The sequence below is a fragment of the Dyella sp. SYSU CM1112 genome, from assembly GCF_058216415.1.
Window position 1 is genome coordinate 173,015 of sequence record NZ_JBZEGI010000007.1, and the last position, 57,671, is coordinate 230,685.

Genomic DNA, 57,671 nt, shown 5'->3' on the forward strand with positions numbered 1-57,671 from the left:
ATCTTGCCGCCTGAAATCATGAAGTGCCGGATGAATATCATCCGTATAAGTTAATGATTTATAAGTAAATTAAAAAAAGCAAGCCGATAACTCATGTTATCGGCTTATTTATTAGATCGCATTTTTTTGCGCAAACAGTGATGACTGTTTAACGCATCGACACGCTGATGGCTGGCATCGCCAGCAAGCTGGCGATGCCACGTGCCGCCTCTCGCCCGTCGTAAACCGCTCGCACAACCAAGTCGGCACCGCGCACATTGTCGCCACCGGCAAAGATACGAGGATGGCTTGTTTGATGCGGCAATCTACCCAAGGCCCCGGTGATCACCTTTCCCGAGGTTCCCAGCTCTACGCCATGCGTTGCCAACCAACCGGGCGGGCTGGGCAAGAAACCGAAAGATTGAATGACAACGTCCGCCGCCAGTTCCGATTCAGAGCCAGGTATGTTCTGCGGCCTGGGGCGACCATCGCCAGAGTCGACGAGCCGCGTCTCGACCACACGTACAGCGCGCACTTGCCCGTGCCCGTTGTCGAGGATGGCCACCGGCTGCCGCTGGAACAGGAACGTAACGCCCTCTTCACGGCTGTAGCCCACTTCACGCGCGGAGCCAGGCATGCTTGCCTCATCACGGCGATACACACACGTTACCGATGCAGCACCCAGACGGATCGCCGTGCGATTGCAGTCCATGCCTGTATCGCCGCCACCGAGCACCACGACGTGTTTGTCGCGGAAATCGAACAAAGAAGCCGGTTCATCGCGCAACAATCGTTCGGTATTGGCAATCAGAAACGGCAATGCATCGTGCACGCCCTGCAGCTCACGCCCGGGCAAGTTGCCATCGACAAATGTGTATGCCCCTGTACCAATGAAAACGGCATCGTAGTCATCCAGCAGCGCACCGAATTCCACATCGCGGCCGACCTCCTGTCCCAGCAGAAAGCGCACGCCCATGCCCTCAAGCACATCGCGCCGAATGCGCACGATGCCTTTGTCCAGTTTGAAAGGGGGGATGCCAAAGGTAAGAAGACCACCGATCTCCTGTTGACGATCATAGACATCCACCGCAATGCCTTCACGGCGCAGTCGATCCGCACAGGCAAGCCCCGCAGGACCGGCCCCAATCACGGCTACGCGATGACCGGTCTCACGCACATGGGAAAGATCCGGGCGCCAGCCTTGACGCAGTGCCTCATCAGTCACCCAGCGCTCGATACTACCGATGGTGACGGAGCCAAACGCCGTCTGTTCCAACGTGCATGACCCTTCGCACAGGCGGTCCTGCGGACATACGCGCCCGCAAATTTCGGGAAGCGGATTGGTTTCGTGCATCAGGGTGGCCGCTTCCAGGATGCGGCCCTGCTGCACGAGCTTCAGCCAATTGGGAATGTAATTGTGGACCGGGCAAGCATGTTCGCAATAAGGATTGCCGCAATCGATGCAACGCTCCGCCTGCGTCGCCGCCTGAGGGGCGGCGAAATCGCCGCCGATTTCGCCGTAACCGAGCACGCGCACCGCCACCGGAACGGTGCGCGGCGGCTGTCGGGGCACATCGAGAAATTGAAACAGCTTTGCGCTCATGCCGCCCTCCGCAGTTCTTCGGCCAACACGGCAAGGCTCGCGGCTTTCGGTTTTACCAGCCAGAATTTGTATTGCAGACCGCGGAAATCACGCAGGATCTGGCGACCCCATTCGCTGCCGGTCAATTCAACGTGGCGGTTTACCAGGCGCCGCAGATGTTGCATGTAGTTTTCCATCCCCTCGGGTGAAATACGCAAGATGTCGACCAGCTCATGGTTGTAGCAGTCAACGAAATCGCGCTCGAGATCGAGCACATAAGCAAAGCCACCGGTCATGCCTGCGCCGAAATTGAGGCCGACTTTGCCCAACACGGCGACAACACCGCCGGTCATGTATTCACAGCAGTGATCGCCGGCACCCTCGACGACGGCTAGTGCTCCGGAATTGCGCACAGCAAAACGTTCGCCCGCACGCCCGGCCGCATAAAGTTCGCCATCCGTCGCACCATACAAGCACGTGTTTCCAATGATCGCTGCATCCTGGCTGGCATACGGCGCATCCGCCGGCGGACGCACGACGATACGGCCGCCCGCCATGCCCTTGCCAACGCCGTCGTTCGCTTCGCCGATCAACTCGATGTGGATGCCGCCGGCATTCCACGCACCAAGGCTCTGGCCCGCCGCACCTTCCAGCTTCAGCTCGATCGGGTGCGCGTCCATGCCATGATCGCCATGACGTCGCGCGACCTCGCCAGACAAGCGTGCACCGATAGCGCGATCGGTATTGGCAATGCGATAGGCGAACACGCCGCCGGTCCTGTTCGTCACGGCCTCGGCCGTGTCCGCTGCAATACGCGAAGCCAGTTCGGCTTCGTCACGCATCGGATTACGTGCGAGGGTACAGGCGAAATCGCTGCTCACACTCATACCGGCACCATCGATCAGCGGTGTCAGGTCAAGCTTATGCTGTACGGGAGTGTGACCTTCCACCTGCTCCAGCAGATCGGTACGGCCTACGATCTCGCCCAGCGTACGCATCCCTAGCTGCGCCAGGTGCGCCCGCACGTCCTGCGCGACGAAAGTGAAATAGTTCATCACCATCTCAGGCAGGCCGATGAAGTGATCTTTACGCAGGATCGGGTGCTGCGTGGCGACGCCGGTGGCGCAATTATTCAAATGGCAGATGCGCAGATATTTACATCCCAAGGCCACCATCGGTCCGGTGCCGAAACCGAAACTCTCCGCACCAAGCAAGGCTGCCTTCACCACATCCAGCCCTGTTTTCAGACCGCCATCGGTCTGCAGTCGCACGCGACCGCGCAGATCATTGCGACGCAAGGTCTGCTGAGTCTCCGCCAAGCCCAGCTCCCATGGCGTGCCGGCATATTTGATAGAGGTAAGCGGACTAGCACCGGTGCCGCCATCGTGACCGCTGACGGTGATCAAATCCGCCCCGGCTTTCACCACCCCGGCCGCCACCGTACCGACGCCAGCATGTGAGACCAGTTTCACCGAGACGAGGGCATTGGGATTCACTTCCTTCAAGTCATGAATCAGTTCGGCCAGATCTTCGATAGAGTAAATGTCGTGATGAGGCGGTGGTGAAATCAAGCCGATGCCCGGCTTCGCGTAACGCAGGCGCGCAATCGTCGCATCCACTTTGTGGCCGGGTAGCTGGCCACCTTCGCCGGGCTTCGCGCCCTGCGCGATTTTGATCTGCAACACTTCGGCGTTGACCAAATACGCTGGCGTGACACCGAAACGTCCGGAGGCGACCTGCTTGATCTTCGACGCACGCTCCGTGCCGTAGCGCGCCGGATCTTCGCCGCCTTCGCCGGAATTGCTGCGTGCGCCAAGCCGGTTCATCGCAATCGCCAGTGCCTCATGCGCCTCCGGCGACAGGGCTCCCAACGACATGCCCGCGGAATCGAAACGCTTCAGGATGGCTTCGACAGGTTCCACTTCTTCCAAAGGGATCGGTGCACCGAGAGGCTTGAGGCCAAGCAAGTCGCGCAAGGCGGACGGTGGGCGGCGATCGACAAAATCGGCGTACGCCCGATAGTCGCCAGTGCGGCCGGTACGCACGGCCTTCTGCAAGCTGGCGATCACGTCCGGGTTGTACATGTGGTACTCACCGCCGTGTACATACTTATAAAGGCCGCCGGCGCGCAGTGCCAACGCCTCATTCCATGCTTCCGCCGCGAGCAGGCGCTGCTCATGTTCCAGCTCGGCAAATCCGGCACCGCCGATGCGCGATGGCGTACCTGGGAAGCACAGCTCCACCACTTCCGGAGCTAGTCCCACGATCTCGAACAGCTGCGCACCGCGGTAGCCAGCAACGGTAGAAATGCCCATCTTCGACAGGATCTTGAGCAGCCCCTTGCGAATACCACGCCGGTAGCTGCGTCCGATTTCCTGCCGGTCTCCCTCGATATGACCTTCGCGTCCAAGCTCGAACAAGCTCTGGTAAGCCAGCCAGGGATAGATCGCGGTAGCGCCAAACCCAATCAGGCAGGCGAACTGATGCGGATCGCGCGGCGTAGCCGTCTCCACAATAATGTTGCACTGGCAACGCAGACCTTCATCGATGAGGTAAGCATGTACCGCACCGGTTGCCAGCAGCGAATGGATTGGCAGCAAATCGCGCTGCGGATAGCGATCGCTCAGGAAGACCAGCGCACAGCCATCCTGCACGGCTTGAGCCACGTCGCGGCACAAACGACGTAACGCCGCCTCCAATCCTTCTTCCGGCGCATACATCAAATCGAAGCGCGGCGCACCTGCGTATTGAGGCATGGCCAGCAATTGGCGCAATTTGCGCTGCGACAGAATCGGCGAATTGATCAGGATCTGCTTGGCGTTTTCGGGCTTGAGTTCGAACACGTTGCCTTCGGGTCCGATCTGCGTCACCAGCGACATCACCAGCTTTTCCCGCAGTGGATCGATAGGCGGGTTGGTCACCTGCGCGAAGGCTTGGCGGAAGCGATCATACAACGGGCGCACTTGGCGCGACATCGCGGCGATCGGCGTATCGTCGCCCATGGAACCGGTGGCTTCGGCTTCCAGCTCGGCAATCACTTTCAGGACAGTTTCACGCTCTTCGCGCGAAAGACCATATAGCTTTTGGTAGCAGCGTAATTCATCCGCCGGCAGTGGTTCAGCCGCCAGCGACGGATCGATCAGATCCGACTCCAGATAACTCACGCCTGCACGTAGCCAGTCACGATAGGGTGCGCGCTGGCGGTTGATCTCGTCGATATCGGCATCGCGCAGCAATCGATGCGCCTGGAAATCCACCGCGATCATTTCACCCGGGGCGAGACGCCCTTTGGCGATCACATGTGCACTCGGTACATCCCACAGGCCAGCCTCGGAGGCGACGATCAAATGATTGTCGTCGGACAAAGCCCAGCGCGCGGGGCGCAAGCCGTTGCGGTCAAGCGTGCACGCGGCATAGCGGCCATCGCACATCACCAATCCGGCAGGACCATCCCAGGGCTCGCTGTGCAATGCGTAATATTCGTAAAAGGCGGCCAAGTCCTCATCGATACCTTCGCGTGCCGCAAAAGCCGGCGGCACCAACACACGCATCGCGGCAAGCAGGTCCAGGCCGCCGGCCAGCAGCAGCTCCAGCGCATTGTCGAGACTCTCTGAATCAGAACCCGTCTGGCGTACCAGCGGCCCGATATCGCCCAGCTCAACCAGAGGCGAACGCCAGATTTCCGCGCGTGTCTGCATCCAGCGGCGATTCGCGCGGATGGTATTGATCTCACCGTTGTGCGCCAGCAAACGGAACGGTTGTGCGAGCCGCCATTGAGGCGTGGTGTTGGTCGAAAAACGCTGATGGAACACCACCGCATCTGCGACCAGGGCAGGATGCCGCAGATCGTCGAAGACGTCACGCAGGCGCCCCGGCGCCGCCATGGCCTTGTAGCCAATGACCTGTGCGGACAGCGAGACCACATAGAACTGCGGATGGTCGGACAGCGCACTCTCAGCCCGGCGACGCGCACGAAACAGGGCACGCTCGAAACCCGCGTCATCCATATCGTCTGCCGCATTCACAAAAACCTGCCGCACCACGGGGCGAGAAGCCGCCGCAAGCGGTCCGCAAGCCTCTGCATTCACGGCCACGTCGCGCCATCCCGCGACCTGTAGGCGCTCCCCACCAATGTAGCGCTCCAGCACACCGGCGGCTTCATCATGGGCATCATCCAGAAACACCAGGCCTGCGGCGAAACGCTCGCCCAGAGGAATGCCGGCCTGCACCGCCAACGCACGCAACCATGCCTGCGGGTGATGGATCAGCACGCCGCAGCCGTCGCCGCTGATGCCGTCGGCATTGACGCCACCACGATGAGAAAGTTTGGCCAATGCCGCGAACGCCGTATCGACAATCCATTTACTGGCGCGGCCATCGATCTGGGCTACCAGACCGAAGCCACAACTATCGTGTTCGAAGCTGGCGTCGTACAAACGCGGTACCACCGGCATAGCATGAATTCCTCTGTGCTTTACTCCGACTCGCTAGGGCGCAAACAGCCTGCCGTCGCGGGGACGGCAAGCTCATGCGATAAAGCGTACGGGCCGACTTTACGCACAACTTGTGCGTCGCGTCAAAGCCGCCTAGACGTCCAAATGAAAAATCGCTGTTACGCGTAACAGCCCGCGCTAACAGACCACTCCCATGCACTGCCCCGCAAAGGCGCACAGCCGCGCCGTTTGGGCGCTCTCGCCCGAATAGTCCAGCTCGGTGATAATCCTTCACATGCCGACACCATCCAGCGCTTTCCGCCCCACCATCCTAGCTGTCATCGCCTGCGCGACAGCCCTTTCCCTCCCAGCCTCCTTTCCCGCCCATGCCGCCCAGCATGTGAAGGCTGAGGCTCAGCAAGCCCAGGCCAAGGAGCAGCTCGCCGATTTGCGCGCGAAGATGCAAGCCCTTGCCAAGGAACAGGCCGACACTGCCGCTCGCCGCGACAGCGCCAATGCCGCGCTGGCAAAGCAGTCCGATGCGCTGGCGGCCGCCGCGCGGGCCGTGCGCGATACCGACGCGCAGATCGCTGCCAAACAACAGCAGCTGGATCAGTTGCAAACGCAACGAACTGCGCTCAGTCAAAAGCTGGATGACCAGCGTGCTGCCATCGCCGACTTGCTACGCGCCACTTATGCGCTGGGCCACGGCTCGGATCTGCGGTTGCTGCTGGGCGACGAGGACATCGCCCGGATTGCGCGTTCGCTCGCCTACTCCAAGTACTTCCAGCAGGACCGCTTGCAAAAGGTCCAACAGCTGATGGCCGAGCTGAGCACCTTGCAAGACTTGGAAAACCAGATTACCGCCGAGCAGCAGGCCTTGCAGGCCACACGCACCCAGCGTCAGCAGCAGACCGTGGCGCTGGAACAGCAACGCAAGGCCCAGCAGCAACTGGCAAGCAAGATCGACGCGCAATACAAAAGTCAGGCACAGAAGCTGACGGCCATGAAACAGAACGAGCGATCGCTGGATGAGTTGCTGGCGACATTGCAACGGGCGATCGACGAGGCCGCTCGCGAAGCCGCTCGCAAGGCACGGGCGAATCCCACCGTCCCCGCTTTCGAACCCGGCAAGGCGCCGGTCAACATCCGCGGAAACTTGCCGTGGCCCGCAGCAGGTCCGGTGCATAGCTTTGGCAACGGCGTCCTGATCGCTGCCCCGCGCGGCAGCGATGTTCGTGCGGTCGCCCGCGGACGGGTGGTGTATGCACACTTCCTGCGTGGGTATGGCCAACTGATCATTCTCAGCCACGGGGATGGCTGGCTGAGCATGTACGGTAATAACGAAACCCTGCTGCATGGCGTGGGCGATGATGTCGCCGCTGGTGAAGCCGTGGGTACTGCCACGCTGAGCACCAGCGACAGCACGGGCGTCTACTTCGAGCTGCGCCACAATGGCAAACCGGTGGACCCCCGCACCTGGCTGAGCGGGAGGCGCTAACGCTCAAAAGAGCGGGATTTGAGGAGTGTCAACACTCCTGCAACCGGGTTCGGCGTATGCTGTGATTTCGGAATTTCGACGTCCCCGGGCGGTCTAGACCAAGCCGTCACATCGTTTCCTGTGGAGTTTGCCCCATGCGTTTTCCCCGTCCTTGCCTGCTCGCCTTGATGTTGGCGGCGCCGCTGCTGCATGCGCAGGGCGTCCCCGATACGACGGCGACTAACGACAAGACCGCGCCTGCGAGCGCCGCCAGCAGTGCTGCACCAACGGACCAGCTCGACCTGAACGATGTGCGCAATTTCGCCCATGTGTATCAGATCATCCGCCAGGCGTATGTCGAAAAAGTCGACAGCAAGACCCTGATGAACGACGCCATCAAAGGCATGCTCGCCGGTCTCGATCCGCATAGTGCCTACCTCGACAAGGAAGGCCTGCAGGAGCTCAACGAAGACACCACCGGCCAATATGGCGGCCTGGGGATCGAAGTGATGGAGGACAATGGCATCCTGCGCATCGTCTCCCCGATCGACGATACCCCAGCGTCGCGCGCCGGCATCAAGCCGGGGGACATCATCACCTCGATCAACAGCAAGACGGTGACTCCGGACAATATCGATTCGATGTTCGACGCTCTTCGCGGCAATCCAGGTACCAAAATTACGCTGGGCATCCTTCATGAAAAGGCAGACCAGCCAGTCACCATGACCCTGACCCGCGAGCGGATCTCGATGTCCAGCGTGAAGGTACGTGAGCTGGAACCCGGCTATGTCTATATCCGCATCAGCCAGTTCCAGGACGACACTGCCAGTGACCTGGAGAAAAAGCTCGGTGCGCTGCTGCAGAAGGATGGATCGCAAAAAGGCGCGGTGCTCGATCTGCGTTCCAATCCCGGCGGCCTGCTGACCGCCGCCGTATCGGTCAGCGACGATTTTCTCAACGCTGGCACCATCGTCACCACGCGCGGTCGCCTGCCCGATTCCAACCTCACCTTCTCAGCACATCCCGGCGATTTGCTCAATGGAGCGCCGATGGTGGTACTGACCGACAACGGCACGGCTTCCGCTGCCGAGATCGTGTCGGGAGCGCTCAAGGACAATCACCGCGCGCTTATCGTCGGCCGCCGCACCTTTGGCAAAGGTGTCGTGCAAACCGTGCTGCCGCTCGATGCGGATCATGCCGTGAAGCTGACCACGGCCCGTTACTACACGCCGAATGGCACCTCGATCCAGGCCGAAGGTATCAAGCCGGACATTGCGTTGGCGGACCTGACCGTGGCGAAAGTGGACGACTCCCAGAATCCGATCAGCTCGGAAGCCGATCTGCCGCATCATCTGGCGAACGAGTCCGCGTCAGCCAGCAGCAACATCAATAACGATGGCAGTGCGGAAGACGCCAAGCTGGCAACCAGTGACTATGCGCTCTCGCAGGCACTGAACATTTTGAAGGGCCTGGCCCTGCGTCAGGACGCGGGCCACCTCACCTCTTCCGCGCAGTAACGAATAACACCCAGCAAATGATGCGTAGTTTTCACGCACAAACCCTCTTACTGCCTGCGCAGTAAGAGGGTTTGCATAAAGATCCGAGCAGGATCAGAAATCTTTTTCCAGCGTCAGATACAAGCCGCGACGGGGACCGAACTGCGGAGCACCGACACCGATGCCCGTGCCACTGCGCAGCTCATATGTGCGGTCCAGTGCGTTGATCAGCGCAAGCTGCGTATGCAACTTACCGATGCTGTCGAAGTTGAAGTCGTGCGACACGTTGACATTGAGCTGGAAGTAATACGGCAAGGAGAGGCCGTTCGGGGTCAAGCCATCTTCACGCAGGCCACTGCCGAACAGATAGTCAGCACCCACCTTGGTCGCGTCGGTGAAGGCGTAGGTGATACCGCCCGATGACGTGAGCTTCTGGTCGTGGTCGAGGTGAATCCAATTGTCGGCGATGTAAGCCAGGTCGTCCGGGCTGAAGTTGTACTGGCTGGTGATGACGTCTTTGCCCATGGCACGGTTGTAGGCGCCATTGAAATAAGCCGACCACGGACCATGGTTATAGGTTGCGCTGAATTCCGTGCCGCGCACGCGACCGTATTTGTAGTTGAAGGTGGTGTACACCAGTGCGGCGCCAAACTGCCCTTCGTCTTGCAGACGGTTCACCTTGCGATAGTAGGCATCCAGTCCCAGCTTCCAATCCGAGCCGACGTTTTGAGAAACGCCCACATCGAAATAATTCGAACGCTCCGTCAGCGGCGTATTGTTACCGTAGTTCTTTACCGCATTGGTGGTGCCAGCGAACGCCTCGATGTTTTCGGAAGAAATCAGTTCCGTCTGCGGTGGCGTGAAGTAGCGTGAATAACCCGCATGCACAGTCGTGCTGTTAGTCGCCTGCCATACGACACCAATGCGCGGGCTGAGCTGGCTTTCCTCACGGAAGGCCGTATAGCGATCGCCGCGCAGACCGTAATTAAGGGTCCAGCTGTCGCTGATGTCCCACTCATCCTGCAGATAAAGCGCTTCTGTTTTTGCGAGGATGCGATCGCCGGTATAAATGTTGAACGGTACGGTGCTGGCCTGGCTGCCATCCGGATTCGCCGGGAATACCAATGAATTGGTATTGGTGGAAGCGCGATCGAATTCGTAGTACGCGCCATAGCGCAGCGTGTGCGAACCGCCCCATGGCGTCGCAAAATCCGCCTGCAAGGTCGAGGCGCGATCCACCTGATTGATCTGGGCGGCCACACCGTTGAACATCAGATCGCCGATGTCATCCGGGTAATACCAAAGTCCGCTGTAACGCTGTCCCGCCGAGACCTGATAGCTCGTGTCGCCGAGTTTCCCTTGCAGCGTCAGTATGCCGAAACGGGTCTGCTCGTTCTGCTGTTCGTTCAAGTTGGCCGAATTGAAATCGGTCTGGTTGAGATAGCCGTATTGCGGCGTCTGGTTCGGGTTGTCCGGAATCTGGAAGCGGTTGTTAGTCACCCCGAACATGAAACTCAGGCGTGTGTCGTTATTAATGAGGTAGGAAATATTGCCGAAGCCCTTCACCTGGTTCGTGTGATCGTGCACCGGATCGCGACTGGATGTCGGGTTTTCGATACCGACATTGTTCTCCATGTAGTTGCCGGTGAAGAAATAGCTCCAGTTGCCACTATGTCCCCAGTACGATGCATACGGATTGACGGTGCCGAACGATCCGCCGGTAATGCCGACAGCGCCGCCATTGCCAAGTTCTGCGCCGCTCTTGGTTGTGATATCGATCACCGCAGCGGTTCGATCACCGTATTGCGCAGGCAATGCACCATCGAGCAGCTTCACGCTTTGAATCATGCGTGCATCCAACGTCTGGCCGAAGCCGGAAATCGACTCAGGCAAGATAATGCCGTTGATACGGTATTGCAGGTTGGCGTGATCGCCGCGGACGTGAAGCTGACCGTAGGAATCCTGCACCACGCCGGGCGCCTGCAAGATGACCTGATTGAGAGGCGTGGAAGCGCCAAGCGGCAAAGCCTGGATGTTCTGTGCCGTGATGACGTACTGGCTGCTGCCTGTGTCAGGCGAAAGGCTGTTACGAGCAGCATCCAGCGCCGCAGAAACCGTCACCGCCCCCAGCTGCTTGACCTTGCCTCGGCGGCGATTGACCGCCGCTCCAGCGGATGCTGCGTCGCCCGTATCGTCTGCAGCAGGCGGCTGATTTACCGCCGCAGCCGGTGAGACTGACGCGTCGTCGCTTGCGGCGGTTGTCGTGGAGGTCGCGTAACCGGCGGCAGCGTACAAGGCGAGGCTGAGGCCAAGAGCGAGCGGGGACAATTTCATTCAGAGAAGTCCGGGCGGTGGTTGATCGGAGAGACAAGGTCGATATGTTATAACATTCTCAACCAACTAACCGTCCCAGAAGTCATGTTCGGCATACGCCGCGCACATCAATTCATGCCGCCCTCATCAGTTCCCGGGCGCGCGGGACTATGATCCGGAACCTGCTTACGTGGAGCGTGGCATGGCCGATCCCGACGAAATGCAACCGCGCGCGAATCTCCCTGCTGTCATCAATCAAGATGAAGCAAGCAACCGCGTAACGCGCGCCATCCTGGATTTCGTCAGTCAAATCCCGGCGAGCAAGGTACACAGCCAGAGCGATCCGGAAGTCGAGGCCCGCCGGCTGACCCATCGTGCGGCACAACGCGCCGCGCTCACGGCAGGCACACTTGCCTTGCCGCCGGGTCCGCTGGGCTGGCTCACCGTCCTGCCTGAGCTGATCTCGATCTGGAAGATCCAGGCCCAATTGGTCAGCGATATCGCCGCAGCTTATGGGCGGCACGCGGAATTAGGGCGTGAACAGATGCTTTGGTGCCTGTTTCGCCATACCTCCGCACAGGCCTTTCGAGACTTGGTCGTGCGCTTGGGCGATCGGCTTATCTTTCGGCGCGTGTCTTATGGCGTCATCGAACGCATTGCCAAGCAAATCGGCGTGAAAGTTACACAACGCGCACTCGGCGAGGGACTTTCGCGCTGGATGCCCGTGATCGGCGCCATCGGTGTCGGCGGGTATGCCTACTACGACACCCGCCAAGTCGCCGCTACCACCATCGCCATGCTGAAGAGCGAAATCGGTACGGCCGACGACGACACAGCAGCCACCATTTCCGCCACGCAGGAAGTCCAGGCCACTCGCCTACACTAGGGCCTGTTTACTTACGCGCGTGGCAGCGCGCGTTACCGATGTGGATGTCACGCTCTTGATTTCGGCTTTCGCCGGAATGGCTATCGTGCAAGATCAAGATATTGCCGCATACGCTGCCGGCAAAATGGTGTTCAAAAAATGCAGGAGTCACCGCATGGATCCATCCAAGCATCCCGTCGCACTGATCACCGGTGGCGCCAAACGGGTGGGCGCCGTGATCGCACGCACGCTGCATGCGGCCGGCTATGACCTTGCGCTGCACTATCGCCATTCAACCGCAGAAGCGGAGGCGCTTGCCACGGAACTGTCAGCGCAACGTCCCGCCAGCGTCGCCGTGTTACAGGCCGATCTTGCCGATTTACAGGCGTTATCGGGATTGGTTCATGCAACGCTATCACGGTTCGGCCGCCTTGACGCCTTGATCAACAACGCGTCAGCGTTCTATCCCACGCCGCTGGAAACGGCCACCATCACGCAATGGAATGAGTTGTTTGCGTCCAATGCACAAGCGCCTTTCTTTCTCGCACAGGCGGCGCTGCCTGCATTGCGCGCCGCCCACGGTGCCATCGTGAACCTGGTCGACATCTATGCGGAACGCGCTCTGGCGAATCACCCGATCTATGTGATGGCAAAAGCGGCCTTGGTCGCCATGACGCGCTCGTTGGCGCTGGATCTTGGCCCAGAGGTGCGCGTCAACGGCGTAGCACCCGGCGCAGTCATGTGGCCGAGCGATGGCAAACCCTATGGCGATCAGCAAAGCATGCTGGCGCGTACGCCGCTGCAACGTGCCGGCAAACCCGAAGATGTCGCCAATGCCGTGATGTGGTTGCTGCGGGACGCACCCTTTGTGACCGGCCAGATCATTCGGGTAGATGGCGGCCGCAGCGTTACGATCTAGCGCGCACCACTACAAGGGCTCCAGTACCAGTGGCTCATCCCCTACAGGGAACGCCGCCCACCATTCGGCCATGGTACGTCCGTCGATGGGATGCCGCACACCGGGAGCGATATCAACGATCGGCTTCAACACGAAAGCGTGTTTCAGCTCCTTGCGCGGGATATCGAGGTGACCTTCGCCCTGCGTGACCAAGTCGTCGTAAAGAACGATATCCACATCGAGCGTGCGATCGGCATAGCGCGGCAGGTCGCGCCGCCGGCCATGGTGGTCTTCCAGCGCGTGCAGCCACTCGTTGAGCGCTGTCGGCGACAGCTCCGTATCAAGGCCTACCGCCAGATTGATGAAATCCGGACCCTCAAAGCCCACGGCGGCGCTGCGATAGGCCGGCGACACATCGATATCCCCGAAACGCACTCGCAACGCGTCCAGCGCGGCACGCAAATAACGATGCGGCTCCTGATTGGAGCCCAGGCTCAAGTAAACACGTGCCATGTCAGGGACGCTGCCCGCGTTCAATGCAAACCCCCACGGCTTTCGCGCCACGCACCGCTCCAGGCTTGGACAATTTCAACCTTAGCCACACCACGCCAAATTCCTCACGAATGATCGCCGCGCAACGTTCGGCCAGGGTCTCGACGAGACCAAAGCTCGACTCCTCCACATACGCCGTCAGGCGCTTGGATACATCCTTGTAATTGAGCGTATCGGCAATATCGTCGCTCGCCGCCGGCACCGTGTTGTCGAAAGCCATTTCGATATCGAACGACAAGGTCTGGCGCACTCGCCGCTCCCAATCGTAAATACCGATGACGGTATCAATGCGCAGGTCTTCGATGAAAACAATATCCATGGAGAGCGACAGGCGAGAATTGGAAAAGCTAATGATGACGGATCGAGACCGGCTTTGGGACTCACCCTGCTGCGGGCCGCCTCGTCACGCTTATCACGCCGCAGGCGGGAGCGTCTGCAAATCCCAGCGTGGATAGACCTGCACCGATTCATCCTGATGCTGCCCATGGGCGAGCCGAATGGCTCCGGCCAGTGCAATCATCGCGCCGTTGTCGGTGCAGAACTGCAGGCGCGGAAAGTAAGTCCTAAATCCGTCCTTGGCACCGGCCGCGGCCAGTTCTTCACGCAAGCGCCGATTGGCGCCCACTCCGCCCGCAATGACCAGGCGCTTGGCACCGACAGCCTCAAGCGCGCGACGACACTTGATCAGCAGCGTATCGACGATGGCCTCTTCGAACGCCCGAGCAACATCGGCCCGGGTTTGCTCGCTGTGATCAGATTGCTGCCAAGCCAACAGTACCTGAGTCTTCAATCCGGAAAAGCTGAAATCGAGCCCCGGGCGATCAGTCATCGGCCGCGAAAAGCGAAACGCACCGGGTCTTCCTTGAGACGCCAACGCTGCCAGCGCCGGACCGCCTGGATACGGCAAGCCCATCAGCTTGGCGGTTTTATCGAAGGCTTCACCCGCCGCATCATCCAGTGTGTCGCCAAGGAGACGATAGCGCCCGATACCTTGCACCTCGATCAACATCGAGTGACCGCCCGAAACCAGCAAGGCCACAAATGGCGGCTCGGGGGCTTCCTCTTCCAGCAACGGTGCCAGCAGGTGCCCTTCCATGTGGTGTACGCCAATGGCCGGCACACCCAAGGCCCAGGCCATCGCCCTGCCGGTAGCAGCGCCCACCAGCAAGGCACCGACCAAGCCCGGACCGGCAGTGTAGGCAACGCCACCCAGGTCGGAAGGCGCCAAACCGGCCTGCGCCATGGCTTCCCGCACCAAGGGAAGCAATTTGCGCACATGGTCGCGACTGGCCAGTTCAGGCACCACGCCACCGTAGTTCGCATGCAGTTTGATCTGGGTATACAGAGCATGCGCCAACAAACCATGCGCCGGTGCTTGCGGTTCCCAGCGCAGCAGTGCCACGCCGGTCTCATCACAAGAAGTCTCGATGCCCAGGACAGGGCGGGAAGCCACGGATGCAGAAAGGTTTGACATGCGGACGGATGACCTGGAAGAAGCCTCAAGGCCCCAAAGCCTTAGGAGATTCAAAATGGTATCGGTAAACTGCTTTATCCACAGCCCAAGCAATACCCTCGCCGCTCCGACGCGCTTTCCAACACGCGCACTTTGAATTCTTCACCACGGTGAGGCTATACTTTGCGGCTCGCCCGGTTTTGCGGGCGCATTCACTATCCGGAGTTTCCATGCCCAGCGTAAAAGTCCGCGAGAACGAACCGTTCGAACTCGCCCTGCGTCGCTTCAAGCGCACCTGCGAAAAGGCCGGCGTGCTCGCCGAAACCCGCAAGCGCGAGTTCTATGAGAAGCCGACCCAGGAACGCAAGCGCAAGCGCGCCGCTGCCGTGAAGCGTCACCTGCGCCGCCTGTCGCGCGACGTTTCTCGCAAGACTCGCCTGTACTGAGCACTGGCCGCTTCTGCGGTCATTGGGTCGGGCGCGCCGCGCCAATCCGGACACCAGCGCTCGCAGCCGGCGCGTTCATTCGCAGCCGCTGCCGCCGAGGCACTTGCACTGGCCGACGTTGCTCCGCGACGTCGGCTTTGTGCTTTCCGGAAGACGTCCAGCTCGCCGTCTAGCCATGGTCGTCCGGCGACGCAAAGGACGGGTTGTTCACTCACCTTCAGACCGGATCGGAGCATTTCGCCATGTCGCTGAAACAACAACTTACCGATGACATGAAGACCGCCATGCGTAGCGGCGACAAGCATCGCCTCGGCGTGATTCGCCTGATCCTCGCCGCCATCAAGCAGCGCGAAGTGGACGAGCGGATCGAGATGGACGACGTCCAGACCATTGCCGTCCTGGAAAAGATGCTCAAGCAGCGCAAGGATTCGGTCAGCCAATACGGTGCCGCCGGCCGTGAAGACCTGGCCGATGTGGAGCGAGCCGAAATGGTAGTTATCGAAGGCTACTTGCCCGCCAAGCTGAGCGATGCCGAGATCGAAACACTGATCGAGGCCGCCATCGCCGAGACAGGAGCAAGCAGCCCCCGCGACATGGGCAAGGTGGTTGCCCTTGTCAAAGCCAGAACCACCGGCCGGGCCGACATGGCCCAGGTCTCAGGACGCATCAAGGCTCGCCTCGGCGGTTGATGGCCGGCAACAGCCCCGAGTTCGTGAAACTCCTGCGCCAGCCTCGCGTCGTACCAAGAGAAAGACATGCCAGGGACAGGCGTGCCTTGCTGACCGTGACAAGCCTTTGTCGCCTTATTGCGCCGCCTTCACGCCCACCACGCTTAGATGCCTTCAACGCAACGCGGACGAAGGAGCAAGACGCATGCTCAAATGGGCCATCATCTTCGCCATCATCTCCCTGGTTGCCGGCTGGCTGGGCTTCGGCACGCTCTCGGGCATAGCCGCGACGATTGCCAGAGTCCTGTTCGCCATTTTCGTGATCATCTTCCTGATCGCTCTGCTCGCAGTGATCGGCGTGATCCATAGCGTTTAGGAGCGAGAGATATCTCGCATAGTCCGGCTAGACTAGCCGGACTATGCGCGGCCGCATCCCCGACAGCTTCATTGACGAACTGCTTGCCCGCGTCGACATCGTCGACGTGATCGAGCGGCGCGTGCCCTTGAAGAAAGCCGGACGCGAATGGACCGCCTGCTGCCCCTTTCACAACGAGCGCACACCCTCGTTCTATGTCAGCCCCGCCAAACAGTTCTTTCACTGCTTTGGTTGCGGCGCGCACGGGAGCGCCATCAAATTTCTGATGGATTATGAGCGGCTGGAATTTCCGGACGCCGTCGAGGAACTGGCGCAGGCAGTCGGCCTGAAAGTCCCTTACGAAGGTGCTCGCGACAATGCACCACGCGAAGATAAGACCGATCTTTATGCAGTACTCGACGCCGCGGCGCACTGGTACGAAGGTGAGCTGAAGAAGAGTGACGAAGGCAAGGCTTATTGCACACGCCGTGGCCTGGATGCCGACACCATCGCGCGCTTCCGCATCGGCTGGGCACCGGCCGGTTTCGATGGGGTAATCCGCAACCTCGGTACGAGCGAACGACGCATGCAGCTTTTGACAGAAGCGGGCATGGTCGCGAGCAGCGAACGCGGCAGCAAATATGATCGCTTTCGCGAGCGGCTGATGTTTCCGATTCTTGACCGGCGCGGGCGCGTTATCGCCTTCGGCGGCCGGGTATTGAAATCGGAACAAGGTCCCAAATACCTCAACTCGCCGGAAACCCCGCTCTTCCACAAAGGCCGCGAATTGTTTGCGCTTTGGCAGGTAAAACAGGCCAATAGCAATCTCGCACGCATCGTGGTCGTAGAAGGCTACATGGACGTGATCGCGCTGCATCAGGCCGGCTTGCCAATCGCCGTCGCAACACTGGGCACGGCCACTACGCCCGAACATACCGAAATCCTGTTCCGTGCCGCTCCGGACGTAGTGTTCTGTTTCGACGGAGACCGCGCGGGCCGTTCCGCAGCGTGGAAAGCACTGGAATCGGCTTTGCCGCGCCTACGCGACGGACGCCAGGCGTACTTCCTGTTTCTGCCTGAGGGCGAGGACCCGGATACGCTGGTACGCAAGGAAGGCAAGGACGGCTTCGAAAAGCGACTGCGTGAAGCCACGCCGTTGTCGGAATATTTCTTCAGTGAACTCTCGCACGATGTCGACACGAGCAATCTTGACGGTCGCGCGCGATTGGCCGAGCGTGCAAGACCACTGATTACTCGTCTTCCCGATGGTGCGTTCCGCGACCTCATGGCGCAGGAATTGGAAAAGCGCACTGGCGCGCGCACCTTGCTGGAGGCCGAGCCAAGCGCGCGGCGCGCGCTGCAGCGCCCCGTCGCCGTGCAACGCTCATTGGTACGTAGCGCGATCGCACTCTTGCTAGCTCAGCCTGGCATCGCCGATGAAGTACCCAAGCCCTACGCATTCCTGCGCCTGGACAAGCCCGGTATCGAGTTGCTGGCCGAATTGCTGGATACCGCTCGCGCTCGTCCCGGCATCAATGCCGCAATGCTGGTCGAGCACTTTACCGGACGCCCCGAATACGCGGCATTGCAGAAACTGATGGCCGCCACCGTGGTGGGTGAGCCAGAAAACCAACGGATCGAATTCTTCGACGCACTTTCGCGCATGGCGCAGCAAGCAATCGACCAGCGACGCGATGCGCTCGTCGCCAAAAATCGCGAAGGTACCCTGGATAGCGCTGAAAAGGCGGAGCTGCGCGAACTCCTGGCTGCACGCGCGCCGATACCTACGGCCACACCATGATTTATCCGATAGGCATCCCGCGCCGGCCCACGCACCATGACGTCTTTGACGACGACCAGGACTGTCGATGGATCTGCTCGAACGCCTGATCACTTTCTTCGCCGAAAACGGCTATATCGCCGTTTTCATGGCCTTGCTGCTGTGTGGCGCCGGCCTGCCACTGCCGGAAGACATCACTTTGGTAGCGGGCGGCGTGATGGCAGGCCTGGGTTACGCCAACGTACACATCATGGTGGGTGTCACCCTGATCGGTGTGCTGGCTGGTGACGCCGGCATGTTTCTGCTCGGCCACCATTTCGGCGTACATATGCTGCAATGGCGCCCCATCGCCTTGCTGATGCCACCGCGCCGATACGCAAAGATGCAGGACAAATTTGCGCGCTATGGCAATCGCCTGATGTTCTTCGCGCGTTTCCTGCCTGGCATGCGCACCGCGGTCTACATCACGGCAGGTGCTTCGCATCGCGTCAGTTTTTGGCGATTCCTGTTGTTGGACGGGCTCGCGGCATTGATCAGCGTGCCGTTCTGGGTTTACCTCGGCTACCTGGGAGCAGACCGCCACGAATGGTTGATAATGTGGGTTCATCGCGGACAAGGCAGCCTTTGGATCATCGGCTGCGTGATCGCAGCGGTAACGCTTGCGCTGTGGTGGCGACGCCGGCAAAGACGCTTTTCTGATTGATGACTGCCCGGCTTTCCGACCATCGCTACTACCGTGAAGCGGCGGATGTAAGAGCCACGTCTTGCCGATGCCACCAGCCACCACCCAATGCCTGGAACAAGGCCACCGTGTCCGCATAACGTGCCGCGCGTGCCTGGATAAAACCGATTTCGGCCTGCCGATACGTTACCTGCGCATTGAGCAACGCGATCATGCTGATATCGCCCGACGCATACTGATGCTGCGCAATGGTAAAGCTGCGGGCAGCCGCTTGCTCAGCACGTGCAGACGCCACCATCGCCTCGGCGTCGGATTGCAAGGCATGCAAGGTGTCCGCCACATTCTGCAGCGCGGACAACACGACGCTGCGGTATTGCTCGGCTGCCTGCCGATAAGCCGCTTCGGCTGCGCGCTGTCGATGCTTGAGCGTACCGCCATCAAACAAAGGAACAGCTAGGTCCGCTCCGATATTCCAGAATCCGGTACCCGTCCCAAACAGGCTGTGCATCTGGTCGGTAGCGCTGCCCCAACTGGCAGTGATGTCGATATTTGGCAGGCGTGCAGCAAACGCAACGCCGACTTGCGCGCAGGCAGCATGCAACTGTGCATCGGCCATGCGTACATCCGGACGCTGCTCCACCAATCTGGCAGGCAAGGTCAAGGGAAGCTGGTGCGGCAGCTGCAAACTTTCCAGCGTGAAGCTGGCAGGCACATGCTGGTCGGGCCTGCGCCCGCTCAGGGCAGCCAGCAAGTCGCGCTGTTGCGCGAGCTGCTTTTGCAACGCCGGTAGCAGGGCTCGCGTTTGCTCAAGCGTAGCCTCCTGCGCGGCGACGTCGCTTTCTGATGCATCGCCTAGCTCAACTTGCTTCGTGCTGGCCTGCAGGATTTTCGACTCGCTATCGACCATGTCCCGGGTCGAGTCAATCTGTGCACGTAACGAGGCTTCCTGTACGGCAGCATTCACCAGATTGGACGTCAGCGTCAGATAGGTTGCTTCCAGCTGAAAACGCTGCACCTCCGCCTGAGCTACCAGTGACTCGACCTGCCGACGGTTAGCGCCCCAGATGTCGAGCGAATACGAGACGCTGACCTGGGCCGTGGTCAGGTCGTAAAACGCGGCATTCGATGATAAAGGGCTAGCCAGCGTACCAGCGTTCTTTTGCCGCGTCGGGTTGACGCTCACACCTACCGAAGGCCAGTAAACACCGCGCTGCGCATAGACGTTTTCCCAGGCTGCTTTCAGTGCAGCCTGCGCCGCTGCCGCGTCAGGATTGTTCTTCAGGGCGGCATCGATCAATCCATTCAACGGCTGGGAATGGAATAGCGTCCACCATTCACCAGGGATATCCATGTCCGACACGAAATGTTGTGCCGGGTCATTTGTGCCTGGCGAAGACACCGTTGTCGACGGCATCGTCGTCGTCATGTATCCCTGCGTGGAAGGTGCAGCTGGCCGATGATAATCCGGCCCTACCGCACAAGCAGCGAGCATAAGACCCATGCACAGGCCAAGCCCATACCGGCATAGCTCCGGCAGTGAAAATACATAGCTCTTCATACTTAGATCTCCACCTCGGATGGCGGATGTCCCCAGCGCTTATGGATGAAATTTTCCATCCCGTAATAAAGGCTGGGCAGGATATAGAGCGTCAGCATGGTGGCAATCGGCAAGCCGCCCACCACCACCGTAGCAAGGCCACGTTGCACATCCGTGCCAATGCCGGTTGCCAGTGCCGCCGGCAACATGCCGATGCTGGCGACCGTGGCGGTCATCAATACCGGGCGGAATCGCTCCGTCGCGCCAACCAATACGGCCTCGAACAGCGACAACCCGTCCCGGCGCACACGATTGATGTTCGACACCATGATGATGCCGTTTTGTACCGCCACCCCGAACAAGGCGATGAAGCCTACGGCGGTAGCAATGTTCAAGGTCTCACCGCGCAAGTGCAAAGCGATCAGGCCACCCACGGCCGCCAGCGGCACAACCGCCAGCACTAGCACCGCCTGATGGAACTTACCGAATTCGCCGAACAACAGCACCGCCATGATGGCGAGCACCATGCCCATCACCACGGTCAGCCGCGCCTGGGCACGCTGCTCGTTCTGGAAATTACCGGCCCATTCGAGATGGTATTTATCCGGGTCGAAGTGCACCTTTGCCGCTATCTGAGCCTGCGCATCCGCCAGGTAATCGGAAAGCGCCCGATTGCGGTTGTCAATGCGAAGGGTAAGTTCGCGATGTCCATTTTCGTGCGCAATGGTGCTCTCGCCCATCGTCAGCCTGATGTCTGCCACCTGTTTAAGCGGAATTTGCGCACCGCTGGCAGACGTCAACGGTAATTCCCCTATCGCCTGCAAATTGTTGGCGACATCATTGGAAACACGTGCCGTCACGTTATAGATGCGATCGGCGACATACACCTGGGTAATCGGCGCGCCACCGATCGCCGTCTGAATAAGGTTGGTGATGTCACTGACGTTGATACCGTAACGCGCTGCGGCATCGCGATTCGCCTTGATCACTAATTGAGGAATCGGCGGCTCCTGGAAAATCGAGGCATCCTCCGTGCCGCGCACATTCTTCAACACCTTCACAATCTGACTGCCTATGCGGCGCATCTGATGCAAGTCATCGCCATAGATGCGCAACACCAACGGACTATGCGCGCCGCCGATCATGTCATTCTCGCCATCGATGATCGGTTGGCTGACACCAATCGTCATACCCGGCAGTTGCGCCATGCGTGCATTGAACTTGCGCAAAAACTGCGCCTTGGTCTCGCCATGTGCCCAAGTGCTGTACGGCTTCAGGCCCACCGCCGCTTCGACGTGCGAAGGCGTCCATGGATCCGTGCCACTGTCATTGCGGCCGAGCTGCGTGACGATATAAGAAACCTCAGGAAATTCACGTACTGCTTTTCGCAACTGGGCCGTCATCGCGCTGGCTTTATCCAGCGAGAGCCCCGTTGGCATCTGCACCTGCAGCCACAAGGCACCTTCATCCAAGTCGGGCAGGAATTCGCGACCGATCGTGGCGCCAAGCATCAACACTCCGCAAAACGCCACGCCGGCGATCGAATAAGCCATCGGCAGCCGGTGCAACAGCCTGCCGAGGCTATGCGTAAAACTCGCTTGCAACCATTCCAGCGGCTTGTTGTGAAACAGCTTGCGTGGCTTGCGCAGGGCAAGATAGGCCAGCGCCGGCGTGAGTGTCACCGTACACAACAGCGCCGCCAGCAAGGCGTAGCCCACCGTGAATGCCATCGGTCGGAACAGCTTGCCTTCCGCATGTTCGAACGCAAACAGCGGTGCATAGGCGGTGATGATGATCAGCGTCGCGAAAAAAATCGAACGCCCAACGTGTCCCGTCACCGTCATCACATCTTCTTCGGTGAGCACTTCCGTGGGCTTTTGCTCGCGTTTGCGCAGAATCGCTTCGGTAATCACGATGGCGCCGTCCACGATCACGCCAAAGTCGATCGCGCCCAACGAAAACAGGTTCGCCGACATGTGCGTGAACTGCATCAGGATAAACACCGTGACCAGCGACATCGGAATGGCCACCGCAGCAACCATCGCCGAGCGTGGACTGCCCAGAAACAGGATCAACACGATGCAGACCAGGCCAATGCCCTCCATAACCGTGTGGAAGACCTTTTCCTTGGTGGCATTTACCAAATCATCGCGATCGATGTACGGCACGATGCGCACATCCTGAGCAGCAAGCTGTTTGTTGAGCTCGGCCACCTTGGCATGAACGCCATCAAGCACACGCGAAGGGTTGTCGTACTTGAGCAGGTCGACGATGCCTTCGATGGTATCCGGATTGTTGTCCTTGCCGAGAATGCCCTCGCGCACTTGATGGCCGTAGCGCAACTTGCCCAGTTGCCGCACCAGCACCGGTACGCCGTTGTTCTGGGTAACAACGATGTCACCCAGATCCTTCAACGAATGCACCATGCCGATGCCACGCACGATGTACGACTGTTCACCGCGCGTAATGCGCCCGCCACCAGCATTGGATGTGTTGGCCGCAATCGCGGCTGTCAGCTGATTGACGCTGACGCCGTAGTGGAGCAATTGTCTCGGATCAAGTTCGAGCTGAAACTCTTTGGTAAAACCACCGAAGTTATCGACATTGATCACGCCCGGGACTTGCTGCAAGGCCGGGATCACAGTCCAGCGCTGGATCTCGGACAACTGCATCAGATTTTTGGTGTCGGACTCGAGCGTATAGCGATAGATCTCACCAGCAGGACCACTGACCGGATCAAGACCGGGCGTAACGCCAGGCGGCAACGTGACCTGGCTGATGCGTTCCATCACACGTTGACGCACCCAGTAATCGTCAGCATCACCCTTGAAAACCAGAGTAATTAGCGAGAGCCCGAAGGTGCTGCTGGAACGCATGCTTGCCAAATCCTGCGTGGTTGCCAGCGCGCGTTCCAGCGGAATGGTGATCTGCTGTTCGATTTCCTCGGCGGCGAGGCCTGGCACTTGCGTTGTCACCTGTGCAGTAACGTCACTCAGCTCCGGATAGGCCTCAATCGTCAGTTGCGTCCATGAGTAGTAGCCGAAGCAGATGACTAAGATGGTCACCACCATGAACAGCATTCGCCGCTCGAAGCAGCGGCGGAAAAGCGCGTTAATCATTCAGCAGCACTCCGCCCTTCACGATCACGCGATCGCCTGCCTTCAGCCCCTTCAATACACGTGTGCCATCGGTTTCGTCATAGCTCAGGTCCACGGTGCGACGTTCGAATGTCCACGGTGCCACCTCGACGAACACGCTGGTGTTGTCGTTGTTCATCAGCAACGCCGATTCGGGCACGAAGACTTCTACAGGCTGTGGAACTTCGATCCTGGCATTGGCGTACATGTTGGGCTTGAGCTTGCCGTCGGGATTGGCAAACACAGCGCGCACCAGGTCGCGGCGCGTATCCGGCTGTAGCACCGGACTGACGAAACTCACTGCGCCGTGAAACACCTCGTCTGGATAAGCTGGTAACGCTGCATCGACCTGCTGGCCCTTGGCGATCTGGCCAATGTCACTCTCCGGTACGTTAGCGGTGATCCACACCGCGTCGAGATTCGAAATAGTCATCATCGCTGCGGTCGGATCGTTGACGTACGTGCCTGGTGAGACCGACAACGCCGTGATGTATCCACTGGTGGGGGCCGTGATGCGCAGCGAGCGCACCGCACCCGATCCACCTACGGCCGAGAGACGCGACTGCGCACGCTGGTACTCTGCCAGCGCCTGGTGGTAGCCGCTCTGTGCAGCCTCCAGATCTTTGATGGCATTGCCGCCGGCTGCGTTGACAGCGCGAACACGATGCAATGTTTTCTTCGCAAGATTCAGCGCATCATGCGCCTTGACGACATCGGCGTAGGCCTGCGCAAAATCACCCGAGTCAATCACTGCCAATAATTGACCACGCATCACGTGATCGCCCAGCCCCACCTTGAGTTCGACCACCTTGCCGGTAAGTGGCGGCAACAGGTTGGCAGTGTGCGCGGGATCGGCTTCGACATTTGCAGGGAACACCATGGTGTGTGGTGCTTGATGCATTTCGACCGGCTGCACCACCAGTTCTTTGCGAAGAGGGGAATCCGCTGGAACTTTTATCAGGCCGTGATCAACGCTGAACGCGGGCGCAGGCTCGACCGCATTGGCGCCGTGCGAACAGGCCGCCACGCAGACCGAGATGGCAACGGTGATCGAGAGTTGCCACGCACGTTTTTTATGCAGGTGATGCATGGGGTTTCCCCTTCTATTCGGCGCAAATACGCTTTCCGTGACGACGTGGTCACAGAACTGTTGCAATACGGCGAAGGGGTGAGACAGTCATGGGCAGACTGCCGGTTGTTTTCCCCGGACCGTGGCTTGCCCACCTGATAAGCCGCCCAAAATCTGCTGCACTAGTTATGCCGTTCTATTGCAGCTTTTAGACAACTACCGGGACTGCCGCCTCCGGGTTATGCGAAGGCGACCGTCAGCAAGGTGGGTGGATAATGATGGATTCCGCTTGCGTGTGACTGTCCAAGTTCAGGCTTTTCCTTCTGCAAGGGTTGTGTGAGGTTGAATCAATCTGGCCTGCAACAGGCCGGCACGTTCTAGCGGCAAATAGGCCAGTGCCGCGAGATGCGAATGAATGCGCCGCAAGTCACGCAGAATACGCAGGTAAACGTCGCCGCCACCGCCATCGCGCTGCTGACGCAAGTCGCGAATGTGCCGGTCGGATGCATCGTTCTCCAACCGCCACAGCCATTCCTTGCGCTCCATGAGTTGCTGGGCTGCACGTAAATCACCACGCATAAACACCGCAATGCCCAGGCGCAGGCTTTCCATGACTTGCGCATGCATGGCCGCAAGATCCTGGATGTCATCCGCCGAAAAATCCTGCCCTCGCTCGGCTTTTTTCGTGGCGAACTCCATCAGGTTGTTGGCGGTGATGTCGCCGATGTGCTCGATGTTGATCACGAACGCATGGATTTCCTGGCTGCGTTCACCATCTTCTTCATTCAAGGCTTCGCTACCCAGATCGGCCAAATACTGGCGAATGGCAACACCCAGGCGATCGAGATAGGAATCCATCTTGCCGATTGCTGCTGCACGCGCGATGTCGTCTTTGCCGAATATTTCCACCAGGCCTTTGAGCATGCCCTCGACCATGTCGGCCATGCGCATCGATTCGCGCGTTGCATTGACCAGCGCCACACCTGCACTCTCCAATGCTGATTCATCCAGATAGAGGGGCATGCCCGGATCAGCCGGGCGTGACGGTTCCGGCAACCATCGCACTAACAGTTGCGCCAGTCGCTCTATCGGCAAAATGAATAGCAACGCCAGGGCAAGGTTGAAGGCAGTGTGGAAGTTGACGGCGATGCGTGCCGGCGATTCGCCCAACAGCGCAAGCCAATGCGACAGCGGATGCAATAGAGGCAGGCAAACCAGACAGCCAAAGGCACGTACCAGCAAGTTGCCCAGCGGCAGCCGGCGGGCGACGGGGGTTTGCGCCTCCAGCAACGCCGGCAGGGTGCTGCCCAGGTTCGCGCCCAGCACCAAAGCCATGGCACCGGGTGCGTCAACAACCCCACCGGTGGCCAGGGACACGATAAGCAGCACCACGGCAACGCTGGAATGACACATCCAGGTGAGCACAGCGGCAAGCAATAATGCCATGACAGGTTCGTCTGACAAGGCCTGCATACCTGTCTTCAGAAGTTGGGCATTCTCCATGGGCGCCATGGTCAGTACGAGCAGATGCAGCGCCAGCAGCATCAAACCGAGGCCGATGCCCACACGCCCCAGATTTTCGTAGCGCGCGTCATCGCTACGGCGATGCAAGGCCGTCCCCAGCAAGATCAATATCGGCGCGATCAAGGCAATGTTGAACGACATCACCTGCACAATGAGCGTGGTACCGACATTGGCGCCCAGCATCACTGCCAGCCCCGGCGCCAGGCCGAGAAAACCGTTGGCCGCGAACGAAGTCGCCATCATGCCGGTAGCGGTGCTGCTCTGCAGGAGCGCCGTGATACACACGCCGAACAACAACGCCGCCGGCCGCCTTCCCAGAAAGCGGCCGAGCGAACGGCGCAACGCGCTACCGTAGCCACGCAGCACACCACTGGTAACCATGTGCGTGCCCCATAGCAGCAGAGCGACGTAGCCGGCGATATCGAAGAGAACGAAGGTACCGTTCATGGCGGGCTCCCTGAAATATATGTGTAGCGTTGAATGCACGACGGCGCGAAGCCGTCATTCCCGCCAATGCGGGGATCCCGGTCGATCTCGGACAAGGAGCGAAACGAATGTCCTCGTTTCGCCACCCAAAGATGCGGAATGACGCGTCCCTGGCTCCTGGAAGTGATCCAGAAACCGTAGTGCGCAAAGCGTTGCCGCTGGACCGAGCCGGATCACATGCCCAGCACGGTGGTTTCGAAACAACTTCCTACAACCATCTTCCATAGCGGCGCATATAGAGCAGCTTCATGACCTGCGTGAGTGCGCAATACGCCAACACCGTGGCGGCCAACCAGCCGAAGTAGACGCCTGGCAATTCCAACATACCCAGCTTGGCACCCAGGCCGGAGAACGGAATCAGCATACCGATCACGATGATTGCGGTGGTCAAGGCCAGCACCGGCGCCGCGGCCACGCTCTGCAGGAACGGAATCCTGCGGGTGCGAATCATGTGCACCACCAAGGTCTGCGTAAGCAGGCTTTCGATGAACCAGCCCGACTGGAAGAACGCCTGATGGCTCGCACTGTTCGCACCGAACACATACCACAACAGCAAGAACGTCGTGATGTCGAATACGGAACTTGCGGGCCCGATCCACACCATGAAACGCCCGATATCGCGCGCATCCCACTTGCGCGGCTTGCGCAGGTATTCGTCATCCATGCGATCGAACGGAATCGACAACTGTGAGATGTCATACAACAGGTTCAGCACGAGCACCTGCAGCGGCAGCATCGGCAGGAATGGCAGGAATACGGCCGCCACCAGCATGCTGAATACGTTGCCGAAATTGGAGCTGGCCGTCATCTTGATGTACTTCATGATGTTGCCGAAGGTGACGCGCCCTTCGAGCACGCCTTCTTCCAGCACCATCAGGTTTTTTTCCAGCAAGATGATGTCGGCTGACTCTTTGGCGATATCGGTGGCGGTATCGACGGAAATGCCGACGTCCGCTTCGCGCAGGGCCGGCGCGTCATTGATGCCATCGCCCAGGAAGCCAACCGTATGGCCCTGGCGCTGCAATGATTTCACCACGCGCGCCTTCTGCAACGGCGACATCTTGGCAAACACGGTGGTGCGCTTCACCAATTCGTCGAGTGCATGGTCATCCAACGGCTCGATATCGCGTCCCTGCGCAGAGTGCTCAACATCCAGGCCGACTTCACGGCAAATCTTGCGCGTCACCGCCTCATTGTCACCGGTGATTACCTTCACCTCGACACCGTGATGATGAAGGGCGGCAATCGCGGTGGCAGCCGTATCTTTCGGCGGATCGAGGAAAGCCAGGCAGCCGACCGCCGTGAGTTCAGCTTCATCGGCGACACCATAAGCACGATTGCTCGGTGGCTGCCGCTTGATCGCTACCACCAATACGCGCAAGCCATCTTCGTTGAGCCGGCGCGTCATCGCCTTGATGTCGCGGCGACGCTCGTCCGTCATCGGCTCGATGTGGTCACCGCGGCGCTCCATGGTTGAGATGGCAAGCATCTCTTCCACGGCACCTTTGCATACCAGCAAGTGTTCGCCGTTGCCGTTGGCAAGTACCACCGACATGCGGCGGCGCTGGAAATCGAACGGGATTTCATCCACGACCCGATAGCGCGCCACGATAGGTTCGAGGTCGCGATGCGCCAGTACTGCCTTATCCATCAGATTCTTCAAACCTGTCTGGAAATGGCTGTTGAGATAACCATATTCCAGCGCATCGTCGGAATCCTCACCGTCCAGGTCCAAGTGACGCTCGAGCACGATCTTGTCCAAGGTCAGCGTGCCGGTCTTGTCGGTGCACAGCACATCCATCGCGCCGAAGTTCTGGATCGCATTGAGGCGCTTTACCACCACCTTGCGCTTGGACATCGCGATCGCGCCCTTGGCGAGGTTCGCGGTCACGATCAGCGGCAGCATCTCGGGTGTCAGGCCGACGGCCACCGAGAGCGCAAACAGCAATGCTTCCAGAAAGCCGTGCTTGTACCACTGGATACCCAGGACGATGGGCACCATCACCAGCATGAAGCGGATCAACAGCCAGCTCACGCTGCTTACGCCGCGGTCGAAGCTGGTCTGCACACGCTCGCCGACAATGCTGTGGGCCAGCGAACCGAGATAGGTACGCGCACCCGTGGCCACCGCAACCGCTGTCGCCGTACCGCTGACTACGTTCGTGCCCATGTAGCACACCGTAGGCAGATCCAGCGGATTGCCTTGCTGCGCGCCGTGCGCACCACTTTCCACGGCATGTGCCTGCGCCGGCCCTGCTTTTTCCACCGGCAGGGATTCGCCGGTAAGAATCGCCTGGCTGATGAACAGGTCCTTGGCGGAGAGCAGACGCAAATCCGCGGGCACCATGTCGCCGGCGGCGAGATGCACGATGTCGCCGACCACTAGCTCACCGACTGGCACTTCGATTCGCTCGCTATGCCCATCCGAGGCGCGACGCGTCACCGTGGCCGTGTTGCGCACCATCGCCTTGAGCTTTTCCGCGGCAAGCGAGGAGCGGTATTCCTGCGTAAAGCTCAGCAGCACGCTGATACCGACCATCACGGCAATGATCAGGGGCCCGGACAGATCGTCTGGTGTGACAAACACCTGCACCACGGCCAGGATCAACAACACCACGATGAAGGGATTCTTGAACGCCAGCAGCAGTTGCACCGACCAATGCGGCGGCTTCTCGTGCGACACCTCGTTGATGCCGTCGCGGTCGAGCCGTTCGGTGATCTGATCCTCGTCCAGGCCAGCATGGCTGGTTTCCAGCTCTGCCAGCAGCGCTTCGTTTTCGCGGAACGCATCCTGCGCGGCAGCCACACGCTGGGGCGCCGCCGTCTTGACCTTAGCAGCCGGATTCACTCGATTCATCATTCTCGCTTCCGTGGATTCATTTGTTGCAGCGACGGAGGCGAGCTTGTGGGTGGCCTGTCTCCGTTAGGACAGTCCACGGCCAGGGCAGCGCCTCGCGGACCGGAAATACGGTCCTGGCGGAGGCCACCCTTTATGAAACCGTGGATGACGCATCAGTGACTTGATACCAAATGAAGATGACGGGACGTGCGCGGCACATCCGCCAGGGGAAGCTCGTGGGAGCGGTCCATGGCCGGCACCCGGTCACCCGCCTTCTCCAGCGGCTGCGGCACGGTCACGGTGAAGTTAGGACGCACGCTCTGGCGACGGCCGGCCAGGGGGAATCCGCCCGTGGAGCGAAAACGGAAGAAATCGCGAAGGAGCTTCATTGGCCCATCTCCTTTAATACGGTGCTCACGGCACCGTTAGGAGCGGGCCGGACTTCCCTAGTCGAGGAAAGCGCCGGCCAACCGCTGGCGGTTGCCGCGAACGATCAGCTTGTTATGCAATGCCGGCACCCGATGCTCGCGGATGTCGACGTTGCGACTAGGGTAAACGTCCATATGCCTTGGTTAAGTTCGGACAGAGGCCCTATCGGCCATTGAGTGCGCCGGCGGGCGCGTGAATTGTCTTGCTGCAGTGCGAAACTGTCAAGCCTTGGTCACAAAATTTTCCCGGTGAGCCGATCGACTCCGATAAGCCCGATTTGCCCACAGAACCCTCGAAGGAAAGAACAACTGAGAGTTGGCCCACGCTACTTCGGAGTACCTGTTGCGAAAGCCCCTTTAAAGACTGGCCAGAATTGTGTGGCCCATTGCTTCATCTTTTCTATATAGGCCAATTTTTCCGGATAGCGAGAGATATTCCCCCGAGTCCAATCCGTATCAGCCGCAGAAATAGCGTCGTTTGACTTGATACCCCCAGCTTCAGGGCTGAATAGATAGGCAACCTCGAGCAAGCCCCAAGGTTCGGTTCGTGTCATCCGGATCCTCACGAAATCCTGAGGGTAAGTGACACCCTTGGCAGCCAAATCACCACCTGCGGCCCGGTCGAGGGCATCAATTTTTGTCGCGCGGTCTGCCCACTGTTGTAGTGGTGGCGTGAAGAAACTATCGACGAGCCAGCACGACTGATGGCCATTTGCATCCATCGCTTCAGAGTCTACGTACAGATCGATGTGATTAACACCGAAACATCCACTGAGCTTTGGAGGAAACCCCGCCGCAGGCTGGCCTACCGTATGCAAGGCAGTGATGCGTGCGCCGCCGACAAGTCGTTTATTTTTCACTTCGCCGAGAAACACCAGTTCACCTGCTGCTCGCGGCGACTTGTAGTGAACATTCGAAAGAATAACCCACTTACCGGTAGGTAGCGGCACCTTATAACCATCGACATTGACTGAGCCACTATAGGTTCGACCACCGAGTGCATTATCAAGATCACCCGCAGCGCTAGAGGAATTGCCTGGCGTTGCTAGAGAAAGATTCGCTGTCTGTATCTTCGATGGAGAAGAAGGTAATGCAAGCTGATGGGCTGAATTCGAATCTGCGGTGGGAGCAACAGCAACTGGGGGTGGCGCAGGCGCGCTGGGGGCCGGCTGCGATACGTACGAAGCCTGGCCTGATGTATATACCGAAGCTGAGCGATTCGGTGCCGCATGAAAAAAAAGAACGAATATCAAGGTACATACGGCAGCAGATAAGCCGCACAAGCGCCAAAACGGTGCACGTTGCCACAATCGGCTAAAGGTACGGAAACGAGTTTCCGAAGTGATGAAACTCACGATTCAGCTCTCGCCACAACGCGACCGTCCACGGCTACCAGCGATACGCGAGTAAAGCCCTTTTGCTTTGCTTCGATCAGCGTATCGGCGATGGATTCTTCCGCAATGCGAACCAGATCACGCGCGGATGCTGCCGTGCCTAACCGTCCTTGACGTCGCATCATCTCGAACAATAGTTCCGGGTCAATGCCACCCAGGCTGACGTCAAGTCCATAGCTCTTGATCATCGCCTCGATCTCAAGCGCTGTAACACGTGCCACATCAAGACCCAAAAGCGGTTTGAAAACAAAAATGCGGTCCAGGCGATTGATGATCTCGGGGGCAAAGCCGGATTCACGTAATGCGTTCGTGGACGTACGGCGCAGCTCATCCGGGTCGTTGGCGTGCAGATCGCTGAGTGACTGCAGTGAATCGGTAGCTGCATTGGTAGTCAAAACGAAAACCGCCTGCGTGGTCGATATCTGCTTGCCATCCGATGCTTCAGTCACGAAGCCATCGTTCCAGGCAGTGAGAAAATTCTTTTGCACGTCGGAATGTGCTTTTTCGATCTCATCCAGCAAGACCACGGCATCCGGTGCATCGCGCAGTCCAGCGGTAAGTTTTCCGTAGGCATCAGAGCCTACATAGCCTTTGGCGGAGCCAAACAATTGCGTAGCGCCATGGCCGCCGCTTGAAAATTGCGTCATGTCGAAATGCAAAAGCCTGCGCTGCAGAGCATTGCTCAGGCACTTGGCGAGATAGGTCTTACCTGTCCCCGGCGGACCTGCGAACAGGAAAACGCCAACCGGCTTGCCGCGTTGCTTGAGGGCGAGACGACGGCGGATCTGCGCCGCCATATCGTCGCAGACAGCATCCTGGCCGATAACCTTGCTCTTAAGCGTAATTGCCAATTGTTCGGCATCGATAAAGATGGCATCAGGTTGACCGGAAAGCTTAGCTTCGAGTACCGAGCGGTTCGTCAAACGGTCGAGTATGTCCATGATCCAGCCCCCATCACTTATATCGGGATACGCGACACGCTGACGTTCGCGAAAATATCCCATGAGGAACACTAGCCAAAAGGCAAATGCAAAACCTGCTTCCCACCACGAGTAGGTATGAAAGAAAGCGGTAGTGCTGGCTAGATAGCTGTCTAAAGCATGACCGTTAGGCGCATGCTGCAACCAAAATTGAGCAATAGCTATTGCGGTAATCAGCAAGAACGCCACCGGCATCAGCCGCGTGGCCAGTGAAGTGAGCCATCGCATCAGTTCGCCCTCACCTTGAGTCCAAGCTCCTGCCCTACGCTCATGATCGGGAAGATCGCTCTGGCGTTCCCAGAGGCCAACCCCACCGTAATACCACCACCATCCCCATCACTGATTCCAGTTACCTTAATCACCCCATCGGCAGGCACAGGCACGGCGAAGGTATCGCCCTTGCTGGTCAGGCGCACGGTGCGGGAATAGCCCTGGCTATCGATGCGGACCACATCACCATCCTCTACATCGGTATCCCAAAGAGTGATCCAGACCAGTTGCTGGCGTTTGGTTTGCATTTGTGCAGATGCAGGCTGGGATATTTGCTGCTGTTTACCTGACAAGTCTCCCGATGCGGGAGCACTCAGCGGCGAAGCGACCTTAACCCCTAAATCAGTCTTTAGCGCCTCTGCCGCCGCTGGATCGAGATGCATACTTTGCAGGGCCTTATCGAGGTCGCTGTCGGCGACAACGGTCAGGTTCAGAGGGGCCAGCGCTTGAAAAGCCTCCAGGCGAGCCTGAGCATCCGATGGCGAGACCTCGTCTCCGCGTGTGGTGAGCGTATTGGACAACACGTATGTCGCAGATCCAATCGCACCCGCCAAAAGCAGGGTAGCAAACAAAGATCGCGCAATGACGGCCACTGTCCGTGATCGCAAGCCTCTGTTTTGTGCTCCAGGTGCCATGGCCCGTGGCGTGCTGGTTTGGCCGTCCATCATGCAACCCCTGCTTTGCGTGACTGAACATTCGAGATGAAAGCACGAAACGTATTGCCTTCACATACTAGTTGGATTGTAGAACTTCACTTTGAAAACTAAATTCAATCCTTCAGTTCAATTTGGCTTGCTGCGCGCCCCTCGTGCCAGCTTCGGATTCACCTTTGCCGCATCGACAGTCAGACCTGGAATACTTTTTGTCACCCGAGAGATGCCAACGTGCTGAATAAGACCATAGAAGCCAGGAGTCACCTCGGAATTATTCGTTTCTTTACGAAAATTCTTCGCTTCGAACTTGAAGTTAAAATTGAGCGCCCAAAGACCATCGTTGATATCGAGGTGCTTAATGAGCGCGGTAACAACGTCCTCATAACTAAAGCTGTATTGGCTTATATCAACCATGATCTTCGCTAAGCGGGGTGAAATGGCTCAACATTGAACATGTTGAGTCCAACGGGACGGTCCATGATTACCTTGCGTATTATCGTAACCTTGCTCAATGACAAACAACAAGGCAAGTCAACGAGTACATCAGACAGGTTCTGCGGACAGTCAAATACCCCCCGGCTATAGCCGCTGCATAGAGCGCAGGAACAGCTAGTGCGCCTCTCGTATTGGCATCCCTTAACTTGTAAGCAATCGCCCAAGATGGGCAATCCTGATCAACGGGCATGCCTCGGAAAACTGATACTCCGCTGGCTATATTGCTGAACTCCTCGCATATAGGCGCTCCAACCAGCATCGGCTTCATCTTTCGCAATTGTTGCCACAAACTTGTGGCAACTCTCCAGTGAACAAATCCGCTCACAAAATGTCTTCTCGCTAGCACTCATGGCTGCCCCAAAGCCGACTTCTCATGACAAAATTTCCATAAATCACGAAGCGCCCGAGAAAAATGTAGCAGGCAACACCAGCCAATGATCCGCTAGCAGAAAAGCAAACAAGGCCATGAGGTAAACGATGGAGTATTTGAATACTCGCATCGCGAAGTATTCATCTGGCGGATTCATCAGGCGGATGGCGTAATAGAGGAAGCCTACGCCCAGTACGGCCGCGCCGCCGAGGTAGATCAAGCCACTATGCCCGGTAAGCGAGGGCAGCAGGCTTACCAGCACCAACAGAATCGTGTAAAGCAGGATTTGCCAGCGCGTGTAGCGCACGCCATGCGTCACCGGCAGCATGGGTATTTGCGCACGCGCGTAATCGTCACGGCGGAAGATCGCCAGCGCCCAGAAGTGGGGCGGTGTCCATACAAAAATGATCAGGCATAGCTGCAGCGGAAAAGGATGCAGCGCACCCGTCACGGCCGTCCAGCCCAATACCGGAGGAATGGCTCCCGCTAGGCCGCCAATCACGATGTTCTGCGGTGTCGCGCGCTTCAGATACGCGGTGTAGACCAGGGCATAGCCGATCAGGCCGGCAAAGGTAAGCCAAGCGGTCAGCACATTGACGAGTGCCGCCAATATCACCATCGAAAGCACGCCGAGCACTGCCGCAAACACCAGCACCTGCCGTGCCGTCAGCGTGCCCGTGGCGAGAGGCCGACGTGCCGTGCGAGCCATCAGTTTGTCGATGCGTTCGTCGATCAGATGATTGAACGCAGCAGCGGACCCCGACGCCATCCAGATGCCGAGCGTGCCGAACACCAGCGCGCGCCACGGCGGAATGCCGGGCACAGCGAGGAACATGCCGATCACCGAGCAAAACACCAGCAGCGCAACGACGCGCGGCTTGGTCAACTGCAAATATTCACGAGCCAGCATCATCAGAGCGGCTCCACCGCATGGCTATGCCATGTCTGCAACCGCGCAAAGTTTGCCAGCAGCGTAAATAGCAGCAATGCAGCGCCGCCGTTATGCATCGTGGCCACCGGCAGCGGCAACCCGAAATGCACATTGCTGATACCAAGCAGCACCTGCACAACCAGCACAAAGGCCAGCGCGAATCCGCCGTTCTGGAACCCACTCCGCACCAATCGATACGAGAGCCATGCCAGATAACAGAACACCACCAGCGCGCCAATGCGATGCGCGATCTGGATCGCGCTGCGTGCTGCCATATCCAGAATACCGCCTTCGTAATTCACGCCGACTTCGCGCCACAGCACGAAGCCCTGATGAAAATCCGTGGGCGGCATCCATTGCCCGAGGCATTTCGGGAAATCGGTGCCGCAAGCCAGGGCCGCATAGTTGGCCGATGTCCAACCGCCCAGGGCGATCTGGCAGGCGAGCAAGACGATGCCCAGAACCACAAACCTGCGCAGCGATGCATAACGGTTGTCCGGCGCGCCGATGCCGTTGTAACGCAAGGCCGCATAGGCGAGCAGACCGAAAGTACACATGCCTCCGAGCAGATGGCCCATTACCACGATCGGCTTTAGCAACAGTGTCACCGTCCACATGCCGAGCATGGCCTGGAAAATGATCACCGCCAGCGTGAGCACGCTCATCTTTAATGCCGCGCGTTCGCGCAACCAGAAGGTGCCCGCTATCGGCAGCAGAATCGCGAGCAACGCCAAGCCCGACGACCCGTTGCGTTCATGCAGATACAGGGCGACGCCCGCCGTAGCAAAGATGGCGCTCAGCAGAATCGCCAAGGTGACCAGGCGATCACGTCGCGCTGCCAGCCATGCAAGTATCAGTACCAGCACGCCCAGCGTGCCCGCCAACATGCGATGCACCTGCTCACGCCACGCCTTGGCGGCTTCATACGGTCGCCCGGGGAATGCAGCATCCGCCGCCAGCACGCTTTGCGCATGCTGTGGCCATGTCACCTTGCCGTAGCAGGTCGGCCAGTCAGGACATGACAAGCCTGCATTGGACAGCCGCACGAACGCGCCAAACATCACCAGCCCAAAGGCGAACGCCGCGGCCAGGATGGCCAGGTAGGGAATGATCTTTCGAGTGCGCAGCGCCATTAATGGATTACCTTCTGCAGATCCTTGCGCAAACCGCTCGGATCGAATCCCACAGGATACCGTGCCAGGGCCGTGCCGTCGGATTCCACCAGCAGGGCACTCACGCTATCGGATGAAGTCGGGCGATACGTGGCCAGACGGCTATCCACATCCGTCCCTATCGCCCAATAGTTCTCCATGCCATTGGTCGCAGCATCCGGAGGCGGCTGTCCCAAGTAGAGCAGACGAAGGCGCGTCATATTGCTGTTGAGGGTGATGCGGGCGGCAGCCATCTTGGTAAGCACCGCCACGCAATGCGATGCACAACCCGGCCCGACAAGCGCGATCAACGTCATGCGCGGAGAGCTATCGCGCCACGGCCAAATGCGGCCGTCAGTCAATCGGACTTTCACCTGCTCTTGTTGGAAATTTCGCTGCGGCATGATGGGCTCGCCATAAGCCTTGCCCCCGGGCTGCCAACCGCCGAGATTGAGCAAGGCTGCCACGATGATGGGCGCAGCAAATACCAATACCACCAGCAGAAATTTCAAGCGGCTTGCGCGCTGGCTTGGAGTCATCGACTTATTCATGCTTGTCCGAAGCAAGGTCTCTATAAAGAAGTGCGGGTGTCCCATAGCGCCCCGTCACCCTTTCGAGGAATAAGGCAATAACGGCGAGCAGACGTGCCAAAGAGAAGAAAGAGCGCTCAATCATCACGCATCGCCCGTGGTTTCTTCTTACGATGCAACACCCCAAAGATCACCACCGCTGCAATGGCAAACGTAAACCACTGGAAGGCGTAAGCGCGATGCCGTGCCGGCGGCATAGAGGAAAGATCGAGCGTGTGCACGCGCACATAGATGGCCGCGGGATCGGCATCCAGCGCCAGGACACGCGGGTAGAGCGTGGCATGCAAATCGGCTGCAATCTGGTTCGGGTCGAGATAGATGGTCGTTTTCGGCCAATGCGTCTGCCGCGCCAGCGCATCGCCCCCCATTTCGAAGCCTGCACCCGGCGCTGGCTGGTACACGCCCTGCAAGGTCTGTACATCCGTGGGCAATGGCGGGACTTGCGGCGTCTGGTCCGTGCCATTGCCAGGCAGGAACCCCAGATCCACCAGCAGCAATTTCGACTGGTGCAGCGGTTGGAAAGGCGCGTAAACCTCCGCGCCGCCAAGACTGTCGTGCTTGGGATTGTCGAGCAGATAGAGGCGACCGGTCAGGTAATGCCCTTGCACGTGGACACGTGGATAAGCATCCGCCGGGGGGTGATCGGCCACCGCATCGAACGCTTGCATCGGGGCGCTGGCCGCTGCGGCATACCGACGCAGAAGCTCATCCTTATACTCCGCGCGATGCAGTTGCCAGGTGCCAAGACGCACGAAAACAAGCACACCAGCGATGGTCAGCAGCACAGACCACCAGGCGGGACGGCGCATCCCACTCACGCAGCGGCCTCGCTACGGATAGCTATACTGGCTATGTCGAGCCTGCTTGGGATTCTCACGTGGAAACCATTTACAAAGTAGCGCTGGTGATCATGTTCCTGGTGGTGGTGTTCAACCTCGGCCAGGCACTGTATTTCATGATGACCGACAAAGAGGGCAGCAAACGCACCGTATGGGCGCTCACCCGGCGCATCAGCTTTTCCCTGCTGCTGATCGCCATGGTCATCGTCGGCATCCGGATGGGCTGGATTCACCCGCACGGTGTAGGCCAGTAAGTGTAGCCGGCCCTCTCTCCCGGAGCGTGGGCTGCGACCTTTCTGCCTCGTAGCTGCATGAAAAAGCCCGCCTTGCGGCGGGCTTTTTTCGTTTCCGACGAAGCCGGTCAGAGGATGTAGACGAACATGAAGAGGCCCAGCCACACCACGTCCACGAAGTGCCAGTACCAGGCCACCGCCTCGAAGCCGAAATGGTGTTCCTTGTTGAAGTGGCCGGCCAGCACACGCAGCCAGATGATGGCCAGCATGATGGTGCCCAGCGTCACATGCAGGCCATGGAAGCCGGTGAGCATGAAGAAGGTACAACCGTACACTCCGCTACCGAGCGTCAGATTGAGCTCTTTATAAGCCTCCATGTATTCATGCGCCTGGCAAAACAGGAAGGTCGCGCCAAGCAGCACGGTGAATCCCAGAAATACCAACACCTTGCCGCGGTGCCCTGCCTTGAGCGCGTGGTGGGCAATCGTCACGGTGACACTGGAGCTGAGCAGGATCAGCGTATTCAGCAGCGGCAGCCCCCATGGCGCCACGGTCTGGAAGCTGCCACCAATGTGGGCCGGCCCGTTACCGCCGCCGGCGCCCCACGAGGCGGCGTAATTGCTCCACAGATATTCATGCGTCAGCACGCCATGGCCCGCGCCGCCAAGCCATGGCACCGAAAACATGCGTATGTAGAACAGCGCCCCGAAGAAAGCCCCGAAGAACATCACCTCGGAGAAAATGAACCACATCATGCCCATGCGGAATGAGCGGTCTACCTGGGTGTTGTAGCGGCCAGCGAGGGATTCCCGGATGACCGAACGGAACCAGCCGAAGAACATGCAGAGGATGCCGACGAAGCCGATCAGCAGCATCGTCTTGCCGAAGCTGCTCTCGCCCGGCTCCGCGTTGAGCCAGTGTGCGGCGCCGAACACGGTGAGAAACATGACCACCGCGGCCACGATCGGCCATTGGCTCTTGCTCGGTACGTAATAAATGTCGTGCTGCTGACCCATGATGTGTATCCCGTAGATGTTCCTGGTGACCTACGTACCCGCCTCAACGGGCTTACTGCATGAGCGCTTCCTTTACTGCCTGCGCGTGTGCCTGTGGATGATGTTGCAGCCAAAGCATCTGCATGATCGAGATGACAAAGACCACGAAAGCGATGATGCCAACCACTGCAGCCGTACGCCGGGCACGGCGCAACCGTCGTGCCTGCCCCGCTTCCAACGCTTGATGGTCCAACAGCAGATCACGCGACTGCGGCTTTTGCCCCTTCCCCAGCATGACGGGCCGGGTGAGGGTAGCTTCTCTCGCCAGCGGGGCGAACCCCACCCTCCCCTGCTCGGGGAGTGAGCCGCTTTCATCAAGGACGTGATGGCTGGACAAAGCGTCAATCCTCGACATGCCCGTGCGCCAGCTCTTCGTCATGAATGACCGGCGCAATGGCGAACGTGTGGTGCGGTGCCGGCGAAGGCACCGTCCATTCCAGACCCTTGGCGCCTTCCCATACGCGATCGGTGGCCTTCTTCTTCGAGAACCACACGCAATGGATGATGACGCCGAGGAAGATCAGCTGCGAGGCACCGAACAGGAAACCGCCGATCGAGCTGACCATGTTGAAATTGGCAAAGGCCACGTTGTAATCCGGAATACGACGAGGCATGCCCGCCAAACCCAGGAAATGCTGCGGGAAAAACAACACGTTCACCCACACCACCGAATTCCAGAAATGGATCTTGCCCCAGGTCTCGCTGTACATGTGACCGGTCCACTTCGGAATCCAGTAGTACGTGGCGGCCATGATCGCGAAGATCGCTCCGGTCACCAGCACGTAATGGAAGTGCGCCACCACGAAGTAGGTATCGTGATACTGGAAATCCGCCGGCACCAAGGCCAGCATCAATCCTGAGAATCCGCCGATCGTAAACAGGATCACGAATGCCACGGCGAACAGCATCGGCGTCTCGAACGTCATCGAGCCGCCCCACATAGTGGCGACCCAGTTGAAGACCTTCACGCCGGTCGGCACCGCAATCAGCATCGTGGCGTACATGAAGAAGATCTCGGCACCCAGCGGCAGGCCCACCGCAAACATGTGATGCGCCCATACGATGAACGACAAGAACGCAATCGAGGCAATCGCGAACACCATTGCCTTGTAGCCAAAGATAGGCTTGCGCGCGAACGTGGGAATGATCTCCGAAATGATCCCAAACGCCGGCAGGATCATGATGTAGACCTCGGGATGGCCGAAGAACCAGAACACGTGCTGGAACAGCACGGGGTCGCCGCCGCCTGCTGCATCGAAGAAGTGCGTGTTGAAGTATTTATCGGTGAGCAACATGGTCACCGCACCCGCCAACACCGGCATCACCGCAATCAACAGGAAAGCCGTAATCAGCCAACTCCATACGAATACCGGCATCTTCAGAAGATCCATGCCTGGTGCGCGCATGTTCAGAATGGTCGCAATGATGTTGATGGCGCCCATGATCGAGCTTATGCCCATCAGGTGGATCGCGAACACTACGTAAGCCAGCGACGCACTCTGCAGCGACAGCGGCGGATACATGGTCCAGCCACCTGCCGGGCCGCCCCCGGGAAGGAATAGCGTGGAAAGCAGCAATGCGAAGGCAAACGGCAGAATCCAGAACGACAGGTTGTTCATGCGCGGCAGCGCCATGTCCGGCGCGCCGACCATCAGCGGAATCATCCAGTTGCCGAGGCCGACGAAAGCCGGCATGACCGCGCCGAAGATCATGACCAGCGCGTGCATGGTGGTCATTTCATTGAAGAAGTACGGCTGTACCAGTTGCATACCCGGCTTGAACAGCTCGGCGCGGATCACCATCGCGAAACTGCCGCCGATAAAAAACATCAGCAGCGAGAAGACCAGGTAAAGCGTACCGATGTCCTTATGGTTGGTGGACATCACCCAGCGCTGAAAGAAATTCAGGTGTTCGTGATGCTCGCCATGATGTTCATCGTGGTGGTCGTGGGTGGCTTCGTGCGCCATGGCCTTGAACCTCTACCTAAATGAATGCGTTGTCGTGAACTGCCTGGGCAGCCTCGGATATCAACCTTGGGTCGGATGGGTGGATGCCACCTGTGCCGTTGCCTGTGCGGGAGCCGCTGCTGTCGATGCCGGCGCAGGCGCAGGTGTCGACGGCTTCTCCTGCTCGGCCAGCCATTTGGCAAAATCTTCCTTCGACACGGCCTTCACCACGATCGGCATGAAGCCGTGGTCCTGACCGCACAATTCGGCACATTGGCCACGATAAACACCGGGCGTGTTGATATTCGTCCATGCTGCATTGATCACGCCGGGAATCGCATCCATCTTCCAGCCGAACGATGGTACGAACCAAGAATGAATCACATCGTCCGCGGTAATCACGAAGCGGATCTTGGTATGAATCGGCACCACCAGCGGATGATCGACATTCAGCAGGTAGGTCTCCTCATTGCCAACCTTCACGGCATAAGGGTCGAGGCCCGAATCCAGCTGGCGTGTGGCATTGCTCTGGTCATCCAGCTTGGACATGAAGCCCACATGGCTGATCGGCTTGCCGAGGTAGTCAATGTAGTCGTACCGCCACTTCCACTGATAGCCGGTGACTTTCACCGTCATCTGCGCGCCGGTGGTATTGGAGAACTTGCGCAAGCCGTCCGTCGCGAGCCACGCCAGGGAGATCAGGATGATGACAGGAATGGTGGTCCAGATGATCTCGATCGTAGTGTTGTGCGACCACTTCTCCGCCACCGCGCCGCGGGATTTGCGGAACCGGAACATCGCAATGAACATCGCGCCGAAAACCAAGATACCGATCACGACGCAGACGCCCAACGCAACGTTGTTGAGCATGTATGGGACGTGAGAGTACGTCGTCACGCCGGGAGTGAGATTGAGCTGGTCGGGCTTCGGATTCGCCTGAACGGCAGCACCGAACAAAGCGAGGGCTCCTGTCGCCAATGCCCTGGCCGCATGCCTGAAGTGCTTGAAACCCCTGAACCCGATGCTGTGCTTCCCGATGCCGCCAACTGTCATGTTTGCACCTTTGTTGAAAGGGATGCTCTGACTGATTTTGCGTAAGTGCCACCCGCTCTGCCTGCATGTTACCTACGCAAAATCAGTCAGAGCCTCCCCACCCGCGTTGCGCCCGTATATCGGCCAGCAACGCCCTGAGTTTCCGGAATAACTCGGTGCGTTCCTCATCGTTGAGAAAAGCTCCGACCTCCAGCTTGCGTCCGTGCGACGACAACAACAATCGGTAACGCCCCTCCCCTGACTCCAGCAGCACGCGCACCCAATAGGGCTGGAAGCGCATGCAACGGCGACCTGGCAGGATTTGCACCTCCAGCGACGTAGTGTCGAGGGTGATGCGTTCGCTGCGGTCGCCGGCCCGCCATGCCACGCTCAGCGCGATGGCCATGGCGGAAGCCTCGATCAGGGCGAACAGCGGGGCGAACACATCGCCCTGCCACGCTCCCAGACCTGCCGTTATCAACGCCAGCGCAGCCAGCACCAGGATCAGGCGACGCAAACCACGTCGGCTGAGCACGCGGTTGGGCCGAAGCCACAACGTCACGTACGGCAGGCCGCCGAGGGCTGGTCGAAGCACGATCATGGAAGTCCGGCGTGCCTGGAACGTTCCCGATCATAGGCCGCGCCGTCAGAGCGGGCAAGGACAGGTGCAGCGTGTGCAACGCCATGCAACGAAGACATCCAATACGCATTAGCGCGTGTGCCAAAGCGATATGGCCTCAGCCTCGTCTGACGGCACGCCCCTCCGTTTGATTGCTACAAAATGTCGCAGTAGTGCCGCATCCAGCCCTTTCATGGCAGAGCGGTTGCCTGGAATGCGATCCGGGGCTCTGCATGAGGGACACTTCGGCGAGATCGTCATGCGGTCGCGTTCCCTCTTCATCGTCATGATGCCGCCCACAGACGGGCTCGCTTTTCGCAAGAAACCGTCCTTCCCCTCAAAAAAGTAGGGGGAACGGAGCCAGCAACGTCCCGGATGCGTGCACCCGGCACCCCGCCGTACAATTCGCAATTCCCTACCGTCCCCGCCAACGCGCCACGCCATCGTGACCCAACCGATTCTTACTCCCGAATTGCCGACCGGCGCCGAGCCAGCCCGTGCACGTATCACTGCCGCCTGGCTGCGCGACGAAACCGAAGCGGTCAACGACTTGCTTGTGCAGGCCACGCTGCCGCCGGCCGAACGCGAAAAAGTGATCGATCTCGCCGCCGATTTGGTGACGCGCGTGCGCGCCCGAGCCAAGGACCAGAGCGCCGTCGAATCCTTCATGCGCCAGTACGATCTTTCCAGTGAGGAGGGCGTGCTGCTGATGTGCGTGGCGGAAGCGCTGTTGCGTATTCCCGACAAGGCCACCGCCGACAAGCTGATCCGCGACAAGCTGGGCGATGCCAACTGGAAGAAGCATCTCGGGCAAAGCGAATCGCTGTTCGTCAATGCCTCCACCTGGGGTCTGATGCTCACCGGCAAGCTGGTGAACCTGGCTGAGGAAACCCGCCACGATTTCACCGGTGCATTGCGTCGTCTGGTCGGCCGCGCCGGTGAACCGGCTATCCGTCTGGCGGTACGCCAGGCCATGCGCATCATGGGCCACCAATTTGTGATGGGCCAGACCATCGCGGATGCGCTCGATCGCTGCGCCAAGCCCGAGTACGCGGTGTATCGCTATTCCTATGACATGCTCGGCGAATCAGCCCTCACTGCCGACACCGCCGAGCGGTATCAGCAGGATTACCGCAAGGCCATCGCAGCGATCGGTTCGCGCGGCCCCTTCGCCAATCACACCGATGCACCGTCGATCTCGGTGAAGCTGTCCGCGCTGCATCCACGCTATGAAGTGGCGAACCGCGAGCGCGCACGAGGCGATCTTACGGCCAAGCTACTGGAACTCTCGCAGCTGGCCATGAAGCAAGGCATCGCGCTGTCGGTGGACGCGGAGGAAGCCGATCGTCTCGAATTGTCGCTGGACATTATCGGCGACGTGTTCGCGCACCCGTCGCTGCAAGGATGGAACGGTCTCGGCATCGTGGTGCAAGCGTACTCAAAGCGCACGCCGTTCGTGATCGACTGGTTGATCGAAACCGCGCGCGCCTCCGGACGTCGCTGGTACGTGCGCCTGGTCAAGGGTGCGTACTGGGATGCCGAGATCAAGCGTGCGCAGGAACTGGGGCTCTCCGGCTACCCGCTTTACACGCGCAAGCCGAATACCGACGTGTCGTATCTGGCTTGCGCGCATAAATTGTTCGATGCGGGCAGCGAACTGATTTACCCGCAGTTCGCCACGCACAATGCCCACACCATCGCCGCTGTGTACCACATCGCGCGCGGACGTCCATTCGAATTCCAGCGACTGCACGGCATGGGTACGGATCTTTACGCGGAAGTCATCGGCAAACAGAACCTCAACGTACCTTGCCGTGTATATGCCCCCGTAGGTACGCACGAAGACCTGCTGCCTTACCTGGTCCGCCGGCTGCTCGAAAACGGTGCCAATACCAGCTTCGTCAATCGCGTGGTGGATGAAACCTTGCCGGTGCGCGAGCTGGTGGCCGATCCCTGCGAAACGATGCGCTGCTTCGCCTCCATTCCGCATCCGCGCATTCCTTTGCCGGTCAATCTGTTCGGTGAAAATGCTGCGCTTCCGCAGCATTCAAATTTTGTATCCAGGAAGAATTCCATGGGCGTCAACTTTTCCAACGACAACGAACTGAAAGCCCTCGCCGAGGCAGTCAACGCAAAGTCTGGTCCATGGACCGCAGCCCCGCTCGTGCCGGGTGGCGAGAGCAAAGGTCCGACCGTGCAGGTCACCAATCCTGCCGACCGTCGCCAAGTCGTGGGCAGCTACGTGAGCGCCGACGCCCCCCTGGTCGACAAGGCGCTCGCCAACGCAGTCGCCGCACAGCCGGACTGGGATCGCCTGCCCGCTGCCAGCCGCGCTGCGATTCTGGAACACGCCGCCGAACAGCTCGAAGCGCGCCGCGGCGAGTTCATCGCGCTCTGCGTACGCGAAGCCGGCAAGAGCCTGCCGGACTCGATCGCGGAAATTCGCGAAGCGGCCGATTTCCTGCGTTACTACGCAGCGATGGCACGCAAGCTATTCGGTCATCCCGAGCAACTGCCTGGCCCTACCGGCGAGAGCAACCAGCTGTTCCTCAACGGGCGCGGTGTGTTCGTCTGCATCAGTCCGTGGAATTTCCCGCTGGCGATTTTCCTCGGCCAGGTTTCCGCTGCACTTGCCGCCGGCAATAGCGTGATCGCCAAACCCGCCGAGCAAACCAGCCTGATCGGCTACGTTGCCGTGAAACTGCTGCATGAAGCGGGCGTACCGGTTGAGGTGCTGCAGTACCTGCCAGGCGACGGCGCCGTGGTCGGCGCCGCATTGACCAAGGATCCGCGCGTGGCAGGCGTGGCCTTTACCGGCTCGACCGAAACGGCATGGGCGATCAATCGCGCGCTCGCCGCACGCAATGCACCGATTGCCGCCCTCATCGCCGAGACCGGCGGACAGAACGCGATGATCGCCGACTCGTCCGCGTTGCCCGAGCAGATCGTCAAGGACGTTATCGCCTCCGCCTTCCAGTCCGCGGGCCAGCGTTGTTCCGCTGCGCGCGTCTTGTTCGTGCAGGATGACATTGCTGACAAAGTGATTGGCATGCTTGCCGGTGCGATGGCTGAGTTGAAGGTGAGCGATCCGGGCCAGCTCTCCACCGACGTCGGGCCGGTCATTGATGACGATGCCCTGAAGATCCTCACCGACCATGCCGCGCGCATGGACAAGGAAGCCAAAAAAATTGCCGAAGCGACGCTGGACCCCGCTACCACATCGCATGGCACCTTCTTTACCCCGCGCGCTTACGAAATTCCTTCGCTTGACGTGCTCACGCGCGAAATCTTTGGCCCCGTGCTGCACGTGATCCGCTGGAAAGGCAACGATCTGCCGAAAGTCATCGATGCCATCAACAACACCGGCTATGGCCTTACTCTCGGCGTCCACAGCCGTATCGACGACACGGTGGAATACATTCGCAGTCATACACGTGTAGGCAATTGCTACGTCAACCGCAACCAGATCGGCGCGGTGGTCGGCGTGCAGCCATTCGGTGGCGAATCCCTTTCCGGAACCGGCCCCAAGGCGGGCGGCCCGCACTATCTGCTGCGCTTCGCTGGCGAGCGTACGCTCACCATCAACACCACGGCAGCAGGCGGCAATGCATCATTACTGACGATTGGCGAGTAATAGCCCGCAAGCTCCCATCCCTTCCCTCTGCGCAGCAGGGAAGGGATGGAATAAATACCCTTTGATTTCGCCATGGGGTTAAGTGCCCGGAGCGTTGCATGCGAAGCCCATTATTCTGGTTGTCGCTGATATGCCTCTCGGCGATCGCACGCGCCGCAACTCCCTCGCAAACCGAACGAAACTTCCTCACCTCGCTTCATCTGGGCGCCAAGCCGCAGGTGCACTACCTCGACGACGTCGGCAGGTCACTCGACTATGCCGCGTTCGCACAACAACTGTGGGAAGGACACCGCAGTTACAGCATCACTCGCGACGACCAAGCCGGTATGGCCGTACTGCGCCTGCGTCCATCTGGTGCTCACGCGGGCGAGCCGGGACGTTTTGCTTTCGGACGCGGCGATACCTTCCCGCCCTTTGAGTTGCCATCGCTGCGAGGCGGCGTGAGACGGCTGCGTGATTTTCGCGGCCACTACACGTTGCTCAGCTTCTTTTTCGCCGAATGTGCACCCTGTGTCGCCGAAGTACCTGCACTCAATGCCTATGCCCATGCACACGGCGACATGAATTTCGTCGCCATTACTTATGAAGGTGCTGCCACCGGGCGGCGGTTTGCGAGCGAGCACGGCCTGACCTGGCCTGTGCTGTATAACGGCCAGTCGCTGATCGACACATTGGGCGTGAGCATCTATCCCACGCTGATGCTGATAGATCCATCAAGTCACGTTGCTGGCGCTGCCGTCGGCATGTCGATGCAAGACAATGAGACCAAGCGCGTGACTGACCTCGGCATTTGGATCGAACAGTGGAAGCGGATGTCCCGCGCAAGCGCAACGCAGACCACGCAATAATAGGGTGGGCGCCGATTGATCCAGATGGCAACCGATTGGTGTGCCGCGAATCCTGGCGTGCCCTCACGCGCTGAATCGGCATGTTGTCGTTGTTTTAAAATACGTACAGCCTGTTCGGGGCCTCGGCGCGAACTCAGTGATGCAACGTCAACGACACCAGGATTTCCAAGACAATAAGCACGACGATAGTGATCTCCAGCAGTTCCGAGCGGCGACTGGAAGCTTCGGCATAAAGCGCCGCATACGTATCACGAATGATGGCCAGCTTACGATCCACCGATGCACTGAGCGCAGGCACCCTGAACAAGCCAAGGGCAGCGGTATAGACGCGCGCCAGGTAAACATCCTCGGTGACCTGCAACGCGTTATCGACTTTTTCCGTAAGTTGCGTCACCTCCGCTACCAGCTTGTACAAGTTGCGCGCAAGGTGAGCGAAGCGACGTGAAGCGAATAGTGACACAACGTGCCGCGCTGCTTCGACACGGTCATACATCCGCGGCAATTCATCGTCCAGCAGCGTGTCGTAATAACGGAATTCCACAAGCTGGGCGTTGGCCACTTCGATCACGTCCGCCACATCGGAATCGCGGCGCGGTTCGTAGATAAAAGCACGGTCCCACGTCAGCACCACCAGATCATCGGCGTAATAGGAAAAACTGCGCGCCAGCAAGTCCCGCCGCGATGCTGAAGATAACGGCCTTGTTTCTCCCGAAAGAAGACCCAGCAAATCCACCTGCTCATTGAGGGCAGCCGCATTCAGTGGCCTATCCAGTGCGTGCACTACACCTAGCAGGTAATCTTCCTGCAGACGGGTATCGGTCGATGGGCGATCCAATGCAGGGGCGATCACTTCACTCACGTGGTTTAGCAGGTCCGTCCAGAATGTGGCCGGCGCATGCGGCCCCACCGCCTGATCGAGCGCATTGAAGTGCGTAACGAAATCGTCCCAGGCCATGTTCGCCACACCTACGCGAACAGCCAGCGCCGCTACACCAAAATCGTACAAACGGACCGATAGTTCGGCAGCGACATCCCCGGGCCCAAGTTTCAGCATCGTCCTTCCCAGAGACAGGCGCAACGGCGGTATGTCGAACGCAACCGCCTTGGTCGGCGTGCTGGAAAAACGCGTGCGGCTGATTGCTCCCTCACCATGCTCAAGCCACGTAGATTCGGCTCGAACGAGATCGATCGCGTAAGCGATATCAAAGAGACGCAGGGCAACCAGCTCACCTGCCTGGACCGCAATCGCGCTTTCGTTCATAAGCTAGCGAATCCACGCAGCCGCATAATGACAGCATAGTAAAGTGTGGATGCCGCCGTCGCACGCACGACTCATCCGCGTGAAGTTGTCATGTGCAGAACACCCTTGGCCCACCGCCACGCTTACCCGCTTTTTGCTTTCGCGCCGACCTGCTTTCGCTTCGTAACACGCATGCGGCTGGCCGCCTGGAGCTGGTGTGCCTTCATGATGGTCGTGATCAACCCCGGAAAACGTTGCTCTATTTCTACGCAACGCGTGGTGTTACGCATCTCCACACCCTGCCGTTCACTGCGGATCAAACCCGCCTCGCGTAGCGCACGGAAGTGCTGCGAAAGGGTGGATTTGGGGATGTCACGATCGCTGACTTTCAGAAAGTTCGAGCAGGTAGCGCCGCTGGAAATCGCCAGTTCCGCATAGATCGCCGCGCGCACCGGGTCGGACAAGGCATGGAGAATACCCTCGACCGTGATGTCCTCGATGGATGGGTGAATCAGTGGCCTCATGCCGGGTACTTTACCAGCCCCTTGATTTCTTGTTCTATAGTTCATAAGTTACGAACTACTGGAATTTAGAACTGATTTATCTACCCACCACCAGGACATACACACATGAGCAAGCTGAAAGGTAAGGTCGCGATCGTGACCGGCGCATCCAAGGGCATCGGTGCAGCCATCGCCAAGGCGCTGGCCGCAGAGGGCGCGTCAGTTGTTGTCAATTACGCATCCAGCAAGACCGGTGCAGACACGGTGGTCGCTGAGATCGCAAAAGCAGGCGGCAAGGCCGTTGCCGTGCAGGGCGACGTGTCCAAGGCCGCTGACGCACAGTCCATCGTCGATGCTGCGATCCAGCATTACGGTCGCCTCGACATCCTCGTCAACAATTCAGGCGTCTATGAATTCGCGCCGATCGAAGCGATTACGGAAGAACATTACGACCGCCAGTTCAATGTCAATGTTCGCGGGCTGTTGCTGACCACGCAGGCCGCCGTGAAGCACCTTGGCGAAGGCGCCAGCATCATCAATGTCGGCTCTCTGGTTTCGCGCATCGTGCCGCCGAACAGTGCGGTGTATACGGCAACCAAGGGGGCCGTCGATGCGATTACCGGCGTGCTGTCGAAGGAATTGGGGCCCCGCAAGATCCGTGTGAATGCGCTCAACCCTGGCATGGTCGAAACGGAAGGCACGCATACCGCCGGTGTCATCGGTGGCGATTTCGAGCAGTACGCGCTGGCCAGCACGCCGCTGGGCCGCATCGGCCAGCCCCACGATATCGCATCGATCGCCGTCTTCCTGGCCTCTGAAGATTCCTATTGGTTGACGGGCGAACGCTTATACGCAGGCGGTGGCGCCCGCTGACGCCAAGCCGCCAAAACAATAAATACCGCGCGATCTCCTGGCGCGGTATTTATTTATGAGAGCCTTGCTGGCTTTCCGCCAGGAAACGGAAACAATGTTTCCCCGCAGGATGCTGCCAACCTTGGATTGGACCGTAAGGACTCGGCAGCACGTCACCGGTCCGATGTGCTCGATTGTCTGTGGCGAATGTCGCACACAAGCTGTAAGTAGCGGCGTCCAATGTCTTATACACGTACAGCTGCGCAGTCACTGGATCTTTGATCCATCTGTCCTGCATCGCGAGATCGTCCAGCGACGCCGGCAGTGAGCGGTGTTGCACCCAATATGCATGAATGGCTATCGAAAGCATGTTCAAAGCGGAAACGCGATAGCTGTCCAGCCTCAGTTGGCGTTGATGTGCGGGAGGGCCCAGCACATAGAGACCGCCTGCTACCGCGCCGGCCATCACCACGGTAGCGATCATCGCCAGCGCTTTTCCGGCCGTCAGGCTGCTCATGCCTCACTCTCGTCGCGGCGCAAATCCCGCAAGTAGTAACCGAAAACCGTGCCGGCAATTGCGCCGACCACTACCACCTTAAGGGTAAAACGCAGTGTGGTTTCACCCCCCAGCAGACTATTGACCAGTGCAATCAGGTCACCGATCAACACGCTCGCTGCAAAAAAGAGGGTCATGTATGAGAGCCATCGCCTCACCGGCGATTGCCGCTTTATCGCCTGCCGACTCAGTTCGCGGCCGATGATGGTAGAGAGCATGAGAAAGATCGGGAAAGCAATGATGATCGCCGCCACCGACCAGCGAATACTCCCCGTGCTCCAACTCCCGTAAGGCATCGCCATGTCCTGAAAATGGCGATTGATCAGTTCGAACAAGAGACGTCCGAAGTAGTACGTACTGATGTAGAGCGTGGTGAACATGACCAGATAGAGGAACGCCTCCTTGGCCGACAAATAAGCACGCGGACGCGGTACGGGGATCGCAAAGGCCACCTCAGCGTACGCGGCCAACGCACTGCGCACTTGTTCCTGCGTCCACCCGGCCTGGCTCAATACCTGCTCGATGCTTTCGCGCGAACACCCCTTCAACAGAGCGTCCCGCACGAACTGATCCAACTCTTGCGTACCCGCCATATGTCCTCCGTTGAGCATTTCCCATGCAACCCGGACTACACGCATAGTGCTGCGACGTCTGCCATTCACTGTTACGGGTTTGCGCGCGGCACGCCGGGAAAGGTACCGCATTCCGGCAGCAAGCGACGCGCCTATGCCGGGCACTATGGGCAAAACGCTACTGCCGATAGACGCGGCCGTCACCAATGCCAAGGCAGATACGCTGTGATTTCGGGGGTGCAGCGAGAGAACGATCTCGCAGAGATTGGTCTGTCCGGCGTTCCCTGCTTCCGGATGATTCCGTGACTTGCTGGCGAGGCACGCTCATGCCACGGGTGGCGATACTTTCAAGCAAGTGTCCAACCCAGCGAGGGCTCACATGTATCTCCTACCCTGTTGATACAGGCTCAAGGTAGAGAATGGAACTGAGCGGCAGTAGCGATATCTGAGCAAGACAGCCTGAAAAAGTTTTCAAATCCCTCCCGAGCTGGGCCAGTGCACCTGCGCATCCCATGCGTCGTACCTGGAATCCCGCCGCGTAAACGACAGGGCCATGCCACGCACCAAGTTCAGGGCCTTTACTCACTGGGCACCTTCCCAACGGCGGTTGCCGAGGATGGCGCTGTCCAGCGGCGGCGGCACGTCGGTCCGACACATCGTTGGCGCCCCGATGGCCATACCCTCGACCTGCGTTGAAGAGTAGGCTTGTGTACCAGCCAATGACTCACAACGTCATGACCAGCAGCAGCGGCGCGACCAGTGACTTTGACCGTCGATAGGCCGCCATCACGCTCCTGCGCGCAAAGGGTGTGCATGGCGGTCCAAACTCCGGGTGCTATGAACAAGCCAGACCGCCTCGACCTTTCTAATGAGTTGCAGCGCCTGCGCATGGGGCTGGCACGCGAACCCTTTCCCGATTGGGCAACACGCGCACGTCGTTTACGCACGCTGGATGCATTGGTGCGCCAGCATCGCGAGGAAATGGCCGAAGCGATCGGCGCAGACTTCGGCTGCCGTCCGCGCGAAGAAACGGACATGCTGGAAGTGTTTCCCAGCCTGTCAGCCATCCGTCACGCGTTACGCCACGGCCGCCGGTGGATGAAACCGAAGCGTGGATGGGCGAGCGTGGCCTTTCTGCCGGCCCGCACCGAATTACGCCCGCAGCCATTAGGTGTGGTGGGCATTATCGTGCCCTGGAACTATCCGCTATTCCTTGCCGTTGGGCCATTGGTGGACGCACTCGCGGCAGGCAACCGCGTGATGGTGAAGATGAGCGAATATACGCCGCGCTTCTCGCATCTCTTCGCCAAGCTCGTCGCACACCATTTTCAGCCGGACGAAGTGATTGTCATCCATGGCGATGCATCCGTAGGGCAGGCCTTCGCCGCGCTGCCGTTCGATCATCTGCTTTTTACAGGATCGACGGCGGTTGGCCATCAGGTCATGCAATCGGCATCCGCGCACCTCACGCCCGTCACCCTTGAACTGGGTGGCAAATCGCCCGCCATCATTGGTCCAGGGGCACGATTTGATCACGCGGTGGAACGCATTGTGTTCGGCAAGCTGCTCAATGCAGGGCAGACCTGCATAGCGCCCGATTACGTGCTGGTGCCACGCGTGGACGTCGCACGCTTCATCTCAGCCGCCCGCTCGGTGACAGAGCGGCTATACCCGGATTTCGCCCATAATCGGCAATACGCGAGCATCGCCACCGATCGGCATTATCAGCGCCTGATCGATTGGCGCGACGCCGCCGTGCATGCCGGTGCCCGCAGCGAAAAGCTCAGCGCAGTCGCCGATCGCCCCGAACAGCGGCTGCTCACGCCAACGCTTCTCATCGATGTACGTGATGACATGGCCGTCATGCAGCAGGAAATCTTCGGCCCCCTGCTGCCGCTGGTGCCCTATGACACCTTTGACGAAGCGATGGCGTACGTTGCCAATCGCCCGCGACCGCTTGCGCTCTACCTGTTCGAAGAGGATCAAGCGCGCATCGATCAGCTGCTTGATCGTACCCACGCAGGCGGCGTGACACTCAATGACACGCTTTATCACATCGCTCAGCATCATCTTCCGTTCGGTGGTGTCGGACCATCCGGCATGGGCGGCTATCACGGCGAAGCTGGGTTCCGCACGTTTTCCCACATGAAACCGGTATTCCGGCAGGCACGCCTCAATGGCGCCGGATTGCTCAATCCACCCTATGGCAAGCGTTTCCGACAACTCTTGGAGCTATTGCTAAAAAGGGGTTGAGTGACAAACGGTCTTGAACTGCGATGCAGTGGTTACAGGAGCAGCCAGGCAGACAGCAACCATCTGTTGAGCTACCCAAACAAAAAGCCTCCCCGCTTTCACGGGGAGGCCTTTAGCTGATTACCTGGCGCCGATCAGAACTTGTAGATGGCGGACAGCGCGAACAAATTGCCGTAATCGTCAAATGATCCCGCCAGCGTGTCGCCGGTGGCGCTCGTGACGCCATCGATAGCTGCCTGACTGACGAAGATATGCGCGTACGAGGCGTTGATCGAGAAGTGATCGGTCGCCTTGTAACCGATACCGACCGACAACAGCTTGCGGGTTTCATCCGGCACGCGCGGATCGCGAGTACCTGCATACGTCGGCGTGGTGTCGTAGCCGAAGCCCGCGCGCAAGGTGAGCTTGTCGGTGAGGTAATAGTCGCCACCCACGGCGAAGTACCAGGAATTATGCCAGTTGAACACCTGCGTACTGGCCGGCTGTGCGGGGTTGGCGTAATTCACCGTCAGGTTCTTGAACACATCCCATTCGGTCCAGTCCACATCCGCACCAAAACCGAACTTGTCTTCCTGATGCCAGTAGCTGACGTCAGCCTCGGCAGGTGTCGTGAAGATCGCCGTGCCTGCGGTGTTCTGGAACGGCAATGCACTGGAACTCAAGCCGAGCTGCGGAGCAAGCACCCCGATCAGCGTGGAAACGTTCTGCGGCACATTGAAATCGGCCGTACCCTGCAAACGATGGCTGATTTTGGAGCGGTAGTTGACGGCCAGGCGATCCTGCGGATCGATCTTCCAGTAGCCGCCCAACTGCCAGCCCCATGCCCAACTGCTGCCGGTGACACGGGCCAATCCGTCGCTGCCGGGAGGCACCAGGCCATATACCTGCGCAGGCGGCAGGTTCAATGCCGTACCCGGGCCGACCAGGCCAAGCGCTACGCTGGAGAAATTGATCGCGTTGGACAGCGTGGCGGTCGTGTGCTGTGCAATAGCGCTGCCGCCGATGCTGAAATTATCGGTGACATCGAACGAGGCCGACATGGTGCCGTCGATGGATTCGAACTTCGAATAGATGGAGTTGTAGCGACCGACCCAGTCATTGTCATAGGTGGTCTTGAAACCGAATGGCACGGTGACGGAGGCACCGACGTGCCAGCGGTTGCTCACCTGCGTCTCGAAGAACAGCGACGGCACCGGCATCGTCGTGCCGGCATCGCCGCCGTTGCCGCCGCTGATAGGCTGTCCCAGAACATCATGGGCGCTGCCGCTGAAGGTGGCGCTGAAATTGATCGCAGTGACGTCGGCCTCGAAATAAGTGCCCTTCAGATCGCTCATGGCCGCGGGGGCGTTGGCCACCACCGAAACGTCACCGCCCGCTGTGGCGGAACCGGCATAAGCGCGTCCCATGGCCTGCGCGCTATCTTCCTTCAACTGGAAGGAGCTGGCATGGGCTTGCTGCGGTGCAGCCAACGCGCCGGCAACGGCCAAACCAAGAGCGGCGAGCGCTAACGGACGGCCACCATGGACGGTTTTACGAAAGGACGTGTGCATCGTTTGCTCCTGCTTTTCTTTTGATGACGAGTCGGGCCATGGAGGCCGGGGCTGCCGCGGAGTAAACCCCCGGCGGCTCGGGTCGTAGCGGGGCCCCGCGAGCCAAAAATTCATACGCGCGTTTGAGACCCCAGGCGGGCACTCTGCCGACTCGGATCGGGGCATGCAAGTGCAGGTGCAGCATGAAAACGTTGAGGCGGGAAAACCCCGAAACCATGCCCAGGGAAAGAACACGAGAGCCCTGTGGTAGAGCGGTGCAGCATGACGCTGCAGCGCCAAACTTTGTACATGCTGTAATGAGGTTCAGCTCGTTTGCGCTTTGATGACGACGCTAGCGGCAGGTGCTGCTAACCTTCGGGCCCCGTTCGTCTTTCCACAGGCACTGCCATGCACTGTTTCGTCTATGCCAGCCAGCGCAAAGCCGACACGTACCTGTGGCTGGATCGCCGGGATCATTTCGACATCCTGCCGGCATCGCTCGTCCTGCTGCTTGGCGACCTGCGCTTCGCATTGGAAGTTGAACTGCATTCGGACCGCCGATTACCGCATGAGGATACCGAAATCGTCATGCAGCATTTACGCAATCAAGGATGGCATTTGCAGTTGCCGCCGCAGGAGACTTTGGCCGTCGCGCCCCATACGCCGGAGCAAGGATCGACGCCCAGGCGTCAGGACGAATAACCGTCGCGCGATAGTTGTTAACAAGTGATTACCGTCTCTCGCGCCTCCGGTTCCTATACTCATTGACATGCCACCTATCAAATCGCGCCACTCTTCTTCCGCGCTCAGTGCTCTCGTCTGGTTTCTTCCAGGTCTGATCATGGCGGGCATCGCCGCCATCGGCGCGCACCCAATTACCCTGATTCCGCTGCTGCTGGCGAATACGCTGACGATGGCAGCGGTATGCCATGCGATCGGGTTCGATCCGGAGCCGGATTTCATCCGCACGGTCATGCGACGCGGCATGGCTCATCTGACGATGTTTACGTGCTATGTCGCCCTCGTCTTTCTGCTGATCGCGTGGCCGATGCTGCGCCTGACCCAGCACCCCACACTGGGCGCCAGCCTGCTGCTCGCGGCCGCCCTGGTGGTTGGGCTGATGGTCCTGTGGCGCCTGTGGCCCGCGTTTGCACTGGTCTACGTGTGGGACGATGCCTATCCTGCGCATGGTCAGGGCGATAGCTCCTGGTTGTTTACCGCCACGGCGCGCAGTGTTGCCTTTGGTCGCCATCTGGCGCGCGAGGAGCATTTTTTCAGCCACTTCTTGCCTAGCGCACTCTCGTTGCTGGTCCTGTCATTTGCCGCGATCGCGCTTAGCGGACTTTATGGGGTATTGCCGTCCGAGATGCGCACGGCTGCGTTGGTGCTGTATGCCGTGCTGCTTGTGCCACTGGGTTGCCTGGTGATCGCCAACCGCACTTTGCGCGTGATGTTATGCGAAAGCCGGCGCCCCCGGCGGCAGCAAACAGCAGGCACCGAAACCATATCGCCTCCGGCGGCGGAGCCGCCTCAGCTCAACGAGCAGGAACGCACCGCAGGCACGCCCGAACAAGCCTTGGCGCTGCTCGCAGCCGCCCGCAGCGGCGATATTCCGCGCGCCCTGGCACTCGTCGAGGCCGGCGCCGACCCGAACACCTCGCCATCAGCAGAAGATCGCGACCAGCGCCCGGTCTTGATGCTTGCCGCGCTATTGCCGGATACACGGCTGCTACGCGCGCTGATTGTCAAAGGCGCCGATGTCAACCGCGCCAACGGCGGCGTGACGCCCCTGCTTGCCGCTACCCGCGATAGCTGGCACGGCCGCGCCGATGCGGTGATGACGCTGCTCGCCAATGGCGCAAATCCACTGGCCACCGATGCTGACGGCAATACGCCTTTGCACGGCGCTGTGCTCAGCGGCGAGCCGACGGTTGCCGCCATGCTGCTGGATGCCGGCGCAACGATCGACGCACTCAACAAGGCCGGCGCGAGTCCGCTGGCCATTGCCTGCCGGGCGGCCAATTGGCCAGTAGTGCAATTTCTGCTTGAGCGAGGCGCCAAGACTACACCGGCGAATGGCGAGCCGGCCCTGATTGCTGCCGCGGGTATCACGGACGACGATGCCGCCGGCGTAAGAATGTTGCTCAAGCAGCGTGCCGCGGTGAATGCCGTGGATGCCCGCCAACGCAGCGCGCTGATGACCGCCGCAGCCGAAGGACACGAGCAGATTGCGCGTGTTTTGCGGGCGGCGGGCGCCGATGTGAATCTGGTCGATCAATATGGCAACACTGCATTGATGGAGGCAGCGCGCGCCGGTGCGGTAGAGGTGGTAAAGCTCTTCGCTGAAGCACAGCCGGATGTGAATGCACGCGACCACCATGGACGCGATGCCCTTACGCTGGCATGCCAGTCTCCGGATGCACAGACAGAAACCGTGCGTGCCCTGCTGGCACTTGGCGCTGAGCCGAAGGCCCCAGGCAACGACGGTCGCAGTGCACTCGACCATGCGGCAGCAAGCGGACGCTGGGATCTGGTTGCTTTGCTGGATCCCGATACGCCACTGCCGGCCAGCCTCGATCTCGATGCTATTTCCGACGGTGCCGACACCCCCGCGCATCTGCTCGACGCATTGCGTTTCGGCCACTGGGCCATTGTGTCCAGCTTCGCCACGCGTGTACGCGATTGGTCGCAAGCGCAACTGGCGCAGTTGTATCTGGAGCTTGCCGAGCCGGGGCTGGGCGCGGCTCGGTTATGGTTGCTTGATCATGGCTTGCAAGCAGAAGCACGCTTGCCGGCTCAGCTCGTCGATGAACCGGATTCCGAACAACCGCTGCTGCCACCCCTCGGGCGCCGCTTGTTCGACGCCCTGCTGCCGTTGTTGCCGGCGAGCAGCGAAGCCATTGAGGATTTGTTGGATGCAGGCAGCAGCCCCGCCGGTGCCGGACTGCTCGCTCAGGCGCTTGGGCGTTTTTCGTCCAGCGTCGTGCAAGGAGACGCATTCGCGCTCGCCTTACTTGAACGTGGAGCCGACCCGTTCGGAGTCGAGGAGTGTGGTCGCGCGCCATTGCATCTGGCTGCCGCACTGGGATACGTGACCCTGCTCCAGGCACTGCTCGCACGTGGC

At 59.4% G+C, this 57,671-nt stretch carries 46 protein-coding genes (1 of these 46 cut by a window edge); 16 read left to right on the forward strand and 30 right to left on the reverse strand.

What is annotated here, in order from left to right:
* Nucleotides 1–148: 148 nt before the first annotated feature.
* Nucleotides 149–1,582: an FAD-dependent oxidoreductase gene (locus tag AC4HNJ_RS12215; RefSeq protein ID WP_490479856.1), complete on the reverse strand. Its 1,434-nt coding sequence runs from the start codon at nt 1,580–1,582 to the stop codon at nt 149–151.
* A complete protein-coding gene (gene gltB / locus AC4HNJ_RS12220) occupies nt 1,579–6,015 on the reverse strand; it encodes a glutamate synthase large subunit (RefSeq protein ID WP_490479857.1) in 4,437 nt (1,478 codons plus the stop codon). Before gltB ends, AC4HNJ_RS12215 begins: the two co-directional genes overlap by 4 nt.
* 274 nt (nt 6,016–6,289) lie before the next feature.
* On the opposite strand from gltB, the gene AC4HNJ_RS12225 reads away from it, so the two are divergent.
* Nucleotides 6,290–7,495 carry a murein hydrolase activator EnvC family protein gene (locus tag AC4HNJ_RS12225; RefSeq protein WP_490479858.1) on the forward strand — a complete coding sequence of 402 codons (1,206 nt, stop codon included), beginning with the start codon at nt 6,290–6,292 and terminating at the stop codon, nt 7,493–7,495.
* Between the two features lie 134 nt (nt 7,496–7,629).
* Nucleotides 7,630–8,991, forward strand: coding sequence for a S41 family peptidase (locus AC4HNJ_RS12230; protein WP_490479859.1), 1,362 nt, complete (start codon nt 7,630–7,632; stop codon nt 8,989–8,991).
* A gap of 93 nt (nt 8,992–9,084) precedes the next feature.
* Here the strand turns inward: AC4HNJ_RS12230 and AC4HNJ_RS12235 are convergent, their stop codons facing one another.
* Entirely contained in the window at nt 9,085–11,304 is a 2,220-nt protein-coding gene (locus AC4HNJ_RS12235) for a TonB-dependent receptor (RefSeq protein ID WP_490479860.1), read from the reverse strand.
* 181 nt (nt 11,305–11,485) lie between these two features.
* Here AC4HNJ_RS12235 and AC4HNJ_RS12240 point away from each other — a divergent pair, with 181 nt between their 5' ends.
* Nucleotides 11,486–12,169, forward strand: a complete 684-nt coding sequence (locus AC4HNJ_RS12240) for a hypothetical protein (protein ID WP_490479861.1) — start codon at nt 11,486–11,488, stop codon at nt 12,167–12,169.
* 154 nt (nt 12,170–12,323) lie between these two features.
* Nucleotides 12,324–13,067, forward strand: coding sequence for a pteridine reductase (locus tag AC4HNJ_RS12245; RefSeq protein WP_490479862.1), 744 nt, complete (start codon nt 12,324–12,326; stop codon nt 13,065–13,067).
* 9 nt (nt 13,068–13,076) lie between these two features.
* Here the strand turns inward: AC4HNJ_RS12245 and folK are convergent, their stop codons facing one another.
* The 3 genes from folK to tsaD form a co-directional block, all read right to left on the reverse strand.
* A complete protein-coding gene (gene folK / locus AC4HNJ_RS12250; protein WP_490479863.1) occupies nt 13,077–13,559 on the reverse strand; it encodes a 2-amino-4-hydroxy-6-hydroxymethyldihydropteridine diphosphokinase in 483 nt (160 codons plus the stop codon).
* A gap of 1 nt (nt 13,560) precedes the next feature.
* Nucleotides 13,561–13,917 (reverse strand): dihydroneopterin aldolase, encoded by a 357-nt coding sequence (gene folB, locus AC4HNJ_RS12255; RefSeq protein ID WP_490479864.1) that lies wholly within the window; start codon nt 13,915–13,917, stop codon nt 13,561–13,563.
* A 93-nt stretch (nt 13,918–14,010) separates the two neighbouring features.
* Nucleotides 14,011–15,072 (reverse strand): tRNA (adenosine(37)-N6)-threonylcarbamoyltransferase complex transferase subunit TsaD, encoded by a 1,062-nt coding sequence (gene tsaD, locus AC4HNJ_RS12260; protein ID WP_490479865.1) that lies wholly within the window; start codon nt 15,070–15,072, stop codon nt 14,011–14,013.
* Nucleotides 15,073–15,281: 209 nt separating this feature from the next.
* Here tsaD and rpsU point away from each other — a divergent pair, with 209 nt between their 5' ends.
* The 5 genes from rpsU (at nt 15,282) to AC4HNJ_RS12285 (ending at nt 19,003) form a co-directional block, all read left to right on the forward strand.
* Nucleotides 15,282–15,497: a 30S ribosomal protein S21 gene (gene rpsU, locus AC4HNJ_RS12265; RefSeq protein WP_115477777.1), complete on the forward strand. Its 216-nt coding sequence runs from the start codon at nt 15,282–15,284 to the stop codon at nt 15,495–15,497.
* Nucleotides 15,498–15,739: 242 nt separating this feature from the next.
* Nucleotides 15,740–16,186 carry a GatB/YqeY domain-containing protein gene (locus tag AC4HNJ_RS12270; RefSeq protein WP_490479866.1) on the forward strand — a complete coding sequence of 149 codons (447 nt, stop codon included), beginning with the start codon at nt 15,740–15,742 and terminating at the stop codon, nt 16,184–16,186.
* A gap of 184 nt (nt 16,187–16,370) precedes the next feature.
* Nucleotides 16,371–16,541, forward strand: coding sequence for a DUF1328 domain-containing protein (locus AC4HNJ_RS12275; protein ID WP_490479867.1), 171 nt, complete (start codon nt 16,371–16,373; stop codon nt 16,539–16,541).
* Between the two features lie 43 nt (nt 16,542–16,584).
* Nucleotides 16,585–18,321 (forward strand): DNA primase, encoded by a 1,737-nt coding sequence (gene dnaG, locus AC4HNJ_RS12280; RefSeq protein WP_490479868.1) that lies wholly within the window; start codon nt 16,585–16,587, stop codon nt 18,319–18,321.
* 67 nt (nt 18,322–18,388) lie between these two features.
* Nucleotides 18,389–19,003, forward strand: coding sequence for a DedA family protein (locus AC4HNJ_RS12285; RefSeq protein WP_490479869.1), 615 nt, complete (start codon nt 18,389–18,391; stop codon nt 19,001–19,003).
* Nucleotides 19,004–19,031: 28 nt separating this feature from the next.
* On the opposite strand, the gene AC4HNJ_RS12290 is transcribed toward AC4HNJ_RS12285, so the two are convergent.
* The 14 genes from AC4HNJ_RS12290 to AC4HNJ_RS12355 all read right to left on the reverse strand — a co-directional run bounded on the left by AC4HNJ_RS12290 (nt 19,032) and on the right by AC4HNJ_RS12355 (nt 37,654).
* Complete coding sequence (locus AC4HNJ_RS12290) at nt 19,032–20,540, reverse strand: efflux transporter outer membrane subunit (RefSeq protein ID WP_490479870.1); 1,509 nt, start codon at nt 20,538–20,540, stop codon at nt 19,032–19,034.
* Nucleotides 20,541–20,542: 2 nt separating this feature from the next.
* Nucleotides 20,543–23,638, reverse strand: a complete 3,096-nt coding sequence (locus AC4HNJ_RS12295) for an efflux RND transporter permease subunit (RefSeq protein ID WP_490479871.1) — start codon at nt 23,636–23,638, stop codon at nt 20,543–20,545.
* A complete protein-coding gene (locus tag AC4HNJ_RS12300; RefSeq protein ID WP_490479872.1) occupies nt 23,631–24,746 on the reverse strand; it encodes an efflux RND transporter periplasmic adaptor subunit in 1,116 nt (371 codons plus the stop codon). Before AC4HNJ_RS12300 ends, AC4HNJ_RS12295 begins: the two co-directional genes overlap by 8 nt.
* Before the next feature lie 288 nt (nt 24,747–25,034).
* Complete coding sequence (locus AC4HNJ_RS12305; protein WP_490479873.1) at nt 25,035–26,696, reverse strand: Na/Pi cotransporter family protein; 1,662 nt, start codon at nt 26,694–26,696, stop codon at nt 25,035–25,037.
* 247 nt (nt 26,697–26,943) lie between these two features.
* Nucleotides 26,944–29,595, reverse strand: coding sequence for a magnesium-translocating P-type ATPase (mgtA, locus tag AC4HNJ_RS12310; protein ID WP_490479874.1), 2,652 nt, complete (start codon nt 29,593–29,595; stop codon nt 26,944–26,946).
* Nucleotides 29,596–29,747: 152 nt separating this feature from the next.
* Complete coding sequence (locus tag AC4HNJ_RS12315; protein ID WP_490479875.1) at nt 29,748–29,963, reverse strand: hypothetical protein; 216 nt, start codon at nt 29,961–29,963, stop codon at nt 29,748–29,750.
* Nucleotides 29,964–30,328: 365 nt separating this feature from the next.
* Nucleotides 30,329–31,357, reverse strand: coding sequence for a hypothetical protein (locus AC4HNJ_RS12320; protein WP_490479876.1), 1,029 nt, complete (start codon nt 31,355–31,357; stop codon nt 30,329–30,331).
* Nucleotides 31,354–32,604 carry an AAA family ATPase gene (locus tag AC4HNJ_RS12325; RefSeq protein ID WP_490479877.1) on the reverse strand — a complete coding sequence of 417 codons (1,251 nt, stop codon included), beginning with the start codon at nt 32,602–32,604 and terminating at the stop codon, nt 31,354–31,356. The genes AC4HNJ_RS12320 and AC4HNJ_RS12325 overlap by 4 nt, the downstream gene beginning before the upstream one ends.
* On the reverse strand, nt 32,604–33,314 hold the full coding sequence (locus tag AC4HNJ_RS12330; protein ID WP_490479878.1) for a hypothetical protein: 711 nt from the start codon (nt 33,312–33,314) through the stop codon (nt 32,604–32,606). Before AC4HNJ_RS12330 ends, AC4HNJ_RS12325 begins: the two co-directional genes overlap by 1 nt.
* A gap of 114 nt (nt 33,315–33,428) precedes the next feature.
* Nucleotides 33,429–33,713 (reverse strand): hypothetical protein, encoded by a 285-nt coding sequence (locus AC4HNJ_RS12335; RefSeq protein ID WP_490479879.1) that lies wholly within the window; start codon nt 33,711–33,713, stop codon nt 33,429–33,431.
* A 473-nt stretch (nt 33,714–34,186) separates the two neighbouring features.
* Nucleotides 34,187–35,077, reverse strand: coding sequence for a heme o synthase (cyoE, locus tag AC4HNJ_RS12340; RefSeq protein ID WP_490479880.1), 891 nt, complete (start codon nt 35,075–35,077; stop codon nt 34,187–34,189).
* Nucleotides 35,077–36,228 (reverse strand): COX15/CtaA family protein, encoded by a 1,152-nt coding sequence (locus AC4HNJ_RS12345; protein WP_490479881.1) that lies wholly within the window; start codon nt 36,226–36,228, stop codon nt 35,077–35,079. The genes cyoE and AC4HNJ_RS12345 overlap by 1 nt, the downstream gene beginning before the upstream one ends.
* A complete protein-coding gene (locus AC4HNJ_RS12350; protein ID WP_490479882.1) occupies nt 36,228–36,785 on the reverse strand; it encodes a redox-active disulfide-containing membrane protein in 558 nt (185 codons plus the stop codon). Before AC4HNJ_RS12350 ends, AC4HNJ_RS12345 begins: the two co-directional genes overlap by 1 nt.
* 128 nt (nt 36,786–36,913) lie before the next feature.
* Nucleotides 36,914–37,654: an SURF1 family protein gene (locus AC4HNJ_RS12355; protein ID WP_490479883.1), complete on the reverse strand. Its 741-nt coding sequence runs from the start codon at nt 37,652–37,654 to the stop codon at nt 36,914–36,916.
* A 59-nt stretch (nt 37,655–37,713) separates the two neighbouring features.
* Here AC4HNJ_RS12355 and AC4HNJ_RS12360 point away from each other — a divergent pair, with 59 nt between their 5' ends.
* The gene (locus AC4HNJ_RS12360) at nt 37,714–37,929 is read left to right on the forward strand and encodes a twin transmembrane helix small protein (protein WP_490479884.1); all 216 of its coding nucleotides are present in this window, start codon (nt 37,714–37,716) and stop codon (nt 37,927–37,929) included.
* 107 nt (nt 37,930–38,036) lie between these two features.
* Here AC4HNJ_RS12360 and AC4HNJ_RS12365 read toward each other — a convergent pair whose 3' ends face one another.
* From AC4HNJ_RS12365 to AC4HNJ_RS12385, 5 genes are all read right to left on the reverse strand, one after another.
* Nucleotides 38,037–38,924 (reverse strand): cytochrome c oxidase subunit 3, encoded by an 888-nt coding sequence (locus tag AC4HNJ_RS12365; protein ID WP_490479885.1) that lies wholly within the window; start codon nt 38,922–38,924, stop codon nt 38,037–38,039.
* A gap of 52 nt (nt 38,925–38,976) precedes the next feature.
* A complete protein-coding gene (locus AC4HNJ_RS12370) occupies nt 38,977–39,318 on the reverse strand; it encodes a hypothetical protein (protein ID WP_490479886.1) in 342 nt (113 codons plus the stop codon).
* On the reverse strand, nt 39,305–40,930 hold the full coding sequence (gene ctaD, locus AC4HNJ_RS12375; protein ID WP_490479887.1) for a cytochrome c oxidase subunit I: 1,626 nt from the start codon (nt 40,928–40,930) through the stop codon (nt 39,305–39,307). Before ctaD ends, AC4HNJ_RS12370 begins: the two co-directional genes overlap by 14 nt.
* A 60-nt stretch (nt 40,931–40,990) precedes the next feature.
* A complete protein-coding gene (gene coxB, locus AC4HNJ_RS12380; RefSeq protein ID WP_490479888.1) occupies nt 40,991–41,962 on the reverse strand; it encodes a cytochrome c oxidase subunit II in 972 nt (323 codons plus the stop codon).
* Between the two features lie 82 nt (nt 41,963–42,044).
* Nucleotides 42,045–42,542 (reverse strand): DUF2244 domain-containing protein, encoded by a 498-nt coding sequence (locus tag AC4HNJ_RS12385; RefSeq protein ID WP_490479889.1) that lies wholly within the window; start codon nt 42,540–42,542, stop codon nt 42,045–42,047.
* A 463-nt stretch (nt 42,543–43,005) separates the two neighbouring features.
* Here AC4HNJ_RS12385 and putA point away from each other — a divergent pair, with 463 nt between their 5' ends.
* Together putA and AC4HNJ_RS12395 are read left to right on the forward strand one after the other, a co-directional pair.
* Nucleotides 43,006–46,194 carry a bifunctional proline dehydrogenase/L-glutamate gamma-semialdehyde dehydrogenase PutA gene (putA, locus tag AC4HNJ_RS12390; RefSeq protein ID WP_490479890.1) on the forward strand — a complete coding sequence of 1,063 codons (3,189 nt, stop codon included), beginning with the start codon at nt 43,006–43,008 and terminating at the stop codon, nt 46,192–46,194.
* A gap of 98 nt (nt 46,195–46,292) precedes the next feature.
* Nucleotides 46,293–47,042, forward strand: a complete 750-nt coding sequence (locus tag AC4HNJ_RS12395) for a TlpA family protein disulfide reductase (protein WP_490479891.1) — start codon at nt 46,293–46,295, stop codon at nt 47,040–47,042.
* Nucleotides 47,043–47,175: 133 nt separating this feature from the next.
* On the opposite strand, the gene AC4HNJ_RS12400 is transcribed toward AC4HNJ_RS12395, so the two are convergent.
* Nucleotides 47,176–48,303, reverse strand: coding sequence for a hypothetical protein (locus AC4HNJ_RS12400; protein ID WP_490479892.1), 1,128 nt, complete (start codon nt 48,301–48,303; stop codon nt 47,176–47,178).
* 122 nt (nt 48,304–48,425) lie between these two features.
* Entirely contained in the window at nt 48,426–48,806 is a 381-nt protein-coding gene (locus AC4HNJ_RS12405; protein ID WP_490479893.1) for an ArsR/SmtB family transcription factor, read from the reverse strand.
* Nucleotides 48,807–48,911: 105 nt separating this feature from the next.
* Between AC4HNJ_RS12405 and AC4HNJ_RS12410 the strand changes: the two genes are divergently transcribed.
* Nucleotides 48,912–49,658 (forward strand): glucose 1-dehydrogenase, encoded by a 747-nt coding sequence (locus AC4HNJ_RS12410; protein WP_490479894.1) that lies wholly within the window; start codon nt 48,912–48,914, stop codon nt 49,656–49,658.
* Between the two features lie 49 nt (nt 49,659–49,707).
* Here AC4HNJ_RS12410 and AC4HNJ_RS12415 read toward each other — a convergent pair whose 3' ends face one another.
* Together AC4HNJ_RS12415 and AC4HNJ_RS12420 are read right to left on the reverse strand one after the other, a co-directional pair.
* Nucleotides 49,708–50,154 (reverse strand): hypothetical protein, encoded by a 447-nt coding sequence (locus tag AC4HNJ_RS12415; protein WP_490479895.1) that lies wholly within the window; start codon nt 50,152–50,154, stop codon nt 49,708–49,710.
* Nucleotides 50,151–50,786: a DUF5671 domain-containing protein gene (locus AC4HNJ_RS12420; protein ID WP_490479896.1), complete on the reverse strand. Its 636-nt coding sequence runs from the start codon at nt 50,784–50,786 to the stop codon at nt 50,151–50,153. The genes AC4HNJ_RS12415 and AC4HNJ_RS12420 overlap by 4 nt, the downstream gene beginning before the upstream one ends.
* An 816-nt stretch (nt 50,787–51,602) precedes the next feature.
* Between AC4HNJ_RS12420 and AC4HNJ_RS12425 the strand changes: the two genes are divergently transcribed.
* A complete protein-coding gene (locus tag AC4HNJ_RS12425) occupies nt 51,603–53,018 on the forward strand; it encodes a coniferyl aldehyde dehydrogenase (protein WP_490479916.1) in 1,416 nt (471 codons plus the stop codon).
* Between the two features lie 134 nt (nt 53,019–53,152).
* Here AC4HNJ_RS12425 and AC4HNJ_RS12430 read toward each other — a convergent pair whose 3' ends face one another.
* Nucleotides 53,153–54,568 carry an OmpP1/FadL family transporter gene (locus AC4HNJ_RS12430; protein WP_490479897.1) on the reverse strand — a complete coding sequence of 472 codons (1,416 nt, stop codon included), beginning with the start codon at nt 54,566–54,568 and terminating at the stop codon, nt 53,153–53,155.
* 387 nt (nt 54,569–54,955) lie between these two features.
* Between AC4HNJ_RS12430 and AC4HNJ_RS12435 the strand changes: the two genes are divergently transcribed.
* Entirely contained in the window at nt 54,956–55,249 is a 294-nt protein-coding gene (locus AC4HNJ_RS12435; RefSeq protein WP_490479898.1) for a YcgL domain-containing protein, read from the forward strand.
* Nucleotides 55,250–55,316: 67 nt separating this feature from the next.
* On the forward strand, nt 55,317–57,671 hold the 5' portion of the coding sequence (locus AC4HNJ_RS12440) for an ankyrin repeat domain-containing protein (protein ID WP_490479899.1). The gene runs 1,098 nt beyond the window's last position; 2,355 of the gene's 3,453 nt are visible here — the first part of the coding sequence; the start codon lies at nt 55,317–55,319; its stop codon lies beyond the right edge, outside the window.

What these genes read in the sequence shown, in the direction of transcription:
- AC4HNJ_RS12215 (WP_490479856.1), bottom strand. Translation starts at nt 1,582, where the DNA reads ATGAGCGCAAAGCTGTTTCAATTTCTCGATGTGCCCCGACAGCCGCCG.
- gltB (WP_490479857.1), bottom strand. Translation starts at nt 6,015, where the DNA reads ATGCCGGTGGTACCGCGTTTGTACGACGCCAGCTTCGAACACGATAGT.
- AC4HNJ_RS12225 (WP_490479858.1), top strand. Translation starts at nt 6,290, where the DNA reads ATGCCGACACCATCCAGCGCTTTCCGCCCCACCATCCTAGCTGTCATC.
- AC4HNJ_RS12230 (WP_490479859.1), top strand. Translation starts at nt 7,630, where the DNA reads ATGCGTTTTCCCCGTCCTTGCCTGCTCGCCTTGATGTTGGCGGCGCCG.
- AC4HNJ_RS12235 (WP_490479860.1), bottom strand. Translation starts at nt 11,304, where the DNA reads ATGAAATTGTCCCCGCTCGCTCTTGGCCTCAGCCTCGCCTTGTACGCT.
- AC4HNJ_RS12240 (WP_490479861.1), top strand. Translation starts at nt 11,486, where the DNA reads ATGGCCGATCCCGACGAAATGCAACCGCGCGCGAATCTCCCTGCTGTC.
- AC4HNJ_RS12245 (WP_490479862.1), top strand. Translation starts at nt 12,324, where the DNA reads ATGGATCCATCCAAGCATCCCGTCGCACTGATCACCGGTGGCGCCAAA.
- folK (WP_490479863.1), bottom strand. Translation starts at nt 13,559, where the DNA reads ATGGCACGTGTTTACTTGAGCCTGGGCTCCAATCAGGAGCCGCATCGT.
- folB (WP_490479864.1), bottom strand. Translation starts at nt 13,917, where the DNA reads ATGGATATTGTTTTCATCGAAGACCTGCGCATTGATACCGTCATCGGT.
- tsaD (WP_490479865.1), bottom strand. Translation starts at nt 15,072, where the DNA reads ATGTCAAACCTTTCTGCATCCGTGGCTTCCCGCCCTGTCCTGGGCATC.
- rpsU (WP_115477777.1), top strand. Translation starts at nt 15,282, where the DNA reads ATGCCCAGCGTAAAAGTCCGCGAGAACGAACCGTTCGAACTCGCCCTG.
- AC4HNJ_RS12270 (WP_490479866.1), top strand. Translation starts at nt 15,740, where the DNA reads ATGTCGCTGAAACAACAACTTACCGATGACATGAAGACCGCCATGCGT.
- AC4HNJ_RS12275 (WP_490479867.1), top strand. Translation starts at nt 16,371, where the DNA reads ATGCTCAAATGGGCCATCATCTTCGCCATCATCTCCCTGGTTGCCGGC.
- dnaG (WP_490479868.1), top strand. Translation starts at nt 16,585, where the DNA reads ATGCGCGGCCGCATCCCCGACAGCTTCATTGACGAACTGCTTGCCCGC.
- AC4HNJ_RS12285 (WP_490479869.1), top strand. Translation starts at nt 18,389, where the DNA reads ATGGATCTGCTCGAACGCCTGATCACTTTCTTCGCCGAAAACGGCTAT.
- AC4HNJ_RS12290 (WP_490479870.1), bottom strand. Translation starts at nt 20,540, where the DNA reads ATGAAGAGCTATGTATTTTCACTGCCGGAGCTATGCCGGTATGGGCTT.
- AC4HNJ_RS12295 (WP_490479871.1), bottom strand. Translation starts at nt 23,638, where the DNA reads ATGATTAACGCGCTTTTCCGCCGCTGCTTCGAGCGGCGAATGCTGTTC.
- AC4HNJ_RS12300 (WP_490479872.1), bottom strand. Translation starts at nt 24,746, where the DNA reads ATGCATCACCTGCATAAAAAACGTGCGTGGCAACTCTCGATCACCGTT.
- AC4HNJ_RS12305 (WP_490479873.1), bottom strand. Translation starts at nt 26,696, where the DNA reads ATGAACGGTACCTTCGTTCTCTTCGATATCGCCGGCTACGTCGCTCTG.
- mgtA (WP_490479874.1), bottom strand. Translation starts at nt 29,595, where the DNA reads ATGATGAATCGAGTGAATCCGGCTGCTAAGGTCAAGACGGCGGCGCCC.
- AC4HNJ_RS12315 (WP_490479875.1), bottom strand. Translation starts at nt 29,963, where the DNA reads ATGAAGCTCCTTCGCGATTTCTTCCGTTTTCGCTCCACGGGCGGATTC.
- AC4HNJ_RS12325 (WP_490479877.1), bottom strand. Translation starts at nt 32,604, where the DNA reads ATGCGATGGCTCACTTCACTGGCCACGCGGCTGATGCCGGTGGCGTTC.
- AC4HNJ_RS12330 (WP_490479878.1), bottom strand. Translation starts at nt 33,314, where the DNA reads ATGATGGACGGCCAAACCAGCACGCCACGGGCCATGGCACCTGGAGCA.
- AC4HNJ_RS12335 (WP_490479879.1), bottom strand. Translation starts at nt 33,713, where the DNA reads ATGGTTGATATAAGCCAATACAGCTTTAGTTATGAGGACGTTGTTACC.
- cyoE (WP_490479880.1), bottom strand. Translation starts at nt 35,077, where the DNA reads ATGATGCTGGCTCGTGAATATTTGCAGTTGACCAAGCCGCGCGTCGTT.
- AC4HNJ_RS12345 (WP_490479881.1), bottom strand. Translation starts at nt 36,228, where the DNA reads ATGGCGCTGCGCACTCGAAAGATCATTCCCTACCTGGCCATCCTGGCC.
- AC4HNJ_RS12350 (WP_490479882.1), bottom strand. Translation starts at nt 36,785, where the DNA reads ATGACTCCAAGCCAGCGCGCAAGCCGCTTGAAATTTCTGCTGGTGGTA.
- AC4HNJ_RS12365 (WP_490479885.1), bottom strand. Translation starts at nt 38,924, where the DNA reads ATGGGTCAGCAGCACGACATTTATTACGTACCGAGCAAGAGCCAATGG.
- AC4HNJ_RS12370 (WP_490479886.1), bottom strand. Translation starts at nt 39,318, where the DNA reads ATGTCGAGGATTGACGCTTTGTCCAGCCATCACGTCCTTGATGAAAGC.
- ctaD (WP_490479887.1), bottom strand. Translation starts at nt 40,930, where the DNA reads ATGGCGCACGAAGCCACCCACGACCACCACGATGAACATCATGGCGAG.
- coxB (WP_490479888.1), bottom strand. Translation starts at nt 41,962, where the DNA reads ATGACAGTTGGCGGCATCGGGAAGCACAGCATCGGGTTCAGGGGTTTC.
- AC4HNJ_RS12385 (WP_490479889.1), bottom strand. Translation starts at nt 42,542, where the DNA reads ATGATCGTGCTTCGACCAGCCCTCGGCGGCCTGCCGTACGTGACGTTG.
- AC4HNJ_RS12395 (WP_490479891.1), top strand. Translation starts at nt 46,293, where the DNA reads ATGCGAAGCCCATTATTCTGGTTGTCGCTGATATGCCTCTCGGCGATC.
- AC4HNJ_RS12400 (WP_490479892.1), bottom strand. Translation starts at nt 48,303, where the DNA reads ATGAACGAAAGCGCGATTGCGGTCCAGGCAGGTGAGCTGGTTGCCCTG.
- AC4HNJ_RS12405 (WP_490479893.1), bottom strand. Translation starts at nt 48,806, where the DNA reads ATGAGGCCACTGATTCACCCATCCATCGAGGACATCACGGTCGAGGGT.
- AC4HNJ_RS12410 (WP_490479894.1), top strand. Translation starts at nt 48,912, where the DNA reads ATGAGCAAGCTGAAAGGTAAGGTCGCGATCGTGACCGGCGCATCCAAG.
- AC4HNJ_RS12415 (WP_490479895.1), bottom strand. Translation starts at nt 50,154, where the DNA reads ATGAGCAGCCTGACGGCCGGAAAAGCGCTGGCGATGATCGCTACCGTG.
- AC4HNJ_RS12420 (WP_490479896.1), bottom strand. Translation starts at nt 50,786, where the DNA reads ATGGCGGGTACGCAAGAGTTGGATCAGTTCGTGCGGGACGCTCTGTTG.
- AC4HNJ_RS12425 (WP_490479916.1), top strand. Translation starts at nt 51,603, where the DNA reads ATGAACAAGCCAGACCGCCTCGACCTTTCTAATGAGTTGCAGCGCCTG.
- AC4HNJ_RS12430 (WP_490479897.1), bottom strand. Translation starts at nt 54,568, where the DNA reads ATGCACACGTCCTTTCGTAAAACCGTCCATGGTGGCCGTCCGTTAGCG.
- AC4HNJ_RS12435 (WP_490479898.1), top strand. Translation starts at nt 54,956, where the DNA reads ATGCACTGTTTCGTCTATGCCAGCCAGCGCAAAGCCGACACGTACCTG.